The organism is Kitasatospora sp. NPDC040550, assembly GCF_055594965.1.
The window spans coordinates 195,386-249,947 of record NZ_JBVIWC010000012.1 but is presented as its reverse complement, the minus strand read 5'-3'; the positions used below and the strand labels follow the sequence as shown (position 1 = coordinate 249,947).

Here is a 54,562-nt window from a genome sequence, read left to right as displayed (position 1 = left end):
CGGGAGGGGAGGGTGTCGTTGTCGGGGGTGACGGCGTCGGTGTCGGCGGGCCCGGCCGGCCGGCTGGTGTGGCGGAAGACGCCGAAGCCGCCGACGTGGCCCGGATCGGCGTCGTCCAGGGCCTGGGTGTAGAGGGCCCGGTAGTTCCGCAGGAGGGGATGGGCGCGGATCCAGGCCTCGGCCGCGGTCGCGCGGATGGTGGCCGGATCGACGAGTGCCGGGTTGACCATGCTGTCGCTCTCCCAGGCCGGATCAGGCAGGTAAGGGCAGGTAAGGGCAGGTAAGGACGGATCAGGGCAGATCAGGGCAGATCGGTACACCTGGGATGCTAAGGGGGGTGGGTGGGGGTGGCACGTCGGGCGGCGCCCGCGGCGGGCGGATCCGGTCCGGCGCTCTGCTCAGCGCTAACCCGGGCGTGGCGGCGGGCCGGCGCGGACAGGCTGAGCGGCATGAAGATCCTCCTGCTCGGGGGCTCGTCCTTCCTCGGACGTGCCTACGCCACCGAGGCGCTCGCCCGCGGCCACCAGGTCACCACCTTCAACCGCGGCCGCAGTGCCCCCGACCTGCCCGGGGTCGAGGCCGTCCGGGGTGACCGCGACAGTGCCGAGGACCTCGCCCGACTGGTCGAGGGCCGCCGCTGGGACGCCGTCGTCGACACCTCCGCCCGCCAGCCCGCCCAGGCCGCGCTCTCCGCCCGGCTGCTGCGCGGACGGGCCGGCCACTACACCTTCGTCTCCTCGGTGCACGCCTACGCCGACTGGGCCACCCAGGTGATCACCGAGGACTCCCCGCTCCTCCCCTGCCCCGCCGACACCCCGCCCGACCAGCCCTTCGGGCGCGAGTTGAAGGCGGGCGGCGAGCGCGCGGTGCTGACGGGCTTCGGCGCCGACCGCACCCTGGTGCTCAGCAGCGGACTGCTGATCGGCCCGTACGAGCTGGGCGGCCGACTGCCCTGGTGGCTGGAGCGGATGGCCCGTGGCGGGCGGGTGCTCGCACCCGGCGATCCGGAGCGGACCATCCAGGTGATCGACGTCCGGGACTTCGCCGCCTTCGGACTCGACCTGCTGACGGCCGGGACGGTCGGCCGCTTCCTCACCACGGCGCCACCCGGGCGGCTCACCTTCGGGCAGTGGCTGGAGACCTGCCGGGAGATCGCCGGCGCGGCCGGCACCGAGCTGGTCCCGGTCGGGGACGCCGCCCTGCTGGCCGAGGGGCCGGACCAGGTCGCCCCCTGGCTCGAACTGCCGTTCTGGGCGCCGGACCTGCCGGAGTGGAAGTACATCTGGCAGGTCGACAGCAGCCGCGCCGAGGCGGCCGGGCTGCACTGCCGCCCGTTCGCGGAGAGCGCCCGGGACACCTGGGAGTGGCTGCGCAGCCGGGGGCCGGCCGAGGACACCGACGCCGAGGGGCGGAAGCTGGTGCCGGGGGCCCCGTTCACCCAGGGCATCGAACCGGCCAAGGAGCAGCGGCTGTTGGCCGCGCACGGGTGAGGCACCCGGGGGCGGGGCCGGGACGGGAGGCCCGGGGGCGGGGCCGGGACGGAGGCCGGCCCCCGCCCCGGCGGGGTGCGCTCAGTGGCTGCGGCGGGTCACCAGCTCGGCCAGCGCGAGCAGTTCGTCCGCCGCGGACGGCTCCGGTACGGCCGCGGCCAGCTGCGCCATCGCCGCGGCCATCCGCTCGCAGGACTCGCCCTGCGCCCAGCCGCGCCCGCCGGCCGCGTCGACGGCGGCCGCGCACTGCGCCAACTCGGCCGCGCTGAGCGGACGTTCGAGCGCGTAGAGCTCGGCGAGCCGGGCCCCCTCGGGGGTGCCGGAGCCGAGCGCCTTGACCACCGGCAGCGACTTCTTCCGGGCGACCAGGTCCGCGCCGACCGGCTTTCCGGTGACCGTCGGGTCCCCCCAGATGCCGATCAGGTCGTCGATCAGCTGGAAGGCCAGGCCGATCTCGCGGCCGAAGCCGTCCATCGCCCGCGCCGCCTCCTCGGAGCCGCCGCCGTAGAGCGCGCCCATGGCGCAGGCGGCGCCGAGCAGGGCGCCGGTCTTGGCCTCGGCCATCGCCAGGCACTCGGTGAGCGAGACGTCGTTGCGCTGCTCGAAGGCGCAGTCGATCTGCTGGCCCTCGCAGAGCTCGACCACGCAGTCGGCGAGCCGACGGATCGAGTCGCGGGCGGCCGGGTGGGCGTCCTCGGCGACCAGGCGCAGCGCCAGGGAGTGCATCGCGTCGCCGGCCAGGATGGCCTCGGTGGTGCCGAACACCCGCCAGGCGGTGGGCCGGTGGCGGCGGGTGTCGTCCCGGTCGATGACGTCGTCGTGGAGCAGGGTGAAGTTGTGGACCAGCTCCACGGCGGCGGCCGCGGCGGCGGCCGTCCCGGGGGTGCCGCCGAGGGCCTGGGCGGCGGCGAGGACCAGGGCCGGGCGGATCGCCTTGCCGGAGGAGGACTCGGAGGGCGTGCCGTCCGCCTCCCACCAGCCGAAGTGGTACCCGGCGACCCTGCGCATCGTGCCGGGCAGCGAGTCGACGGCGGCCCGCAGGACCGGGTCGACCAGGCCGCGGGCGCGGGCGAGGATGTCCGCCGCCTCGTGACCCTCTTTGTGGTCCCGCTCCAGCGTGGAGCTCGTCATGGGTTCCTCCCCCTGTAGGGCGCCTGTCGTGGGACGGCCGGCCCGTCGGGCGGCCGGGTTGCGCCGGGGCGGCGGGCCGGTGGCCGTGCACACCGCGGCGCGCCGCCCGGCCGGGGACTGCTGCCCCGGCCGGGCGGCGCGGATCGGGCTCGGAGGCCGAGCCGGGAGCCCGTCGTCAGCGCTGCGCGACGTCCACGTTCTCCAGTACGCCGACGGCGTCCGGGACCAGGATCGCGGCCGAATAGTAGGCGCTCACCAGGTAGGAGATGATGGCCTTCTCGTCGATTCCCATGAACCGCACCGAAAGGCCCGGCTGGTATTCGTCCGGAATTCCGGTCTGGTGCAGGCCGACGACACCCTGGTTGTGCTCACCGACGCGCATCGCGATGATCGAGCTGGTGTGCCCGCCGATGATCGGGATCTTGTTGCACGGGAAGATCGGCACCCCGCGCCAGGCGTTGACGTGCTTGCCCTCGACCTCGACGGTGCCCGGGTTGAGGCCGCGCTTGTTGCACTCCCGGCCGAAGGCGGCGATGGCCTTGGGGTGAGCCAGGAACATCTTGGTGCTGCGGCGGCGGCTGAGCAGCTCGTCCATGTCGTCCGGCGTGGGCGGGCCGGAGTGGGTCTGGATCCGCTGGTCGTACTCGGCGCTCTCCAGCAGCCCGAACTCCGGGTTGTTGACGAGCTCGTGCTCCTGGCGCTCGCGCAGCGCCTCGATGGTCAGCCGGAGCTGGTGCTCGGTCTGGTTCATCGGCTGGTTGTAGAGGTCGGCGACGCGGCTGTGCACCTTGAGGATGGTCTGGGCGACGCTCAGCTCGTACTCGCGCGGCTTGAGCTCGTAGTCCACGAAGGCGCCGGGCAGGTCGTACTCGCCCTGGTGGCCGGCGGAGAGGCCGATCGCCGCCTCGCCGTGCTTGTTCTGGGCCTGCTGGAAGCCGTTGAGGTACTCCATGATCTGCAGCTGCAGCGACTCGGAACGGTCGTGCAGCTCCTGGAAGGAGGGCCAGGCGAGCGCCATCACCGTGCCGGAGGTGGCGGCGCGGACGGTGTAGGGCCAGGCGCCGTCCTCCTCCTGGAGCGCCTCGTCGCCCAGGTGGTCGCCGTCGGCGAGGGTGCCGACCACCGTCTCCTCGCCGTACTTGCCGGTGCCGAGCCGGTCCAGCTTGCCGTGCGCGATCAGGAAGACGTCGGTGATCGGCGTGCCGGCCGTGACCAGGACGTCGCCCGGGGCGAACTGCCGCTGCACGAAGCGGCCGGCCAGCTCCTCCAGCACCGCGTCGTCCTGGTACCCGCGCAGCACCGGCACCTCGGCCAGCGTCTGCGGGACGATCCGCACCTCGGAACCGGTCTTGACGAAACTCACCCGGCCCCGGCCGACCTTGTGGCGCAGGCGGCGGTTGACCCGGTACGTGCCCCCGGAGACCTCCACCCAGGGCAGCATCCTGAGCAGCCAGCGCGGGCTGATGCCCTGCATCTGGGGCGCGGACTTGGTGGTGGTGGCGAGGTTCCGCGCGCCCGCCGTGCTCAGTGACTGCTGCTGCCGGATCTCCGGCTGCGCGCCCGGCGCAGGAATACCGGCATTGGTTTCGGTCGACATAAGGGAGGCCCTTCGCATGCCCGATGAAGTGTCGCCTTGCGCATTCATGTTGCCGCTTCATGGTGAGCCCGTTCGGGGGCGTCCCGCAATCACTCATTCGAGTGGTTCCGAATAACCGAACAAATAGTACGACTAGATCACCTGATCGATATTTGTTCGACTATTTATTCGAAACCGCCGGAACCCCGACCCGCCATCTTCCCCCATCGACCGCCCCGTCCGCGCCGCCCCTTGACAGATCCGGTGCGCGCCCACCCTGCCGTTCGAAGCCGTCGAACGGACCGCTAGGGTGCCCTGACCCTTCGTCAACTACGGTCCGGGAGGCGTCGCATGAACTCACCCGTACGGGTCTGGCTGAACCGCACCTACTCCGACAACGTCCACTTCATCGAGCAACTGCGCGCCGCAGGACGCCCCGTGGTCGTCCACGCGACCCACGCCGACCCGGACTCCCCCGTGCTCGCCGCCGCCGACCACGGCACCCCGGAACCCGCCGACCTGCCCGCCGACGCCTACGTCGGCTACGCGCTCGACTACTGCGCCCGGCACTCCGTCGACGTCTTCCTCCCCCGACTGCACCAGCTCGCCGTCGCCCTGGCCCGACCGGAGTTCGAGGCCCTCGGCACCACCCTGCTCTGCCCGCCCGCCACCGCGGTCGCCGCCTTCGCCGGCAAGGCGGACGGCTACGCCGCGATCGCCGCCGCCGGACTGCCCACCCCGCCCTGGTGGCGGGTCCGCACCCCGGACGAGCTGCTGGCCGCCGTCGAGCGGATCGAGGGCGACGGGCACACCGCCTGCCTCAAGCCCACCACCGGCGCGGGCGGCGCCGGCTTCCGGGTCCTCACCCGGAAGCCGTACGACCCGGCCCGGCTGACCGGCTGGGACCACCGGGTGCAGGTCGACCAGGTGGCCGCCGCACTCGCCGCCCCCGCCGCCGGGGGCGAGCCGCTCGACCTGCTGGTGATGCCGTACCTGGACGGGCCCGAGGTCTCGGTGGACTGCCTGGCCGACCGGGACGGCCGCCCGCTCACCGCGGTCGGACGGACCAAGGACGGCCGCCGCCGGGGCTTCACCACCGACGAGCGCTACCTGGAGCCGGTGCGGCAGCTGGTCGCGGCGAGCGGGATGGCGTACCTGAGCAACGTCCAGTTCCGTGAGTGGCAGGGGCGGCCGGTGGTCATCGACGTCAACACCCGCCCGGCCGCCGGGCTGTACCAACTGGGGCTGTGCGGGCTCAACCTGGCCTGGGACGCGGTGCGGCTGGCGCTCGGGGAGCGGGTCGAGGCCGGTGGGCCGCCGGAGGTGGCGGGGATCGAGTACACCCTGGTGTCGGGGATCCAGCCGGTGCTGCCGCGGCGGGTACCGGTGGGGTCATAGGGCCCGTACGCCGGCCCGTACGCCCCAAGGTGCGGTTAGAACGGGCCGTTCCAGTCCAGCGTCGGCTCCAGCACGCCCTCCAGGGTGAGCAGCCAGCGCTTCACGTCGATCCCGACCCGGCCGCCGCCGAACCCGCCGATGCCGTCCGCCGCCACCACCCGGTGGCAGGGCACGAGCAGCGGGACCGGGTTGGCGGCCATCATCTGCCCGACCGTCCGGGCGGCCAGGCCGGGCTCGGTGACGTCCTCGAACACCCCGCTGCGGGCGGCCAGTTCGCCGTAGGTGATGGTCTGCCCGTACGGCACCTGCTCCCAGAGCGTCCGCAGCACGGCGCGGTGCGGCCCGGAGCTGAGGCTCCAGTCGATCGGCAGGCCCAACTCGCGGGTGCGGCCCGTCAGGTAGGCGCCGATCCGCTCGGTCACGGCGGCGATCTTCGACGGGTCGGTGCACGGCGGCACCTCGCCGTCCCGCCCGCCGTAACCGGCCGCCGCCACGCCCAGCGGCGTCACCGCGATGTGCATCGGGCCGCTGGGCAGCGGGGTGGGCACGGTCAGCCAGGACAACGACGACTGCGGCACGCTCGGGCCCCCACCCTCCACCGGGTCGGACGGCGGGCGTACCGGCGTCCGAGGGGCTGGTCCACCCCGTTCGCCATCGTACGGCGGAGCGGCGGGGCGGCCGGCGGGACGCTGGAAGGCGGGGTACCGGAAGGGGGCGGCCCCGGTCAGTGCTGCCCCTTGAGCTCCGCGGACAGCGCCCGCGCCCAGTGCGACAGTTCGGCGCGGTCCGGCGCCCGGCCCTCGCACAGCACGGCGAGCTGCGCTTCGTTGATCCGGTTCGGTCCCGGGATCTCCAGCAGGTAGGCGAGTTCGGCCAGTACGGTGGCCAGCCGCTCGGCGTCCGTGTGGTCCAGGACGGCCGCGGCCTGGTGGTGGCCGATGGTGAGCGAACCGGGCATGGTCAACCTCCTCCGTGACCCCCGCCCCTCCACCGTACGACCGACCCGGCCACCCCGCCCGCCGCGGAGGCACGCACGCGTGGGCGGAGCGACCGGCGGCACTCCGGGGCCGGCCGGTCACGGTGCGCGGTGGGCCGCACCGGTGGTGGCCGGGGGTGCGCCCCGGAGCCGTCCGAGGGGTGGGTCAGCTGCCCGGGCCCTCCTCCCAACGTCGATTCCGTACGGCCGGTACGGCCAACACTACGGCCCCGGCGGCCACTTGCCAGACCGCTCCGAGCAACAACACGTCACCGGCGCCGAACCGGGCCGCCAGCGGGCCGGCCGCCGCCAGCCCCAACGGGCCGAGGACGAAGGCGCCCAGCGCCCCGAAGGAGGTCAGCCGGCCCAGCAGTTCGGCCGGCACCCAGCGCTGGGTGGTGGTGCTGAACAGCGTTCCGCAGACCGCCGAACCGGCCCCCGCCACCAGCGCACCCGCGACCACCCAGGGCAGGGCCGCCCCCGCCGCCAGCGCCGCGGAGGGCAGCGCCCAGACCAGGCCGGCCACGGTCGCCACCACGAGCGGACGCCCCGGGCGGCGGCCGAGCATCAGCAGCCCGCCCAGCACCGCGCCGGCCCCGTACACGCCCATCACCAGGCCCCAGGCCCGGGCACCGCCCAGCTCCCGCTGCGCGGTGAGCGGGCCGAGCACCAGGAACGGGGCCCAGACCAGCAGGTTGAACAGGCCCATCTGCGCGGTGGTGATCCACAGCCACGGGCGGGCGGTGAACTCCGACCAGCCGGAGCGCAGTTCCCGCAGCATCGACCCCCCGCCGTCCGCCGGCGCCCGCCCGGGCAGCCGGAGGCCGGCCAGCGCCAGGGCCCCGACGCCGTACGTCAGCGCGTCGATCAGCAGCACCGCGGCCGGGCCCCGGATCGCCGTGACCAGCCCGGCCAATGCGGGCCCGGCCACCGTGGACACCGAACGCGACAGCCCCAGCAGGGTGTTGCCGTCCGCCAGCAACTCCTCGCGGCGCACCAGATCCGGCAGGATCGCGCCGAACGCCGGCATGAACAGCCCCTCGCCGATCCCCCACACCGCCACCAGCACGACCATCGCCCCGACCGGCGCGTGCCCGGCCGCCAGCAGCGCGGCGAACAGCGCCTGGACGAGGCCGCGCAGGACGTCCGTGCCCAGCATCAGCCGGCGGCTGCCCAGCCGGTCGACGACCACCCCGCCGACCAGCAGGACCAGCACCACCGGGAGGATCCGGGCGGCCATCACCCAGCCGAGGTCGGTACCGCTGCCGCCGCCGCTGCCGCCGCCACCGGTGCCGTCGCCGTCGAGCACCGCGAAGGCGACCGCGACCGGCGCCATCGAGGAGCCGAGGAGGGAGGTCGTGTACCCGATGAAGAAGCGGGTGAATTCGCGCTCGCGCAGCACGGCGAGCCGGTCTCCCAGCCGCCGGGGGCGGGCCGGGATCCGTTCGGTTTCCACTGCCATGGGCAGTCAGTCTGCGCGCGCCGGGAAGCCGGGTTCAAGGGTTTCCCGGGGAAAGTTGAGCCTTTTCGCATCAATCTCGGGAAGAGCTGATGCTGCCGCAGTAAATCAGCCTCCTTATGGGCGCTGAACTGCGATTTACTGCGGATCACCGATATTCTGGGGAGTGCTGGCAATCGGTCGTTTACTGCGGAAGAAGGCGGGCGTGACGGAGCTCCCCCCGGTCGAGTACGGCCTCGCCGTCGAGCGCTACCTGGCCGCCTCCCGGCTCGCCGAGGGCTCCCGGCGGATCTACCGGATCGCGCTGAACACCTGGGCCTGGGCGCTCGCCGACCGGCCCGCCCCCACCGGCCCCGAACGGCGGCGCGCCCGCCCGCCCGTCCTGCCGCTCGCCCTGCTCGACCACCCGGACGCCCCCGCACGGCTGCACGCCGCCGTCGCCCGCCGCGCCGCCGCCACCGACCCGCGCACGCTCAACCGCGAACTCTCCACCCTGCGCGCGGCCGTGGCCTGGTGGCGCGCCCAGGGCTGGATCGACGGCGACCCGAGCACCGCCCTGCGCCCCGGCCCGCTGCCCGCCGAGCCCGTGGAGGCCGGGGGCGGGGGCGGAGCCGGGGGCGGGGGCGGAGCCGGGGGCGGGGGCGGAGGCGCCCCCTTGGGCGAGGACCAGCTGCGCGCCCTGTTCGCCCGCCGGGCGCCGCTGCGCGAGCAGACGCTCTGGCACCTGCTGCACGAGTCCGGCGCCGCCATCGACACCGTCCTGGCCCTGGACACCGACCAGTTGGACCTTCCCGGCCGCCGCACCCGCCCCCGCTCCGACCGCCCCGGGCTCCGCTGGGGCGCCGGCACCGCCCGGCTGCTCCCGCTGCTGGTCGCCGGCCGCGCCGGCGGCCCGCTCTTCCTCACCGACCGCCGTGCCCCGGCCGGCACCCCCGCCGCCGACCGCTGCCCGCACACCGGCCGCGCCCGGCTCTCCTACCGTCGCGCGGCCGAACTCTTCACCGCCCACACCCGGCCGCTGTCCGCACCACCCGGCGCCGGCTGGACATTGCGGCAGCTGCGGTCCGGGAGCCGCTAGCCGCACTCCCGCACCTTCGACTACCTCTCCGGTGGCAGCACGGCGCGGCGGCCCTGTGGGAGCAAGTCGTCCAGCGCCGCCGACAGTTGGGCCGGGGACGGCCGGGCGGACGGGTCGAGCCGGAGGCAGGCGTCGACCGCCCCGGCGAGCGGGCCGGGCAGTCGGCGGCGCCGGGAGACCGGCGGTGGCGGGGTCAACGGCTCGCCGTCGAAGGGGAGTTCGCCGGTGGCGGCCTCGTACAGGGTGATCCCGATGCCCCAGACGTCGGTGGCCGCCGTGAGGTCACCGCCCAGGAGCTGTTCGGGGGCGAGGTAGCCGTCCGTACCGGCCCCCGGACGGCCCGGGCCGGGCGGGCGGGCGATGCTGAGGTCGAGCACCTTGGCGCGGCGGCAGTCGATCACCACGTTGGCGGGCTTGAGGTCGAGGTGCAGCAGGCTCCGGCCGTGCAGGTAGCGCACCGCCGAGCAGAGCTGCAGGCCGAGCAGCGTGAGGTCGGTGGCGGCCGGGCGGCGTGCGCTGCGGTCCAGCAGGTGGGCGAGGGTCTCGCCGCTGAGCGTCTCCAGCACCGCGTACGGCTGCGGGCGTTCACCGGTGCCGTAGCCGCGCACCAGGTGCGGGTGGGTGAACTCGGTCAGCCAGCGGCCCTCCCGGAGCAGGCGCTCGCGCAGTTCGCGGTCGCGGCGGCGGTCGGGCCGGAGCACCTTGACGACGCAGCGGCAGTCGCGCTCCTCGCTCCAGGCGTCGTAGACGTCCAGCCAGCCGGTGCGGCAGAGGTGGGCGAGCACCCGGTAGCCGCGGGCGATCGGTGTCCCGGCGGGCAGCGGCTCGCGGGGGCTCACCGCGCGGCCTCCGTCGGGGTCGCGGCCCGGGCGAGCCGGGCGTAGTCGTCGTCGTGGGCGAGCAGTTGGCGGTGGCTGCCGGCGGCCACCACGCGGCCTTCGCGCAGCAGGACGATCCGGTCGGCGTCCCGTACGGTCAGCAGGTTGTGCGAGATGATGATCGTCGTCCGGCCGTTCATCAGCCGCCCCAGCGGTTCCAGGATCCGCCGCCCCGACTCGGGGTCGAGACCGGTGGTCGGTTCGTCGAGCAGCAGGACGGGCGCGTCCCGCACCATCGCCCGGGCGATCGCGATCCGCTGGCGCTGGCCGCCGGACAGCAGTCGCCCGTGCTGGCCCACCACCGTGTCGTAGCCGTCCGGCAGCCGGCTGACGAACTCGTGGGCGTCGGCGGCCCGGGCGGCCGCCGTGATCTGGGCGTCGGTGGCGCCCGGCCGGCCGTAGGCGATGTTCTCCCGGACGGTGCCGTGGATGACCAGGGTCTCCTGCCACAGCACCGCGACCTGCTCGCGCAGGTCGGTCAGCGCCAGGTCGCGCAGGTCGGCGCCGTCCAGCCGGACGGCGCCGCGCTCCGGGTCGTAGAAGCGCAGCAGCAGTTTGGCGACCGTCGACTTGCCCGCCCCGCTCGCCCCGACCAGGGCCACCGTCTCGCCCGGCTCGGCGCGGAGCGAGAGCTCGCACAGCGCCGCGCGGGCCGCGCCCGGGTAGCGGAACCACACCCGGTCGAAGGCCACCGCCCCGCGCACCCGGGCGGCGCGCAGCGGGCGCGGCGGATCGGCCACCTGCGGTCGCTGGTCGAGGAGTTCGATGATCCGCTCGGCGGCGGCCGAGGCCGAGAAGAAGCCGTTGCTGAGCCGCCCGATGCCCTGGATCGGGCTGTAGAGGCGGCTCAACAGAGCAACGAAGACGAGGAGTTCACCGAGGGTGAGCCGGCCGTGGACCAACTCCCAGGCGCCCAGCCCGAGCACGATCAGCGCGCCGACCAGCTCCAGCAGCTCCACGATCGGCGCGAACAGGGCGCGCAGCCGGGTCGCCGCCATGGTCGCCCGGAACCGCGCCAGGTTCTCCCGCAGGAACCGGTCCTGCTCCCAGTCCTGCCGGTTGTACGCCTGCACCAGCGCGATGTTGCCCAGGGTCTCCTCCGCGAGGGCGCTGACCGAACCACTGCGGCGGCGCCGCTCCCGGGACGCGTCCTTCACCCTCGTCGAGAACCGCCGGGCGGTGAGCCAGAACAGCGGCGCGACCACCAGCGCGGTCAGCGCGAGGTCCCAGCGCAGGTAGAACAGCACCCCCAGGAAGACGGCCAGCTCGGCGACGTACGCGACCGCGTCCAGGACGCCCGAGAGCAGGAAGGTCTCGACCGCCTCGACGTCCGAGGTCAGCCGCGACAGCACGTCACCGAGCCGCCGCCGCTCGAAGAAGCCCAGCGAGAGGCCCTGCAGGTGCCGGAACACGTCCGCCCGCAGGGCCAGCAGGAAGCGCTCGCTGACCCAGGTGGAGAGCGTCTGGTCCGCGAAGTCCAGCGCCCCCGCCAGCACGGTCAGCCCGGCGTAACCGAGCGCGACCGGCAGGAACAGCCCGAACCTGCGCGGCACCAGCACGTCGTCGACCACGACCTTGAACAGCCAGACCATGGCCGCGTCGACCACCGGGCCGAACAGGACGACCACTACCAGCAGGGTCAGCCAGCGCCGTCCCCCTCGGGTGTAGGGCCAGAACCTTCGGAAGGTCCGCCGCAGCGAGACGGCCGGCGCCGGGGCGACGACCGGATCGGTCCGGCCGTCGCCGTCACCGGTGTCGACGGCCGTCAACCGCCGCAGTGACCACACTCGTTCGTCCTGACCAGGGGACCGGAAGCGGTCCGTCGGTCATCAGTGCCCGTGCTTGTTCTTGCGGCCGTGACGACGACCGCGACTGGTCGTGTTGTTGGTGTTCCGGTCCTCCTTGTCGTGCTCGCGGTCCTTGCGGGACTGCCGCATCGCCGGCAGGAGGTTGGCGAGGATGCTCATCACTGCCACCTTTCTCTCGGTTGCGCCCCCACACCGGGAGGTACGGATCCCCGGGCGGGGATGCTCAGCGGTGTTCGCGGCGGGCCCGGTTCGGTCTATCGACGGCCCCGGCTCCGCGTACGGGGGCGGGCCCGGTTCGGTCTATTGACGGGCCCGGCTCGACGTACGTCACGGGGCCGTTCCGGCCGCCCCGGGGACCGTTACGCAGCCGATGGGCGACCGTGACGCGGCCGGGCGGGGACCGCGACACGGCCCTCCTACCGTCACTGGCAACGCACCGGCCGTACGAGCACCACGGACCGCGCCGCCCGGTGCGCCGCTGGCGAGAACCGCGGTCTCGCCACTGACGCGTCCACCAGAGCCACGAAGGAGACCCCCGCCATGAGCAGGAGCCGTACCGACCGTTCGCCCGCCCGCCGTCTGCTGGCCGTCTGCGCACTGACCGGCGCCGCACTGGTGACCGTCGTCACCGGCGGACAGGCCTGGGCCGACGGCACCCCGCAGCCGGCCCCCGCCAAGCCGAGCGCCGCCCCCTCCGACAGCGCGCCGGGCGGTGCGGCCGTCGGCGGAGTCCGCCCGAGCGCCGCCCCCGCCAAGCCCGGCCAGCCGGCGGCGCCCGAGGGCGCCGCCCCGTCGGTCGCCACCGCCACCCCGTCGCACGGCCCGGTCGGCTCCCAGCCGCAGGTCCGCGAGGTGCCGAAGGGCGCCGCCCAGGCCGGTGACGGCTCGGGCGCGACCGACGGCAACGGCCTGATGCTGGTCGGTGGCGGTGCCGTCGCCGCCGTCGGCGCCGGTGCGCTGGGCTTCGCCGTCCTGCGCCGCCGTTCCGGTGCGCGTGGCTGACACCCGTCCCGGGTCCGCCGGGCACCCCGGCGCCCTTCCCCCGCACCCGGCCGGGCGGGGAAGCGGCGCCGGGGTGCCCCCGGCCGCGGGGACCGACCGGCGGGGCGGCCGTGGTCGTGGTCGGCGGCGGGCCGCCCCGCCCGGCCCGAGCCTGCTGCGGCGGAGCGTCTTCGGTACGGCCGGCCTGCTCTGCATCGCCCTCGGCAGCACCCTCGCCCTGTCCGGGCGCGACACCCCGGTGGTGCGGATCGAGACCTCCGGCCACACCCCGGCGGCCACCGCACCCACCGCACCCACCGCACCCACCGCCGGCGCACCCGCCCCGGTCGGCGCGCCGACCGCCGGTGACCAGCGCCTCGCCCCCTCGCCACCGAACCGCCTGCTGATCCCCTCGATCGGCGTGGACGCCCCGGTGACCGACCTCGGCCTGAACTCCGACGGCACCGTCCAGGTGCCCTCGGCCGACCACGCCGACCAGGTCGGCTGGTACCGCAACGGCCCCACCCCGGGCGAGGCCGGGCCCGCCGTCCTGATCGGCCACCTCGACACGAAGAACGGCCCGGCGGTGTTCAAGCGCCTGCCGGAGCTCCACGTGGGCGACCGGATCGGGATCCGGCGGGCGGACGGCCACACCGTGGACTTCACCGTCCGCAGCCTGCTCCAGGCCGCCAAGGACCACTTCCCCACCGACACCGTCTACGGCGACACCCCCGGGCCCACGCTCCGGCTGATCACCTGCGGCGGACGGATCGGCCCGGACGGGCACTGGACGGACAACATCATCGTGCTGGCCGACCCGGCCTGACCGGGCCGGGAGCGGGAGCGGGACCGGGACCGGGAGCGGGAGCGGTAGAACTGCGGGACGACCACGGGGAGCGACGAACCGACCCCACGGCCCACCGCGTCCCACTCCGGGACCGCGCCGCCCGGCGCCCTCACGCCGGGACACCCGACCGCGACCCCGACACCCGACCGTGACCCCGACGCCAGACCGCGACCGAGGAGGACGAGCACCGACCGTGGCAGCACCGACCGTGGCAGCACCGACCGTGGCAGCACCCACCCCGCTCCGCCGCCGCCCCGGCGCCGTCCCCGCGGCCGCCCTCGCCGTCCTCGCCGCCCTGACCGCCCTCGGGGTCCTGGCCTACGGCCGCCCCGCCCCCGGCGGCCTGCGGGACGACGGCCCGCACCCGGCCGTGGCCCCGCCCTCCCCGTCCGCGGTGGCCAAGCCGCTCTGGCCCGACCTGGCCACCGCGCCGCCGCCGCCCACGTCCTCGACCGACTCCACCCCCCAGGCCCCGCCGCAGCCCGTACCCGACCTGACCGTGCCCGGGCGCGACCTCACCGCCGTCGACGTCCGCGCCCTGCTCGCCAAGGACCCGGCGGTGAGCGCCGAGGAGCGCCGCGCGCTCGACCCCTGCACCGGGTGCGAGGTGCGGACCCCCGAGTTCCGCGACCTCACCGGGGACGGCCGGCCCGAGCTGATCACCGCCGTCGCCACCCCCGGGGCCCTCGTGCTGCACGTCTACACGCTCGCCGACGACCGGGTCGTACCGATCCTGCGGGCCCAGGTCCAGCAGATGTCCAGCGCTGCGACCGTCGACTCCGACCTCTGGCTGTACGAGCCGACCACCTACACCACCCGCACCAGCAGCCACTACCACTGGGACGGGCACCGGCTCGCCCTGGTCGAGCGGCGGGTGGACGGCGTCGGCCTGCTCCCGCCCGCCGACCCGGGCGCCGAGCCGGCCCCCGCCGGCGGCTCGGACCGCGTCCCCGTGCCCGTCCCCGGCCCGGTGCGCCCTTCCTCGGCACCGAAGCAGCCCCCGGCCGCCGGGGTCGCGCCCCCGGCCACCGCCCGACCCACCTCCCAGCCGTCCGGCCCCGCCGTCGTCCCGGAAGCGAAGCGATGACCACCGCAGCCGCCCCCGCCCCGCCGCACATCCTGCTCGTCGAGGACGACGAGGTGATCCGGGAGGCCACCAGGATGGCCCTGGAGCGCTACGGCTTCCCGGTGACCACCGCCGCCGACGGACTGGAGGGGCTGGAGGCCTTCCACGCCGTCCGCCCCGACCTGCTCCTGCTGGACGTCATGCTGCCGCTGCTCGACGGGGTCGGCCTCTGCCGCCGGATCCGGGAGGAGAGCCAGCTGCCGATCCTGATGATGTCGGCCCGCACCGACCCGGTCGACGTGGTGTCCGGCCTGGAGGCGGGCGCGGACGACTACGTGGTGAAGCCGTTCGAGAGCGCCGTCCTGGTGGCCCGGATCCGTACGGTGCTGCGGCGCGTCCGGGTCGCCCCGGCCGTCGAACCCGGCCCGGCCGCCGCCGTCGCCCCTGCCCCCGAGGTCCTCGACGACCCCGTCGCGCCCTCCGCCGCCTCCCTCCGCACCGTCGACGGGCTGCAGGTGGACACCGACAGCATGGAGGTACGGGTCGACGGCCGCCTCGTCCCGCTCACCCCCACCGAACTGCGGCTGCTGCTGGAGTTCACCGCGGCGCCCGGCATCGTGCTGGAGCGCTCCGCGCTGCTGGAGCGCGTCTGGGACTACGAGTGGGGCGCCGACACCCGGGTGGTGGACGTCCACGTGCAGCGCCTGCGCGCCAAGATCGGCTCCGGCCGGATCGAGACCGTCCGCGGCTTCGGCTACAAGCTGCGGCGCCCGGCATGACCTTGCGCGACCTGGCCCTGCGCGACCTGGCCCGACGCAAGTTGACCCTGCACCGGCTGCCCCTTCGCCGACTGGCCCTGCGACGCATGACCCTGCGCCGGCAGATCGCCACCGCCGTCGCCACCATCTCCGTCCTGGTCGCGGTCACCGTCGGCCTGCTGGTCCACCAGGCGATGATCCGTCAGCACGTCGACCAGGCCCGCACCGCGGCCGTCACCGCCCTCGGCTCCGCACTGACCGACTACGGCCGCGGCACCCCAGGCCCCGGCGCCGCCGTCGACGACCCGGCCCTGCCCGCCCGACTGCGCGAGCTCGCCGCCGCCGGCCGACAGGGCTCGCTGCTCGCCGCCGACCGGCAGGGCGAGTCGATGTGGGCGGCGGGCCCGGTCCAGGGTGGGGTGCTCTCCGTCCGGGTGGACTTCACCCAGGACCGCCGGGCGATCGCCGACCTGGACCGGATCATCCTGATCACCGTGGTCGCCGCGGTGTTCACCACCGTGCTGGCCGGCGTGCTCGTCGCCGACCGGATCAGCCGCCGCCTGCGCACCGCCGCCACCGCCGCCCGCGGCATCGCGGCCGGCGGCACCGACACCCGGATCGGCGAACTCGTCGACGGCAAGGACGAGGTCGCCGACCTCGCCGCCGCCGTCGACCTGATGTCCCGCACCCTGCACCGCCGCCTCGCCGACGAGCAGCGCTTCACCGCCGACGTCGCCCACGAACTGCGCACCCCGCTCACCGGCCTGGTCACCGCCGCCGAACTGCTGCCGCCGGGCCGCCCCACCCAACTGGTGCAGAACCGGGTCCAGGCCCTGCGCGCCCTGGTCGAGGACCTCCTGGAGGTCTCCCGCCTGGACGCCGACGTCGAATCCCCCGACCTCTCCGCCGTCCCGCTGGAACGCGCCGTCCGCCGCACCGTCACCCTCACCGGGCTCGACGTCACCGTCGGGCTCACCGCCGGCACCGCCGACCAGCAGGTCCGCACCGACCTGCGCCGCCTCGACCGCATCCTCGGCAACCTGCTGATCAACGCCCACCGCCACGGCGCCGGCCCGGTCGAACTCCACGTCGACGGCCGCCGCATCACCGTCCGCGACCACGGCCCCGGCTACCCCGACGACCTCCTCCACCACGGCCCCCAGCGCTTCCGCACCAACGCCCCGGAACGCGGCCGCGGCCACGGCCTCGGCCTCACCATCGCCACCGGCCACACCCGCGTCATCGGCGCGACCCTCACCTTCACCAACCACCCCACCGGCGGCGCCGTCGCCACCCTCACCCTCCCCACCGACTGACCCGCCCCCACCGGCGGCGCCGTCGCCACCCTCACCCTCCCCACCGACTGACCCGCCCCCACCAACACCGAAGGGCCGGCCCACCCGGACCGGCCCTTCCCACGCTCCCGCTACTGAGCCCCCTGTCGGGTTCGAACCGACGACCCCCGCTTTACAAGGACAGTCGTTCGACACCCCGCGTGACCTGCGGCTCGGCCACCCTGCCGGTTCCCCGGCCTTCGCGCCGCCGGTGCCCGCGATTCACCGCCACGTACCGCCCGACCTGGCACGCCTGTGGCACGGTCGTCACTTCTTGAGCGGCTGGCCCTTCGCCAGGCGGCCCCGCTGACAACCCTGAGACCCCAAACCTTGATCCAAAGGGTCGACGTCCCCGCCTTCCCACCCACCCAACGCGGTCCTTGCCATACCATGGCACACCGCACCGCATCTCTGGAGGACTCAAGCAGTTGGCCACGACACATCAGACCTTCATCTCGCTCTTCTCTGGCGCGGGAGGCCTGGATCTGGGGCTCGAAACCTCTGGTTGGCGCCCACTTGCTCAGGTGGAGTGCGACGCAGACGCCGTCGGTACTCTGCGCCTTGCGGCACAGCGGCGGAAGCGGCTCTCCAGCGAAGCCGCACAGGAAACCTTGATCATCCCGGCCAGGATCGAAGAGCAGTCTCCAGCAGAGCTGCGTAAGAAGCTGAAGCTTAGAAAGGGCCAGCTTCCACTGATTGCCGGAGGCCCTCCCTGCCAGCCCTTCACCACTCATGGCCTGCGCCAAGCGCTCACCGACCGACGAGCCGTCGAGGTGTGGCCAACGTATCTCCAATATGTCGATGAGTTTCAGCCCAAAGCTCTTCTGATCGAGAATGTCGATGGGCTCCTCTCCGCCGCACTGAAGCATCGGCCGCTGAAGATGCGAAATTCCGAGTCGGGGGATCTTTCGTTCGAAGAACGGAAGGGTTCATTTATCCATTGGCTGCTTCATGAGCTTGCCAATCGAGGGTACGCCACCACTTGGGGCCTTGCCGAAGCTGCGGATTACGGCACCCCTCAGATGCGCCAGCGGTCCATCATCATCGGCATCAAGGGGAATTCCCCCTGCTTCCTCCCGCCTCCGGAATTTGGACAGCCTGGCATGCCGTCCTATCGGACACTCAAAGACGCGCTTGCTGGACTTTCAGATTTGGGGGCCGTTCAGCCGCTGAGCGCACGGAAGACCGCCGTCTACTCCAAAATTCCCCCGGGCGGGAACTGGCGAGACCTCCCAAAGGAGCTGCAAGTCAGCACTATGGGAAAGGCATACGAGGCGACTGGCGGAAAAAGCGGATGGTGGCGTCGACTTTCCTGGGATTCGCCAACTCCTACAATCCTTGGAATGCCCGATCACTCATCGACCGCATTGATCCACCCCGATGAGATCCGCTGCCTATCCGTCAACGAGTGCGCTGCCGCACAAAGTTTTCCCCAAGAAACCCAGTTTCACGGGAACTCGCGGTCGCAGTATCAGCAGATCGGCAATGCCGTCCCACCACTGCTTGGCGCCGCCTTGGGTCGCCATATCTCCAAGTTCCTTCGAACGCGAAAAGACACCACACCAACCCCGCCGCCCTGGCGCAAGAGCTCTGCCAATCGGCGGATCGGAACGCATGGCTGGGTCATTCCGTCCCAGCCTGGCGCGCATGAATTTACTCTCAATGTAAAGGTCAGGCCAGACCACGTCTGGTCCTCTCTCCCCAATAAGGGAACCGATGGAGATGCGCTCTTCTGAGGCCGAAATTGTGGCCAATGTTCGGAAAATCAGTGGAATTAACGCAGATAGCGGGGGGCCGAACAACGAGCGCATACTTGCTGGCGTCAAGGGATTTGCACGCCAGTTTAATTACTGGTACATCCGCGTAATCGGCCAGGCGGTTCCAAACTACAGGCGCCTAATCATTGGCCGGATCAACCCTTTTGTGCGTCGAGTTGAATTTGGCGGGCTTGACGTCAATCAGTGCAGCGAGCGCCTCGTGGAAGACTACGCTCGCAGAAATTTCGTGACCGCCGGCGGGTGGGCTCTTGAAACAATGGCAATTGATGCCAGTCCGGTTGCACAGAAGTCAGCTACGGCGGGCATAGATGCGCAGAGAGTCGATCCCGCTACCGGCGACTATCACCTGTACGCCTTCAAAAGCGGCACAGTGACTAGAAACTCCGATATCATCGCGTCAATTAAGCAGCATGGGCGCAAGGCGGAGAAGCTAATCAAGCAAAACCGCTCCAACGGGAGCGTGCACCTAAATTACTCAATCCTGTCAGGGAAGACTGATTCAAGCTTCGAGGATGGCGTCAGCCGGCCGTCGTCCGCGGAGACCTGGTCGCAGATGTTCAACCTCCCGCAGGACGAAGCCCTTGAGCTTGCGCTTGCCATTGCCAATGAAGCTGGCAAGCTAGTCCAGCACGATGCTTCGGTGCACCTGAATGCTCTTTGCACTTTGGTTTCCACCTATCTCGAATCGAAGCAGGCACCCGGTGCAATGGACTGGGAGTTCATCTCTCGCAGAACTATGCAGACAAAGAGCACATGGAAGGCGGAAGACGCCTCGCGCCACGCTCTCGCGCAGGCTGCTCTCGCCAAAACCAATTACATTCCATATGCCGATAAGGACGCCCATGAAACCGGGGGCCTGGTAGTCGAGGCGTGATTTAGCCGATCGCCCAGGGCGGTGGAGCGGTTTTGGCCGGTGTCCTGCCTGGTTTGGGGTCGAGCATGATCGGGGGGCCGTAAGCTGTTGCGACTCGGTCAGGGCTTTTGGGCCTGACCGCAATTTGGCCGAGTGGCCCCCCGTTCTTGCTCGACTCGGGTCCCGAGCCTGGGAGGTGGGTAAAACCGTGGAGCCGCCCGCCCTCAGCCCCGGCGGGCTCTAACCTCGGCATCCCTCCCGGCCGCACGCTCGACGTGCGCGGCCGGCCGCCGCCGAAGCGGGGCGTAGACAGGAGCGACGGCGAGCGGCAGGGCCGCGCACTGGCGCGCTGTGCGCGCCCTTGAACCAGTAGCGAAACTCGTAACAACGACCCTCACCATAACTCGACCAGCTCTCTCCCAACCCCCTCCGGGGCTGTGGCTGAACTTGCCCGCCTGGCTGACTCTCCGCGTTCCTGCTGATCGCTACGTGGGCATGCTGGCCTTGGTCAGGGAGGGTGTGCGAAGGGGGACGCGTGACGGAGCTGGTGGTCAAGCCCTGGCGTGTGCCGAGGAAGGAACGGCTCTACGTCAACAAGGCTGGTCCCCGTGGCGAATCGGTGGCCTGGCTGGACTGCAAGACTGGCGTAGTCACGGTCGAAATCCCCGAGTTCGAGAACTCCGCTCTGGCCAAGATCGAGGAGTGGTGTCGATCGTCCGGCAACCACGTACCTCCGCGTACCGTTCAGCGCCGAGGCGAGAGGCGGCCACCGGCGAAGACGGCCCCTGCTTCGGTACCGCAACCTCGGGCGGAGGTCCCGTTCCTTCCTCCGATGCGCGAGGAGGATGACCTCGCTCGGAACCTTCCCGGCGCAGGACTGGAGAGCCTGGTGCGTGAAGGCGAAGAGAGGTACGGGCTACTCGTCCGGCTCGCTGCCAAGGTGTCCCGTCAGCGCCTCGGTGATTCGAGCACGCTTCGCGGCCTGGAGGGCGAGCAGATCGTCGGAGCCCGGCTGGAGCCGCTGAAAGCCGCTGGCTGGAAGGTCCTGCACGGGATTCCGCTGCCGTCAGGGGCCGACATCGACCACGTGGTGGTCGGCCCGCCAGGCGTCTTCACGATCAACTCGAAGCACCACCCGGGCGCCACGGTCTGGGTCGGCGACAAGATGGTGAAGATCAACCGAAACAGCTTCCCGTACCTGGAGAACTCGGAGTTCGAGGCGAGCCGTACCGCCAAGCTGCTCACCGAGTGGTGCGGCTTCGAGGTCCCCGTTCATCCAGTCATTGCCGTTGTCGGCGCCCAGAAGATCACGCTCGGTGCGGAGCCCGGAGTGACGGTCGTCAATGGTGAGCAGATCGCGTCGGCTCTGCCCTCCCGGCCGGTAGTGCTGTCCCCGAACAGGGTGGACCGGGTCTTCACCATCGCCCGCCACCGGTACGTCTGGAGCCAGCTAGGGAAGCGCGGCAAGAAGACCAGCTGACTCAGCTCGCCTGCGGCATGTCGATGAGCGTCCGGCCGTCGTGAGTCCGGACATGCGGAGCTGCGTCGCCCTGAACCGCGTCGAGCAGGCGGACGGCATAGACCTCGCCCATGCGGTCGGAGATCTCCTCTGGGGTGAGCCATGCAACGGCGGTCGATTCGTCGGACAGCTGTTCGCTGCCGCCTTCGGGGTGGCACCGGAACACCAGAGCAACGATGCCGCGGGTCACGTTCTTGTAGACCCCGGTGAGCCGTTCCACAGAGACCTTGATCCCGGTCTCCTCGTACACCTCACGGCGCACGCCGTCCTCGACGGTCTCCGAGAGTTCCAGCACTCCTCCGGGCGGCTCCCACGTGCCGTTGTCAGCCCGCCGAATCACGAGAATCCGGCCGTCCTCACGCACCACCGCCCCGGCCACGGACACGGAGTGGAGCGGCGTTGAAACTTGCCTTGCGGTGCTGGTACTCATGTACAGGAGAATAGGAGACCTTCCAACACCATGGCGAGTGGCGAGGCCGCATCGACGGCGAAGGCGAAGTACCAGCAGATCGCGGACGACTTGGCGTCGCAGATCCGGTCCGGGGTCCTGGCCCCCGGTGCGGCAATCCCCAGCGAAGCCGAACTCATGGAGCGCTACGGGGTGGCCTCCGGCACAGTCCGCAAGGCGGTCGCAGAGCTGCGGACAACGCAGCTGATCGAGACCCACCACGGCCGCGGCTCCTTCGTCCGCTCCCGACCCCCGGTGCAGCGCAAGTCATCGGACCGCTTCCGCCGAGCGCACCGGCTCGCCGGCAAGGCGGCGTACCTCGCCGAGACTGAGCAGTCCGGCGGCAAGCCCTCCGTGAACGTACTCTTCGTCGGACCGGTCGACGCCCCGGAAGAGATCGCCGAGCGGCTGAACGTGCCAGGGGGGTCGAAGGTGCTCGCCCGCAAGCGCCGCTACTTCCGCGACGGGACACCGACCGAGGAAGCCACCTCCTACCTGCCCTGGGACGTCGTGAAGGACATCCCGGAGATGTTCGCCGATAACCCTGGCGGCGGTGGCATCTACGCCCGCCTGGAGGAGCACGGCCACGCCTTGGCCGAGTTCACCGAGACCGTCCGGGCCCGGTTGGCCACCAAGGCGGAGACGGCCGCGCTGGCGCTGAGCCCCGGATCCCCGGTGATCCACCTCGTCCGAGACGCCGTCACCGATGCCGGCCGCGTGGTTGAGGTCTGCGAAACCGTGATGGCCGCTGACCAGTTCGTTCTGGACTATCGCTTCCCGGCTCGCGACTGACGCTAGCTCAACTCTCGCAACCCGTCGCAAGATTCTCGCGGCGGGTTGACTCATGTACAGGAGTCGGGCACTCTTCTATCCATCAACTCATGTACATGAGTGCATGAGAACACCTCCGTTAGAGGAGACGCACCGGGCTGCCTACTGTGCCCCGGTGCTCGATGAAGGAGCCAGAAGATGCGCTTCATCCCCGTCGACACGACCGCCGCGCTGGTGATGGTCGCCCAGGCGCCCCGTCCGAAGCTCAAGAACCGTCAGACCGGCGAGCCGGCCGTGGACGCCGAGACCGGCGCGATGCTGGTCACCCTGGACGTCACGTTCGTGGCCAACGGCGAGGCGGACATCCTGTCCCTGACGGTGCCGCAGCCGGGAGTCCCGGAGGGGCTCGCGCCGGGCATGCTGGTCACGCTCACCCGGCTGATCGCCCGGCCGTGGGAAAGTGAGTTCAACGGCCAGAAGCGCTCGGGCATCGCCTTCCGGGCCGACGCGGTGACGGTCTCCACCCCGGTCCTCGCCAGCACGAACGCCTGATCGCCATGGACGCCCTGACCACGACGCTCCTGGAGCTGGGTGCACCCGCTGCGATTCTCGGCTCCGGCGCCCTCTACGCCAAGGCCAAGATGCCCCGGACCTACTGGGCCACGGTCGGTCTCCCGCTGGCCATCCACCGCATCCGGCACGACTACACGGCCGTCATGGAAGCCTGCGGGCTGACCGTGGAGCCCTCGTTCTGGCGCGCTATGGCCTCCTCCGCCACCAACCAGCCGGCCAAGCCCTCGACACCGACGATCCGCAGCATGAAGGCGAGTTCGACCGGCCTTCGGGTCCGGCTCCGGCTCGCCCGCGGCCAGCAGACCGAGGACATGGTCAATGCCGCCGAACGTCTGCGGCACGCCTGGGAGGTTCACGCGGTGCACGTCTCGGAGGTCAAGCCCGGGGTGGTGGACCTGCGGATAGTGGGCTTCGACGTGCTGCGCAACGTGCGGATGCCGCGCCGGGCCACGGCCAAGTCCGGTGAGCTGCTGCGGGTTCCGGTCGCACTGCGGGCCGATGGCACCGTTCACCGCCGGGACTACCGGCAGGCGCCCAACGGGCTGAACCTCGGCGCCAACCAGTCCGGCAAGTCGATGTTCACTCGGAACCTGATCCACGGGCTCGCCCCTCAGCCGGTCGCCCTGGTCGGGATCGACTGCAAGCGCGGTGTCGAACAGCGCCCGTTCGCCCCGCGGCTCTCCGCTCTGGCCACCGACCAGGGTGAGGCGCTCGGGCTGCTGCTCGCACTGCTGGTCGAGATGGACGACCGGTACGACCTCATCCGTGACCACCAGGGTGTTCCCGGGTCGGTGCCGGCCGAGGACGTGACCGCCGACATCTGGGGCCTGCCGGAGAAGGTCCGGCCGGTGCCGATCGTCGTCCTGGTGGACGAGATCGCCGAACTCTTCCTGGTAGCCAGCAAGGCCGATGAGGAGCGACGGAACCAGATCGTCACGGCACTCATCCGGCTCGCCCAACTCGCCCGCGCCGCAGGCATCTTCCTGGAGATCGCGGGCCAGCGCTTCGGCTCGGAACTGGGCAAGGGTGCGACCCTGCTCCGCTCCCAGCTCACCGGTCGCACCGTCCACCGGGTCAACGACCTGGAGACCGCGAAGATGGGGCTCGGGGATGTCTCCGACGCCGCTGTCGTCGCCGCTACGAAGATCAGCCCGGACATGCCCGGCCTGGCTGTCGCCGGCGACACCTCCGGCCTCTGGTCCGAGATCCGCACGCCGTTCCGCTCGCTCGCCGAAGTCGCTGAGCGCTGCGCCGAGTTCGCGCACCTGACGCCCGACCTGGACCGTCTGGCGGCCTTCCGCCCGCAGGTCGTCACCCCCGCGGACATCCCGCCGAGCCCCGCGACGCCGGACCTGATCCCGGTCTCGCTCGGGAAGTAGCAGCACCCCACCCCACGGCCGGTGCGACCGCTTCGCGCCAAGTCCCTACCCCACCACGCCCTGACCCAAGGAGATCCATGTCCCGCAAGCCGTCCATCTCCGAGATCGGTGCCTTCCTCGGCCACCTCAAGGCGACCCGCGACAGCAAGGCCGACACGGGCCCGCTGCTCGCCGAGAAGGCCGACCTGTTGGAGCGCATCGCCGAGGCCAACCCGGACGACCGCGACGCCGCCCAGCTCGCCCGTGAGGCCCGCGCCGCCGCCGACCGCGCCCAGCGCAACGGGTGACCCCGGTGGCCACCCGCACGCGCACCGCGCCGCCGAAGCTCGCGCCCTGTGAGCCCTGCAAGGGCACCGGCCAGATCACCGAGACCGTCTACGCCGGCCGCGGCGCTCGCCGCCACCGGATCGCCGATCAAGAGGCCACCTGCCTGGACTGCCTCGGTTCCGGTACCGCCCCCGCGTAACGCCCACCGCCGGCCCGGGCGGCAAGCCCACCGTGCCCCGCCCGGCCGCACCCCCCAGGAGACAGCAATGCAGCAGGACACCTACCACTGCGTCCTCACGATCCAGCGGACCACGAGCAGCGGGACCGCCAGCGCCACCTTCGCGGACACCATCACGCCGAAGCCCGGCACGACCCGCGCCGACATCTTCGACCTCGCGATCAACCACCTGACCCAGCGCCGTCCGGAGCTGACCGGCGGCACGGTCCTCTTCTTCGCCCTCGACAAGAACCAGCTCTGACAGGGCACGCCATGCGCCGACTCCCCAAGCTGGACGCGGTACTCGCCCAGGCGGTGATCGCCGCCGCTCTCTCCTTCGCCCACCTGCACGACCTCGCCGCGGCCGCCGGACAGGCCGGATGGAAGTCCTGGGCCTACCCGGTGTCCGTCGACCTGTTGCTCGTCGCAGCCTGGCGCCGGATGCGCTCCGGCACCGCACGCCGGCTCGCCTGGTGCTGGTTCGTCATCGCCCTGGCCGCATCCCTCGGCGCCAACGTCGGCACCGCCGGACTCCTCGACCTCGGCAACGCCCCGGCCTGGCTCCGCGTCCTGGTCGCCGGCTGGCCCGCCGCCGCCTTCCTCGGCGGAACCCTGCTCGCGCACTCGACCACCGCACACGCCGAAGAAACCCCGGTCGTGGAACCCGAGCCGGACGCCACCGAGGACGCCCAGCCGCTCTACGTCCCGGCCCCCGAACCGATCACCGAACCGGTCATCGAGCCCGCGCCCGTCGAACCGCCCGCGGCTGTCCCGGCGATCGAACCGGCCCCCATCCCCGTCCCCGCTCCGGCCGCCGTACCGGCCACGGCCCACGTTCCGGCCCCGGCCGCCGCGCCGACCCCGACCGTCCCGGGCTTCCTGCTCGACCACGCCCGCAAGGTCGCCGACGACCACCGCACCCGCACCGGCAACCCGATCGACGCCGCCACCCTCCGCGCCCGACTCGGAGTCCAAGACCCGCTCGCCTCGGCCCTCATCGCCGAACTCGCCTGAAAGGCCCGTCTGGTGACCATCCAGCTGCCGTTCATCGTCATCCTCGCGATCGCCGCCTGGCTCATCGTCCGGCACCTCCGACTGCGCTGGTGGGCCGTCGCCGCGCTCATCCTCCTCGGCTTCTACCTCGCCGACACCTCCGCCGCCCCGCTGATCGACAACACCACCCGCGACGGCGTGTCCGTCGTCAACAAGACCAACAAGTAGCAAGCCAGAAAGGAGAGTTGACCATGCCGACCACCGTCCGCCTGCCGCCCCTGGTCACCGTCGACGGCTCCGGCCTCGTCGCCGAGATCGAGGCCTACTTGGCCTCACTGCCCGCCCCGGCCCGCATCCCGGTCCTGTACGTCTCGCCGCTCGGCTCCACCCTCCAGCCCTGGAACGCCGGCTACCCGGTGCCCCGGCTCACGCTCCTCGACCGGATCACCCACCGCCCGGCCCGCCCGGCCCCGGTGAGCGCCGCCGGCCACCTGCGGCTCACCTCCCGCTACATCGACGCCTTCGGCTGGCTCCAAGGCGCCATGTGGGACTCCGCCGGCCGCGTCTGCCTCCTCGGCGCCCAGGCCGCCGTCCTCGCCCACGGCTACGGCACCCCCGGCACCGTCACCACCGCCCGCGTCCAGCTCATGGAGATCCTGCACGCCACCGGCCGCCCCGTCCGCTCCCCGGACGAGTACAACGACCGCCCCACCACCCGCCAGGCCGACATCCACCAGCTGCTCGACCGGGCCGCCGCCCGCGCCCAGCGCCTCGGCCTCTGACCTCCCCGGGGACGGCCAACACGCCGCCAGCATCCCGCCGCCCCGGAGATCGCAACCCCACCCCATCCGCCCATCACGGAGGACCACCATGGATCTCCCCACGGCCTTCGCCGCCGCTGTGCCGCTGATCGGCTGGACCACCCACGCGACCTGGCTGAACCGGCGCCTCGCCACCAGCCGCCGTGACCCGCTCACCGGGCTCCACACCCGCGACGGCTTCACCGCCCGTGCCCACCAGCTGACCCAACGCCGTCCGGACCGCGCCTCGGTGCTGCTGATCGACCTGGACGACTTCAAGGCCACCAACGACACCTACGGCCACGCCGCCGGCGACGCCGTGCTCACCTCGACCGCCGACCGCCTGTCCGCCTGGTGCGGCCGTACCGGCATCGCCGCCCGCCTCGGCGGGGACGAGTTCGCCGTCGTCGCCCTGGACGCCCCCAGGCGCCTGCCCGAACTCCGCACGGCGCTCAACCAGCCGGTCCCGTACGCCGGCCTCACGCTCCCGGCCTCCGCCTCGGTGGGCATCTGCCCCGTCGCCGAGCTGCCAGTCGTCTCGCTCACGGACGCGCTCAGCTCCGCCGACCGGGACATGTACGCGCACAAGCGCGACGGCCGCACGACCCGCCGCCGCTGACTCCATGTTGTGTGCGGCCGACTCTGACGGGCCACCGAAGACTCTCAACTTTGCCCAGTCGTCGGTTAGGTCCCGGGCGCTACCCGGGCCACCCCCAGACAGACCAGGGAGACGCCTGTTTCTACGGAGCTGGATTCCCCTGCAGTCGGCCGCACGGCAGGACCGTAACTCGCACCACCGACAAGCAAGGCCGGCCCCGGGGCGGCAACACGCCGCCAAGCATCCCGCCGCCCCGAGGCCGCAACCCCTTCCCGAACCGAAGCCCACGAAGGAGACCACCATCATGCCGCAGCACAACCACACCCCGCGCCGGATCTGCCCGAACTGCTCCGGTTTCGCCGCAGTCGCCATCGCCACCGGCGTCCGCCTGCGCGACGGCTCCCGCGCCACCATCCCGGTCACCTGCCAGACCTGCGACGGCGCCGGCACCATCGCCCGCCCGCTCGCCACCGCCACCAAGGCGGTCTGACCGATGGCCCTCCTCGACTGGCGCGACTCCAAGCACTGGGCCCCGAAAGCCGAGCCCTGCGGCGTCTGCGACAAGCCCACCAACCTGCGCTCCGACCGCGGCAAGCCCGTCCACAAGGTCTGCGCCGAGCAGTGGATCGACCGCCACCAGAAGCCCGCCAACCAGTCCTGAGCCGCTCCGCCCCGGAGCCGCTCACTCACCCGGCTCCGGGGCCCTCTCCCCACAGGAGATGCCCCGTGCTCCACGAACTTCCGAACCGGCTGGCCCTCGCGGACCTGGCCCGCCTCGCCTCTCGCGGTGACCTTCCCCGCCTCCACGACCAGATCCGCCGCACCGGCGGCTGTGCCAACCCGATGCACCTCAAGGGCTTCCGCACCCTCACCCACGCCCCGACCGGCGCCGTCTGGCATCGCTACTCCACCGACCACGAACCCGGCGGGCGCCTCAAGGTCGCCTGTGGCAACCGCCGGGCCTCCCGCTGCCCGTCCTGCGCCCGCACGTACTCCGCGGACACCTTCCACCTGATCCGCGCCGGCCTCGCCGGAGACACCACCAAGGGCGTCCCGGTCACGGTCCGCTCTCACCCCCGGGTGTTCGCCACCCTCACCGCCCCCTCGTTCGGCCCGGTCCACAACCGGCCCGACAAGGGCACCTGCCGCTGCGGCCACGCCCACCCCGCCGGCTCGCCCCTACTGGGCACGCCGCTCGATCCGGAGCGCTACGAGTACGGGCACGCGGTGCTGTGGAACAACCACGCCCCTGACCTCTGGCGACGCTTCACGATCTACCTGTTCCGGGTCATGGCAAAAATGGTCGGGCTGTACCAGTGGCAGTTCAAGGAGCAGGCGAAGCTCTCGTTCGGCAAGGTCGCCGAATACCAGCGCCGGGGCGCCGTCCACTTCCACGCCGTGATCCGCATCGATGGCCCCGGCGGACCCGACACCGCCCCGCCTGCCTGGGCCACCGTCTCCCTGCTGGACGCCGCGATCCGCGCCGCCGCCCGCCGTGCCGGTCTCCCCGTCGCCGCCGGGGGTGACCAGCCCGCCCGCGTCCTGGAATGGGGCACACAGGTCGATGTACGGCCGATCGGCGCCTTCGCCGGCGGGGAGATCACGGAGCGGGCCGTCGCCTCCTACATCGCCAAGTACGCCACCAAGTCCGCCGAGACCACCGAGACCGTGGACCGCCGCATCCTGGAGCGCCACGAACTCGACCGGCACGACCTGCCCGCCCACACCCGCCGTCTGATCGAAGCCTGCTGGGACCTCGACCAGTACTACCCCGGCCGCCTGCTCGCGCACTGGTCCCACATGCTCGGCTTCCGCGGCCACTTCTCCAGCAAGTCCCCCACCTACTCGACCACCCTCGGCGCCCTCCGCCAGGTCCGCGCTGACTACCGCGCCGAACAAGCCCGCACCGAACTTCGGGAACGCCTGCTCGCCGCCGGGCTCCCGGACCTGGACGACCTGCCCGAAGCCGAGACCCTGGTCGTCGCCCACTGGGTCTTCGCCGGCGCCGGGAACTCCCCGGGTGAGTCCCTGCTCGCCGCCACCATCGCCCGGGACCTGCACGAACGCCACACCACCGACCGACAGGAGATGCGCGCACAACTCGCGCGAGAAGAGGGGGAACAAGCATGGACCGCCTGCTGACCGTCAAGGAAGCCGCCGAACGCCTCGGCACCTGGGCGACCAGCGGGGAACGGTTCCCCCGCCGCCTGATCGCCGAACGCCGCATCGCCTTCGTCAAGGTCGGCCACCACGTCCGCATCACGGAAACGGCCCTCGCCGACTACGTGGCCGCCAACACCGTTCAGCCGGCCACCCGATCCCGTCGTCTGCGGTCGGTGGCGTGATGGCCAACTCCAGGGGCAACCGCCGGCGCTTCGGCTCGGTCCGCAAGCTTCCCTCCGGCCGCTTCCAGATCCGCTACCCCGATCCGGTCACCGGCCTGATGCGTCCCGGCGAGAAGACCTACCCCACCAAGACGGACGCCGAAGTCGCGCTCACGCTCATCGAGGCCGACATCAAGCGCGACCAGTGGACTGATCCGGACGCCGGGAAGGTGAAGTTCGGGGACTTCGCCGACGAGTGGCTCAAGGACCGCAAGCTGGAGGAGACCACCAGGGAGCGGTACGAGGGCGTCCTTCGGTTGCACATCAAGCCCACCCTCGGCGGCAAGTTCGTCTCCGAGATCCCAGCTGCCCGCGTCCGTGCGTGGCGAACTCGGCTCCTGGAAGCGGGAGTTGGCGAGCCGACCGTGGTCAAGGCGTACCAGCTCCTCCGCAGCATCATGACCACCGCCGTGGACGATGAGCTGATCAAGCGCAACCCGTGCCGGATCAAGGGCGCCGACGTCTACGACGTCCCGGAACGCCCGGTCCTGACCGTCCCCGAGGTGTACGCCGTAGCTGCAGCCATCCAGCCGCAGTGGCGGGCGCTCGTGCTGCTGACGGCCTTCACGACGCTCAGGCTCGGTGAGCTGGCCGCGCTCCGCCGGCGGGACGTCGACCTGAACGCCCGCATCCTCTGGGTCCGCCGAAATCAGGCCGAGCTGAGCAGCGGCAAGCTGATCACCAAGGCGCCCAAGAGCCGCGCCGGCTTCCGCCCGGTCTCGTTCCCGGACCTGATCGTCCCGGACCTCGAACGCCACCTGGAGCGTCACGCGGCCAAGGGGCAGGACGGCCTGTTCTTCGTCGGCCCCCGGGGTGGCAGGCTCCGCCGGAGCAACTTCCGGGACGACTGGACGGCCGCCAAGGCGAAGGCCGGCGTCTCCCCGGACATCCACTTCCACGACGTCCGGCACACCGGCAACAACATCGCCGCGCAGAACGGGGCCAGCACCCGGGAGCTCATGACCAGGATGGGCCACAGCACCACCCGGGCCGCGCTGATCTACCAGCACATGACCAGCGACCGTGACCGTGCCATCGCCGACAAGATGGGCGAGGCTGCCCGCAAGGCTCTCGGGGACGACGACGATCCGCCGGACGCTTCTGGCACGCCCGTGGCACAGCCCGAGTAGGACCGCAGCAACGACGAAGGGCCGGCTCCCCCGGATCACCCCGGTGAGCTGGCCCTTCTGCCGTGTCCGGCGCTGAGCCCCCTGTCGGGTTCGAACCGACGACCCCCGCTTTACAAGAGCGGTGCTCTGGCCAGCTGAGCTAAGGAGGCACGGTGGCCGTCCGCGATGGATCACGGCGGCACCGGGGGCAGTCTACCGGGCCGGGGCGGCGGGGTGGGGGGATATCCCGGGGTTGGCGGGGTGGGTGGGCGTGATGGAACCGATGCGGAAAAGCGGGCGGAGGGGGGCTGACAAGCGGCGGACGCGCAGGTAGCGTCGCCGGGAGTCGGCGCGGTGGTGGTTCAGACCACTGACGGGCCGACGGAGACGAACGAACCCCCCTTTACTCGGATCGTCCGGCACGTTCCTGCCGGTGAAGGAGAGAACGACCATGGCTTCTGTCACGTACGACCAGGCGACCCGTGTCTACCCCGGGGCGACCAAGCCGTCGGTGGACGCGCTGGACCTGGAGATCGCGGACGGCGAATTCCTCGTGCTGGTCGGCCCGTCGGGCTGCGGCAAGTCGACCAGCCTGCGCATGCTGGCCGGTCTGGAGGACGTCAACAGCGGCGCGATCCGGATCGGCGACCGGGACGTCACCCACCTGCCGCCGAAGGACCGGGACATCGCGATGGTGTTCCAGAACTACGCGCTGTACCCGCACATGACCGTCGCCGAGAACATGGGCTTCGCGCTCAAGATCGCCGGCGTGAACAAGGCGGACATCCGCACCAAGGTCGAGGAGGCGGCGAAGATCCTCGACCTGACCGACTACCTGGACCGCAAGCCGAAGGCGCTGTCCGGCGGTCAGCGCCAGCGCGTCGCGATGGGCCGGGCGATCGTCCGCCAGCCGCAGGTCTTCCTGATGGACGAGCCGCTGTCGAACCTGGACGCCAAGCTCCGCGTCTCGACCCGCACCCAGATCGCCGGTCTGCAGCGCCGCCTGGGCATCACCACGGTGTACGTCACCCACGACCAGACCGAGGCGCTCACCATGGGCGACCGGGTCGCGGTGCTCAAGGACGGCCTGCTCCAGCAGGTCGACACCCCGCGCAACATGTACGACAAGCCCGCGAACCTGTTCGTGGCCGGCTTCATCGGCTCGCCCGCCATGAACCTGGTCGAGGTGCCGCTGGTGGACGGCGGCGTGAAGTTCGGCGGCTCGGTGGTCAACATCTCCCGCGAGGACCTGGCCGGCGCCGCGACCGACAAGACGGTGACCGTCGGCATCCGCCCCGAGCACTTCCAGATCGTCCCGGCGGGCGGCATCGAGGGTGTCGCGGTGACGGTGAACGTGGTCGAGGAGCTCGGCTCGGACGGCTTCGTCTACGGCACCACCCAGATCGGCGGCGTGGACAAGGACCTGGTCGTCCGCGTGCCCGGCCGCCAGATCCCGGCCCGCGGCGAGACCATCCACGTCGTGCCGACCGCCGAGGAGACCCACGTCTTCTCCACCAGCACCGGCGCCCGCCTGGGCCGCTGACGCCCCGCGCGCCGGCCCTGCGCACCAGCCCCGCACAGAGCACCTCCGGAGCCCGTCGGACCGTTCGCGGTCCGGCGGGCTCCGTCCGTACACCCCCACGTCAACACGGTGCAGGGACGAACCCGGACACCCTGTCACTCGATGGCGTGACGGAGGGCGATCCGGGGCCTACCCACCGCTACTCTCCTGAGGGTGAAGCAGCTTGTGCGCCGTATCGGCCAGACCGTCGCCCTGACCCTGCCGGTCGTCCTGGTGACCACCGGCACCCTCGCCGTGACCCGCGTCCCGTGGGCCCCGCCGACCGCGCTCGACCAGCAGGTCGTGGCGGCCTCCAGCGGCGACGGCGCCGGCATCGGGCGGTCGTCCTCGGCCGCCACCAGGACGGACGGGCTCGCCCCGCAGGAGTCGCTGCGGGTGGCACTGCTGGACGAGCTGCGCGCCAAGAACCCGTCCGCCGCGCTGGACCTGCTGGAGCGCTCGATGCGCGAGCAGCCGTCGCTGACGCCGTACTGCACGTCGCTGGCCACCGAGTTGGGCAAGGCGGCGGTCCGCAAGTACCAGGGCGACGTGCAGCGGGCCCGGTCCTTCGCCCGCCCGGTCTGCGACGGCGCCTTCGCGGCCGGCGTCGTCGGCTGACGGTTCCGCGGCCCGCTGACGGTTCCCGCGACAGCTGACGGCGTCGTCGGACCTCCGCGTCGTCGGTCGGCGTCATCGGCCGACGACGCCGGCCGAGCGGTCCACCTGAGGCGCCAACCCCCTTCGGGCGCCCTATTGTTCAGCCATGACCGCTGACTCCGGCACCACCGCCGACCTCACGTCCCCGCTGCCCCAGCAGCCCAGGCCGACCACAACGCCCGTCACCCAGGCCGTGATCCTGGCCGGCGGCCAGGGCTCCCGGCTCCGCCCCTACACGGACGACCGCCCCAAGCCGCTGGTCGAGATCCCGGGGACGGGCACGCCGATCCTCGGCCACCAGCTGGCCTGGCTGGCCGCCGAGGGCGTCACCGACGTCGTGGTGTCCTGCGGCCACCTGGCCGACGTGCTGGAGGAGTGGCTCGACAAGGCCGACCTGCCGCTGCGGGTGCGCACGGTGGTCGAGGCCGAGCCGCTGGGGCGCGGCGGCGGGCTCAAGTACGCGGCGAAGGCGCTGCCGCGCCCGGACGAGCCCTGGTACGCCACCAACGGCGACATCTGGACCAGGTTCAGCCTGCGCGACATGGCCGCCTTCCACCACGAGCGGGACGCCGTCGCGACGCTCGCGCTGGCCCGGCCGCGGATCCCGTGGGGCGCCGTGGAGACCGACCAGTTCGGCAACGTGCTGGACTTCATCGAAGCCCCGCCCTCGCCCTTCCTGATCAACGCCGGCCTGTACGTGTTCAGTCCGGAGTTCGCCGAGCTGCTGCCGGACGTGGGCGACCACGAGCGCACCACCTTCCCCCAACTCGCCCGCAGCAAGCGGCTCGCCGGGTACCAGCTGCCGCAGGGCGTGTACTGGCGCGCGATCGACACGGCGAAGGACCTCACCGAGGCGGCCAAGGAGCTCGCCGCCTACCGCGACAGCTCCCGCTGACGAGCGGAGGACGAGCGGAGGCACGCGCGAGGTCGAGCGAAGGGACACGCAAGGACTAGCGGAGGGACGCGCGAGGACGGTTCCCCCGTCCCTGAGCCCGAGGAACCGCCGAGCCGCAGCGCTACGGCCGGGTGCTCCCCCACGGAGCACCCGGCCGTAGCGCGCCCGGCGGCCTCAGGTGGCGGTCGGCGTCCCCGGACGGGAGGACTGCCCACCGGACTGCCCACCGGACTGCCCAGCGCCCTCGCCACCGGACAGGCCGGCCAGCGGCCCGCTGCCCAGCACCGGACCGCTGCCCAGCACCCCGCCGAGCAGCCCGGAGCCGTTGCTCGGGCTGGGCTTGGGCGCGTTGCCCGAGCCGCCGGGGGCCGGGGTCCGCTGGGCGGGCGCGGAGCCGGATCCGGCGGACGGGGCTGCGGGCGCCGGGGAGGAGCCGCCGGTCTCGGGCTTGCCGGAGTGCTTGCCGCTGGGCGTGGCCCCGGCCGACTTGGCGGGGGCGGTGGACGGCGTGCCGGCGCTCGGGGTGGGGGTGGCCGGGCGGGGGGCGGCGGGCTGGGGCTGGGTGGACGTGCTCTGGCCGCCGGGGCCGCCGGACGGGCTGCCGGACGGCCAGACCGGGGTGCCGTAGTCGCCGGACGGGCGGCCGGGCTCCTGGTGCGGGCGGGCGCCGGTGCGGACGGCCGCGCCGAGCATCGAGCCGAGCAGCAGGGTGAGGCCGACCACGACGGTGGTGACGACCGCGCCGCGGCGCAGCACCCGGCGGCGCAGCGCGCCGGGGGCGCCGGTGCCGATCCGGCGCCAGGCCTCCAGGTTGAGCCGTCCGTCGAGCGAGGCGAACGGCGCCCCGGCGATCAGCAGCGGGCTCCAGGCCGCGAGGAAGATCAGGTCGGGGGTGTCGTAGACCGGGACGGCCCGCCAGCTGACGGTGAACAGCAGCGCGGCGGAGAGCAGCATGGCCGCCCCGGCGGCGAGCCGCTGCCACAGGCCGAGGACGGTCAGCACGCCGACCACGATCTCGGTGAACGACACCACCAGGCCGGAGCCGACGGGGTGCGCCATCGCGAAGGCGAGCAGCGGCTCGGCGACCTTCCACGGGTGCAGCGAGGAGAGCCAGCGCATCATGGAGCCGCGCTCGCCGCCGTCGAAGTACACCGGGTCGCAGAGCTTGCTGAACCCGGCGTAGACGGAGAGCGCGCCGAGGACCGCGCGGAGCGGCAGCAGCACCAGGCCGAGGTCGACCCGGCGGCCGGGGTACCAGGGCTGCTTGCCGTCGGCCGCCGCGGCGGCGGAGACCTCCGGCAGTTCGCCGCTGGGGGTCCAGCCGTGCGGCTCGCCGACCGGGCCGACGCCGGCGTCGGTGGCGGTTCCGCTGCCCTCGCGCGGCTGGCGGGGGACGGTCCGGGCGCCCGCGTAGGCGGGCAGCACCTGGGTGTCCGCGTCGTCGGGGCCGGCGCCGCCGGGCGCGCCGTTGGTCCGCACCGCTTCCAGGAGCCGGGTGGCCGCGAGGTCGCCGGGGGCCGCCTGGCCGGTCCAGGTGACGGCGGTGACCCGGCCCTTGCGGCGCTGCGCGCCGCCGGCGGCCCCGGCCAGCGCCGGGACGGCGGAGGCGGGTACGACGACCTGCGGGGTGACCAGCGGACGGCGGATCAGGCCCTGGTTGGCGTACGGGTCGCCGAACGCGGCGCCGGTGGACAGCAGTCCCGCCGGGGCGTCGATCAGCGGCGCCACCGGGGTGCCGAGCCGGAGTCGGAAGCTCGCCTGGGTGCTGCTGAGGCGCGCGGGGTCCGACGGCACCTTGACGGTGTCGATCCCGGGGCCCGCCTCTATCCCGGTGCTGCCCCCGCCGAACAGGGGGCGCCGAGGTGTTCTGGTGTCCACGTCCACGCCCGTCTAACCGGGTGACGGCCGCTTAGGACACTCTCCCGGGTGGATGTCCGGCGCATACTTGAAGTGATCATGAGAAAAGCGATCGGACCCGGTCGGGCCCGATCGCTTTTCACTCGGATCGCGGAGAATTCAGAAGATCTCCTGCGGACGGGGGTCCGTCCGTGCTTGCCGGAATCAGCGCTTGGCGCGCAGGCGGGCGGCCTCGTACAGCACGATGCCCGCCGCGACACCGGCGTTCAGCGACTCGGTCAGGCCGCTCATCGGGATCCGGACCCGCATGTCGCAGGTCTCGGAGACCAGACGGGACAGGCCCTTGCCCTCGCTGCCCGCGACGATCACCACGGGGCCGGTCAGCAGCTCCAGGTCGCCCAGCTCGGCCTCGCCGTCGGCGGCCAGGCCGACGACCATCAGGCCGGCCTTCTGGTAGGCCTCCAGGGTGCGGGTCAGGTTGGTGGCGCGGGCGACGGGCAGCCGGGCGGCGGCACCGGAGGAGGTCTTCCAGGCGCCGGCGGTCATGCCGGCCGCACGGCGCTCGGGGATGACCACGCCGTGCGCACCGAAGGCGGCGGCGGAGCGGACCACGGCGCCGAGGTTGCGCGAGTCGGTGACCCCGTCCAGCGCGATGATCAGCGCGTCCTGGCCGGCGTCGGCGGCCTCCCCGAGCAGGTCGTCGGGGTGGGCGTACTCGTACGGCGGAACCTGCAGCACCAGGCCCTGGTGGTTCATCCCGCCGGTCATCTGGTCCAGCTGCGGGCGCGGGGCCTCCATCAGCGGGATGCCGCGCTCGTTGGCGGCCTGGAAGGCGTCGCGCACCCGGTCGTCGGTGTCGATGAACTGCTGGACGTACAGCGCGTTGGCCGGCACGCCGCCCTGGAGCGCCTCGACCACCGAGTTGCGGCCGAAGACCAGCTCGGCGGCGCCCGCGCCGCCACGACCGCCCCGGCCGCCGGCGCCGGCCCGGCGCATGCCGGCCCGGGCCTTGGCGTCCCGCTCGCGCTTGATCGCGGCGTTGGCGGCCCGCTGCTTGGGGTGGCCCTTGCGCTCCTCACCGGGCGGGGTCGGGCCCTTGCCCTCCAGTGCCCTCCGGCTGTGCCCGCCGGTACCGACAGACGCACCCTTCTTCGATCCGGGGTTGCGGCGGTTCCTGCGCTGGCTGTTGCCGGCCATGGCTGTACTTCCTGTCTGTCCGGCATGCCCGGCCGCTCCGCTCGGTGCGGCGGCGGCCGACGGCATGCGCTACGTCATGCGGGAGGGCCGCACCGGTCCGGTACGGCCCACCCATCACCCCGGTCGTCAGATGGGGTTACTGGTTGTTGATCGTCCAGCGCGGGCCGGACGGGGTGTCCTCGATCACCAGCCCGGCCAGGCCGAGCTGGTCGCGGATGGCGTCCGCGGTGGCGAAGTCCTTGCGCTGGCGCGCCGCCTGCCGCTGGTCCAGGACCAGACGGACCAGCGAGTCGACCACACCGTGGAGGTCCTCGCCGCGCTCCGCCCCGGCCCACTGCGGGTCGAGCGGATCGAGACCCAGTACACCGAGCATCGCACGGACCTCGGCCAGTCGCGCCACCACGCTCTCCTTGTCGTCCGCGTTCAGGGCGCTGTTGCCCTGGCGGACGGCGGTGTGCACGACGGCCAGCGCCTGCGGGACGCCGAAGTCGTCGTCCATCGCCTCGGCGAAGGCCGACGGCACCTCGGGCGCCGCGTCGACCTTGCCGCAGCGCTCGACGGCCCGCTGGATGAAGCCCTCGATCCGGCCGAAGCCGACCTCGGCCTCGCGCAGCGCGTCCTCGCTGTACTCGATCATCGAGCGGTAGTGCGCGGCGCCCAGGTAGTAGCGGAGCACGATCGGCCGCCACGCCCGGACCATCTCGGAGACCAGCACCGAGTTGCCGAGCGACTTGCTCATCTTCTCGCCGGCCATGGTGACCCAGGCGTTGTGCACCCAGAAGGCGGCGAAGTCGTCGCCGTAGGCCTTGGACTGGGCGATCTCGTTCTCGTGGTGCGGGAAGATCAGGTCCAGGCCGCCGCCGTGGATGTCGAAGGCCGGGCCCAGGTACTTGTGCACCATCGCCGAGCACTCCAGGTGCCAGCCCGGGCGGCCGCGGCCCCACGGGGTCTCCCAGCTCGGCTCGCCCGGCTTGGCGGCCTTCCACATCGCGAAGTCGCGCTGGTCGCGCTTGCCGGTCTCGCCCTCGCCCTCGGGCTGGCGCAGGTCGGCGAGCTTCTGGTTGGAGAGCGCGAGGTAGTCGGGGTACGACTTCACGTCGAAGTAGACGTTGCCGTCGACCGCGTAGGCGTGGCCCTTCTCGATGAGCCCCTGCATCATCTCGATCATCTCGGGCACGTGCCCGGTGGCCCGCGGCTCGACGGTCGGCGGCAGGCAGCCCAGCGCGCTGTAACCGTCGTTGAAGGCACGCTCGTTCTCGTAGGCGATCTGCCACCACGGCGTGCCGAGCTCGCGCTCCTTGGCGATGATCTTGTCGTCGATGTCGGTGACGTTGCGGACGAAGGTCACCTGGTAGCCGCGGTAGGCGAACCACCGCTGCATGATGTCGAAGTTGAGGCCGGACCGGATGTGCCCGATGTGTGGCGCCGACTGGACGGTAGCGCCGCACAGGTAGATCGAGACACAACCCGGTACAAGCGGGACGAAGTCGCGTACCTGGCGGGTGCTGGTGTCGTACAGACGAATGCTCACAGCGTCAAGCGTAGTGGGCGGCGGGGGGTGCCCCGCGACATTAACCGGGAACGGACCGGGCAATCCCCGGGGAACGGCGGGACCGCCCCGGGGATTCGCGGCCGGCCCGGCCGGTCAGATGCTGCCGACCACCTTGCGCGGGGTGAGCCGGACGACCACCCGGACGTCGTCCGGCCCGTCGAACCCGTACTCCTGGTCACCGCGGTACTTGAAGCCCAGCTCGTTGATCAGCTCCCGGCCGCCCTCGGTGGTCAGCGTCACCGCACCGCGGACCTCCAGGTACTCGTACGGACTCTCCGGCGGGTTGATCACGATCGAGGCCCGCGGGTCCTTCACCAGGTTGAGGTGCTTGCGGCGGCCCTGGACCGTGGAGAACAGGATGTCGTCGCCGTCCCGCTTGACCCAGACCACCGAGGCCTGGGGGCTGCCGTCCGGCTGGATCGTGGAGACCACGGCGAAGCTCTTGCCGTCGATCAACGCCTTGGCGCGGTCGGAGAGTTGGGAAGTCATCGGGAACCTCTTCTCGTCGGCGACGGTACGACCCGAGGGTGAGCTCCGCACGGGCCCGGACCGAACCCTACCGATCCGGGCCCCTGCGGCATTCGGTGAACACCCGTCACCAGTCGCCTATTTCCGACCGGGCGGTCGGCCGGGCGTGCTGCCGGACCACCGGCCGCCCGCCGGCCGCCCGCCGGCCAACGGCTCAACGCCGTTCGTACACCAGGGCGGTGGCGATCGCGGCCAGCCCCTCGGCCCGGCCGGTCAGGCCCAGGCCGTCGGTGGTGGTGCCGGAGACCGAGACCGGCGCACCGGCCGCCTCGGACAGCGCGGCCTGCGCCTCGGCCCGCCGCTTGCCGATCTTCGGCCGGACCCCGATCACCTGGACCGCGATGTTGCCGATCTCGAAGCCGGCCTCGCGCACCAGCCGGGCCGCCTCCCCGAGCAGCTTCACCCCGGAGGCGCCGGACCACTCCGGGCGGTCGGTGCCGAAGTGGGCGCCCAGGTCGCCGATCCCGGCGGCCGAGAACAGCGCGTCGCAGGAGGCGTGCGCGGCCACGTCGGCGTCCGAGTGCCCGGCCAGCCCGTCCCCGGCGTCCGGCCACTCCAGCCCGGCGACCCGGAGCGGGCGGCCGGCCTCGAAGGCGTGCACGTCGGTGCCGATCCCCACCCGGGGGATCAGGGGCTCAGTAGTCATCGGCGGCCCTCCGGCGGGCGAGTACGGCCTCGGCGAGCACGAGGTCCAGCGGACGGGTGACCTTGAACGCCTCTTCGTGGCCGGGCACCACGACGACCGTGCCGCCATAGCGCTCCACCAGTCCGGCGTCGTCGGTGACGGGCGCGGCGTCGGCGCCGCCGGCGGCCTCCTCGGCCAGCGCCTTGGCGTGCACCTCGACCAGGGTGGCCCGGTCGAAGCCCTGCGGGGTCTGCACCGCGCGCAGGGTGGCCCGCTCGGGCGTGTCGAGCACCGGCTCGGGGCGGCCCGGGTTCGGCTCGACCCGCTTCACGGTGTCGGCCAGCGGCACCGCGGGCACCACCGCCGGAGCCCCGGCCCGGACGGCGGCCGCGACGGCGTCCACCACCTCGACCGGGACGAGCGGACGGGCCGCGTCGTGCACCAGCACGATCTCGACGTCCTCGGGGATCGCCGCCAGGCCGAGCCGGACCGACTCCTGGCGGGTCGCCCCACCGGCCACCACCCGGAAGTCCTTGCCGTCCAGCCCGTGGCCGTCCAGCAGGGCGACCACCTCGGCCACCCCGTCGGCGGGCGCGGCGACCACGACCAGGCCGACCGCCCGGCTGCGGGCGAGGGCCCGTACGGCGTGCACCAGGAGCGGCACGCCGCCCAGTTCCCGCAAGGCCTTCGGGGCACCGGGCCCCAGCCGCTCACCGCGTCCGGCGGCGGGCACCACAGCTGCTGCGACTGCTGCTGACGCGTTCAGGTTTCACTCCTTCGGCGAAGTGGGTATGGCCATGGCGTGCCCGGCGGGCGCGGGGCCCCTTCCGAAGAACGACTGGTCCACTGCCCGCCGCACAACTGCGCAGAAACGGTCTTGCAGGCCTGGACCGGCTCGGGTGGGGGGCGTCGTCCGGACACGCCTCAGCGCCCGGAGTGCCACTGCACCACCCCCGGACGGTTCGTCCTGGGAGCGGCACGCCGGCACCGGGCGCTGTGGGCGATGGGCGGAAGCCCGACCGCACTACGAGGCGAGCACCTCGTCGAGCAGCGTCTCCGCCTTGTCCTCGTTGGTGTTCTCCGCCAGCGCGAGCTCGCTGACGAGGATCTGGCGCGCCTTCGCGAGCATCCGCTTCTCGCCGGCCGAGAGGCCGCGCTCGCGCTCGCGACGCCAGAGGTCGCGCACGACCTCGGCGACCTTGATAACGTCGCCCGAGGCGAGCTTCTCCAGGTTCGCCTTGTAGCGACGGGACCAGTTGGTCGGCTCTTCGGTGTACGGTGCGCGGAGCACCTCGAAGACCCGGTCCAGACCCTCCTGGCCGACCACATCGCGCACGCCGACGAACTCCGCGTTCTCGGCGGGCACGCGGAGCGTCAGGTCTCCCTGCTGCACCTTGAGCACCAGGTAGGTCTTGTCCACACCTTTGATCTGGCGAATTTCGATGGCCTCGATCAGCGCGGCCCCGTGATGGGGGTAGACCACCGTGTCGCCAACCTTGAACGTCATGTGACAGGACCCCTTCCGTGGCTTTCCAGAATAACACGCCTTGCGGCCCACCCGAAGGGCGTTTTCGCAGGTCAGGGCCGGTACCGGGGCTTGACAAGGACCCCCGTGACGTGCTGCGACCGATGTTCGAGGGGGGCTTCCCGCAGGTCGGAGGCGGTTCCGAGGTCCGGCGAAACCCTTGCGCAACACCCCCGCAAGCATGATTGGATCTTGAGCTTTCGCCCCGTTCCGGGTCGTGACCCGATCGTTATTCGATCTTGGTCGAAGCTTGTCCTACTGATGACCGGTTCATGCCACGAGTACGGCCGGACGGCCCCCGCGCGGCCCCGGGAGTGCGACACGGGGACCACCCCGTGAGGAGCGCATAAGTGAGGTCGATAATCTGAGACCTGACCTGTCGACACGTGACCTAGGAGTAGCCGCCGCATGAGCCGCAGCCTTCGACGCGGCAGCATCGCCGCCATCGCCGCCCTCGCCATCGCCTCGCTGTCCTCCTGCGCAGCCAGCAACACGCCGGACACCCTGCAGATCAAGCCGGACAACGCGGCGGCGACCCTTGGGACGAACCTTCGACTGAACAACATCGTGATCGTCACCGGGGCCGGCACCTCGGGTGACTACACGGGCCCCGCCAACGTGGTCGTGAACATCTCCAACACGGCGACCACGCCGGCCGAGCTGCAGTCGATCACCGTCGGCAACGCTTCCGCCACCTTCGCGGACGCCGCGGGTGCCCCGCAGCCCACCATCGTCATCCCGGCCGGCAGCTCGGTCGCGATCGGCGGCCAGGGCAACCCGTCCGCCTCGGTGAGCGCGGCGGCCGTCCACATCGGCGGCTTCGCCAACACCACCTTCGCCTTCAAGGACGGCCAGAAGGTCGACGCCCAGGCCGGCGTCAGCCCGGACTCGGACAAGGGCCTCTACAAGGGCTTCGGTCCGACCCCGGCGGCCGTGCCCGCCAAGACCGGCTCCCCCGCCGCGACCGCCCCGGCCACCCCGGCCACGGGCGCCACCGTTCCGGCCACCGGCGCCACCGCCCCGGCGACCCCGGGCGCCCCGGCCACCGGTGCCGGCACGGCGGCCACCCCGGGTGCCCCGACCACCGGCACCACCGCGCCGGCCGCCCACTGACGCGGCGCGCTCCTGACCGGGCGCACCCCTGACGCACTGCGCGGAAGCCTCCCGCCGGCCCTACCGGGGTCGGCGGGAGGCTTTCGTGTGCCCCCGTGGCCGTGTGCCCCCGTGCCCCGTGGCCGCGCGGGAACGGGGAAGGCCCCCGCCGGCGGTCGCCGGCAGGAGCCTTCGCCCTTCCTCGTGGGCCCGCGGTTTACGGCTCGAACTTGTAGCCCAGGCCGCGGACCGTGACCAGGTAGCGCGGCGCGCCCGGGTCGGGCTCGATCTTCGCCCGCAGGCGCTTCACGTGGACGTCCAGGGTCTTGGTGTCGCCGACGTAGTCCGCGCCCCAGACCCGGTCGATCAGCTGCATCCGGGTGAGCACCCGGCCCGCGTTGCGCAGCAGCATCTCCAGCAGGTCGAACTCCTTGAGCGGCAGGTCGACCTTGGCGCCGTCCACCGTCACCACGTGCCGGTCCACGTCCATCCGGACCGGGCCCGCCTCCAGGGCGCCCGGGCCGCCGCCGTTGTCGCCCGCGCCGCCGTCCTCGCCGCGGCGGCGCAGCACCGCGCGGATCCGGGCGACCAGCTCCCGGGTGGAGTACGGCTTGGTGACGTAGTCGTCAGCACCTATCTCCAGCCCGACGACCTTGTCGATCTCGCTGTCCTTGGCGGTCACCATGATCACCGGCACGTTGGAGCGCACCCGGAGCTGGCGGCAGACCTCGGTGCCCGGCAGGCCCGGGAGCATCAGGTCGAGCAGGACGAGGTCGGCACCGTTGCGTTCGAACTGCTCCAGGGCGTCGGGGCCGGTCGCGGCGACGGCCACCTCGAAGCCCTCCTTGCGGAGCATGTACGAGAGGGCGTCGCTGAACGACTCCTCGTCCTCGACCACCAGTACTCGGGTCACGATCAGGCCTCCGGGGCAAGCTGGGTTGTCTTTGACAGGGGGTGTTCCCGCTCCCCGGCGGGGAGCGAACGGGCCGCACGGTGGGTGCGGTCCGCGGTGAGGGTCCGGGGTGCCGTGGTCGGCCCGGCGGTGTCGGCACCGGGCTCGTCGCGGCGTGCGCTGCGGGGTTCGTCGTGGTCCGGCCCGGCGTCGGCGGCGTCGAGGTCGTCGTCGAAGTCCTCGTCCAGGTCGTCGTCCAGGTCGTCGTCGAAGTCCTCGTCGGAGGTGTCGTCGGGGGCCTGGCCGGCGGGCAGGCGGATGGTGAAGGTCGACCCCTGCCCCTCCACGCTCCACACCGAGACGGTGCCGCCGTGCGAGGCGGCGACGTGCTTGACGATGGACAGGCCGAGGCCGGTGCCGCCGGTCTGCCGGGAGCGGGCCGGGTCGACCCGGTAGAAGCGTTCGAAGACCCGCTCGCGGTCCTTCTCGGAGATGCCGATGCCCTGGTCGGTGACCGAGATCTCGATCAGCTCGCCGTCCGCCTCGCCGAGCGCGGCGGCGCTGGAGATCCGGCGGGTGGCGATGGCCACCCGGGTGCGGGGCGGGCTGTAGTTGACGGCGTTCTCCACCAGGTTGCCGAGCGCCGCGGCCAGCTGCCCGCGGTTGCCGTGCAGGTAGAGCCCGGCGATACCGCCGGCCGCGATCAGGATCTGCTTGGCGGCGGCCTGCTGGCGGCAGCGGTCGATCGCCTCGGCGATCAGCTCGTCCACCGCGACCGGCTCCGGATCGACCATCAGCCGGTCGTCCTGGACCCGGGAGAGGTCGATGATCTCCTGCACCAGGCTGGCCAGGCGGGTCGCCTCGACCTGCATCCGGCCGGCGAAGCGCTGCACCGCCTCCGGGTCGTCGGACGCGTCGGCGACCGCCTCGGAGAGCAGCGACAGGGCGCCGACCGGGGTCTTGAGCTCATGGCTGACGTTGGCCACGAAGTCCCGGCGGACGGCCTCCACCCGGCGGCGCTCGGTCTGGTCCTCGACCAGCACCAGCACCAGCCGGGAGCCCAGCGGGGCGACCCGGACGGAGACCGCGAGCGGCTCGGCCGCGCGGGCCGCGCCGGGGCGGGGCACCTCCAGCTCCACCTGCCGGATCTCGCCGTCCCGGCGGGTGGCGCGGGCCAGGGCGAGCATCTGGTCCACGGCGACCGCGCCGCCGCGCACCAGGCCCATCGCGTACGCGGCCGAGCTGGCCTTGACCACCTCGTCGCCCTCGCCCAGCACGATCGCGCAGGAGCGGAGCACCGAGAGCACGGTGTCGACCCCCGGCGGCAGCGGGGGTTCCGGGGTGCCGGTGCCCAGCGTCTGGTGCCGGCCGTACTGCTTGCCGCTGGTGTACTTGCCCTTGGCCTGCTCGCGCTCGCTCCAGCGGAAGGCGATGGAGGCGGTGAGGCCGACACCGAGCCCGGCTATGGCGCAGGCAGCGGCAGCGGCCACGTTCACGTCCATGTGGCCAGCGTAAGCGCACGGCCTGGCCACTCCCCAAGGGCTGGGTCAAGGCATCGACCACGCGTTGCCGAGAATTCACCTTCACGTAGCTGCCGATTCACCGCACCGGCCGTGCACCGTCGCCCGAACGGCACAGAGTTGGCCACGCAGCCCGTGTGGGAGAGATCGGTGTGCCGAACAGCGGCCACGGTCTCGGGTGTGCGCGTACCATTCGCGCCACCAGCAGCGGTCACCCGAACACCGGAACGATGGTCGGACGGGCTGACCGGTCGGCACCGCCACCGACACAGCTTCTGAGGAGAGAACATGCGCGACGCGTACCACGAGGAACTCGATGCGATCGGCGACAGCCTGGTCGAGATGGCCCGGCTGGTCGGGTCGGCCCTGGGCCGGGCCACCACCGCTCTCCTGGACGCGGACCTGGCGCTGGCGGAGAGCGTGATCGCCGCCGACGAGAAGATCAACGAGCTCCACCACGAGCTGGAGAACCGCGCCATCGACCTGCTCGCCCGGCAGCAGCCGGTCGCCACCGACCTGCGGATCGTGGTCACCTCGCTGCGGATGAGCGCCGACCTGGAGCGCTGCGGGGACCTCGCCCGGCACGTCGCCAAGGTCGCGCGGATGCGCTACCCGGACTCGGCGGTGCCCGCCGACCTGCACTCCACCGTCCTGGAGATGGGCCAGCTCGCCCAGCGCCTGGTCGCCAAGGCGGGCCTGGTGATCGCCACCAAGGACGTCGACAAGGCCCTGGAGATGGAGCAGGACGACGACCGGATCGACGCCCTGCACCGCGAGCTGCTGTCGCACCTGATCGACGAGCGCTGGCACCACGGCATCGAGACCGCCGTCGACATCACCCTGGTCGGCCGCTACTACGAGCGCTTCGCGGACCACGCGGTGTCCGTCGCCAAGCGCGTCGTGTACCTGGTGACCGGCGAGCACGTGGCCGAGTTCGTGGCCGCCGCCGAGGCGGCCGAGGCAGCCGGGGCGGAGTGACAGCCGCTCACCCCCAGGGGTGAGTAAACCTAAGGCGAGGGTGGTGCGGGTGCACGGATTTCCGGACGCCCCACCACTGCGCGCCTGTTGACGCTCCCTCCGAACGGCCGCTTCACTCGACGGTGGGGGCACCGGAGTGTTCCCGTCACTAGGAGGGAAGAGCTCGATGAAGGCCAACCCGACCCGACCGGCATCCGCCCACCACACCGTCGAGCCGCCCGCCCCGAAGCTGCTGCCCGTCCTCGCGGCCGGTTGCGGCTGCGGCCCCGGCTGCGGCTGCGGCTGCCAGTCCGGCGCGCCCTGCCAGTGCGGCGGCGCCGACGGCGGCTGCTGCGGCGGCCACTGAGGCACGACCGCTGGGGCACGACCGCTGAAACGGCTGCCGGTGCGTCCCGAGGGTGCGCGGTCGCGCACCCTCGGGACGCCTGCTCGGCCGTGCCGGATCCGTCAGAACTGGACGTCGGTGCAGGAGTAGAAGGCGTTCCCGGTGTCCGCGATCGTCCAGACCGAGACGACCACCTGGTGCCCGGTGCGCCCGCTCGGAACGGTCGCGGTGTGGCTGAGCGTGCCCGGCACCTGCCGCCCGCCGTAGGGGACGGTCAGGAAGGGCGTCAGGTCGAGGTTGGCCCGGGTGACCGGCTGGCTCGCGTCGTAGCCCGGCTTGGTCAGGTAGTACCGGAAGTCGGTGGTGGCGTGCCGGGCGGTGAACTTCCAGGTGAAGGTGAGCTGCTGGCCCGCGGCCACCGACGTGGCCGGCCAGGCGCCGCCGTGCGGGTCGTCCAGTTCGGCGAAGCGGGAGTTGCCGCCGGCGCAGATGGTGCCGTCGGAGGGCCCGCCGGCCGGGAAGCCCTTCGGCCCCTCGACGCTCTGCGGCTCCCACTGGATGTCGCCGCAGTCCCACGGGACGGCGTTCGCGCTCTCGTCGCAGAGCGCGGCGCGGCTGGGCGGTGTGGTGATGAAGCCGTGCGACTGGGCCGGGAGGGCCAGGGTGAGCGGGATCGCGAGCGCGGCGACGGCCGCCCCGACCAGATGACGTGTGCGCATGGTGCTCCTCCGTGGGGGTGGATGGAGAGTGCGCCGGGGCGCAGACGCGCGCGCGTTGGGGGTGCGGCGGCCGGGACATGGGGGAATCCTTGGCATGCCTGCGCCAGCCCGGTGCCCTCACGGTAGGAGTCGGCGCCACCGTCCGTCAATGGTCTGAACCATTTTCGAGACTATCCCAACTCCCGCCCCACACCGGCCGGTTGAACGAAACGGGCCCCGCCCCCGGCGAACCGGGAGCGGGGCCTCGTCGGCAGGTGGGTTACTTCTTGCCCTGGTTCTTGACCGCCTCGATCGCGGCCGCGGCGGCGTCGGCGTCGAGGTAGCGGCCGCCCTTGGCGACCGGCTTGAAGTCGGCGTCCAGCTCGTAGACCAGCGGGATGCCGGTCGGGATGTTGAGGCCGGCGATGTCGGCGTCGGAGATGCCGTCGAGGTGCTTGACCAGCGCGCGCAGGCTGTTGCCGTGGGCGGTGACCAGGACGGTCTTGCCGACGGCCAGGTCCGGGACGATGGCGTCGTACCAGTACGGGAGCATCCGCTCGACGACGTCCTTGAGGCACTCGGTGCGCGGGCGCAGCTCGCTCGGGATGTCGGCGTAACGGGCGTCGCCGGCCTGCGAGTACTCGGCGCCGTCGGCGAGCACCGGCGGCGGGGTGTCGTAGGAGCGGCGCCACAGCTGGAACTGCTCCTCGCCGAACTCGGCCAGGGTCTGGGCCTTGTCCTTGCCCTGGAGCGCGCCGTAGTGGCGCTCGTTCAGGCGCCAGCTGCGGTTGACCGGGATCCAGTGGCGGTCGGCCTTGTCCAGGGCGATCTGCGAGGTGCGGATGGCACGGCGCAGCAGCGAGGTGTGCACCACGTCGGGGAACAGGCCCTCGGCGGCCAGGAGCTCGCCACCGCGGGCGGCCTCCTTCTCGCCCTTCTCGTTGAGGTCGACGTCGACCCAACCGGTGAAGAGGTTCTTCTGGTTCCACTGGCTCTCGCCGTGACGGAGCAGGATGAGTCGGTAGGTCGTGTCAGCCATGGCGCCCAGCTTAGTGGAGGGCGGGAAAACCCCTGGTGGGCACCTCGGGGGATGGGTAACCTGTGCAGCGCTTATCTGCCACTTACATGCGTCGGCCGGTCGGGGCTGCCCGCGCCGCCCGGCGAGTGCCTGCCCTCTGGAGCCCCCACATGCTCGTCGCCCTGGCCGCCAATCCCCGGATCCGAAGACTGGTGCGCGAGACGGTGGGCGGGCTGCCGCGGCAGTTCTGGTGGCTCTGGGTGAGCACGCTGGTGAACCGCCTCGGTTCGTTCGTGGTGACGTTCCTGGCCCTCTACCTGACCGTCGAACGGGGGTACTCGGCCTCCTACGCGGGCCTGGTGGCCTCCTTGTTCGGCGCTGGTTCGGCGGTCTCGGCGATCGGCGCGGGCGTGCTCACCGACCGGATCGGGCGCCGCCCCACTCTGGTCGCCGCCCAACTCGGCACCGCTGCCTCCACCGCCGTGCTCGGCTTCATGGACGGCCAGGTGGCGATCGCCTCGGTGGCCTTCGTGGTCGGCCTGTGCAACAACGCCACCCGTCCGCCCACCTCGGCGATCATCGCCGACCTCGTCCCGGCCGAGGACCGGGTCCGGGCGTACTCGCTGAACTACTGGGCGATCAACATCGGCTTCGGCCTGTCCGCCGCCGCGGCCGGGCTGATCGCCACCCACGGCTACCTCACGCTCTTCCTGCTGGACGCCCTGACCACGCTGGTCTGCGCCGTGGTGATCTTCATCCGGATCCCGGAGACCAGGCCTCAGGCCGTACCCGGCAAGGCCGGGGACCCGGCCGAGCCGGGGATCAGCCTGCTCACCGTGCTCCGGGACGCCCCCTTCATGGCGCTGGTCGGGCTGACCCTGCTGGTCGCCCTGGTCTTCCAACAGGGCAGCACCACGCTGGCCGTGGACATGGGCGCCTCCGGCATCCCGTCCACCCAGTACGGGCTGGTCGTCGGCCTGAACGGGCTGCTGATCGTGGTCCTGCAGATCCCGCTGACCCGGTGGATGGAGGGCCGCTCACGGACCGGGATGCTGATCGCCAGCTGCCTGCTCACCGGCTGGGGCTTCGGGCTGGCCGCGCTGGCCGGCTCCTCGGCCTGGCTGTTCGCGCTCTCGGTGGTGGTCTGGACGGTCGGCGAGATCCTGCACACCCCGGTGATGATGGGCCTGGTCGCCGAGCTGGCGCCGACCCACGGACGCGGCCGCTACCAGGGCGTCTACGGACTGTCCTGGTCGCTCGCCTCGCTCCTCGGCCCGGCCGGCGGCGGGCTGCTGCTGCAGTACGCCGGTCCCGTGGTGCTGTGGACAGTCTGCGGGGCGATCGGGACGGCGACGGCGCTCGGGTACGTGGTGCTGGCACGCCGGACCGGTGCGACGGGGCGCCGGCGCACCGGGGTCGTGTCGGAGGTGACGGCCGTGGCGGCACCCGCCGCGGAACCGGCGAAGGCCCCGGCCGACGCCTGAGCGCCGCCCGCCCCGGTCAGTCGGCGGCCGGGCCGTCGGCCGCCGGGGCTTCGGCCGCCGGCGCGGCCAGGTGCGCGAAGGCGGCCAGGTTGCGGGTGGACTCCCCGCGCTTGGTGCGCCACTCCCACTCGCGCCGGATCGCCGAGGCGAAGCCCAGCTCCAGCAGGGTGTTGAAGGGCTCGTCCGCGTTCTCCAGCACCGTCCCGAGCAGCCGGTCGACGGTGTCCGGGGTGAGCGCCTCCAGCGGCAGCCGGCCGGCCAGGTAGACGTCGCCGAGCGCGTCCACCGCGTACGCGACGCCGTAGAGGCGGGTGTTGCGCTCCAGCAGCCAGCGGTAGACGGCCTCGTGGTTCTCGTCCGGGCGGCGGATCACGAAGGCGTTCACCGACAGGGTGTGGTCGCCGACCCGCAGCGCGCAGGCGGTGTTCAGCTTGCGGGTGCCCGGGAGGGTCGCCACCAGGGTGTACGGGTCGGCGGCGGCCGGCTCCCAGGCCACCCCGGCGTCGTCCAGGGCGGCGCGCAGGAGGGTCAGGGCCTCGTCCTTGGTGCGGATTGCCATGGGGGTGACGTTACTCGGCGGTACCCCCGGCGCGCAGCCGCCGACCCGGCCCGGCCCGGCCCGGGCCCCGGCACTCAGCGGCGGCGGGCCACCGCCAGCCGGCCGGCCGGCCGGGCCAGGCTGCCGGCGTAGACCTCGGCGGTGCGGGCAGCGGCGGTGTCCCAGCCGAAGGCGGCCGCGTGCCGGGCGGCCGCCGCCCCGCGCCGGGCGACCAGCGCCGGGTCGGTGACGTACGGCTCCAGTGCGCGTGCCCAGGCCAGCGGGTCGTGGCCCTGCACCAGGCTGCCGGACTCGCCGTCCCGCACCGCGACCGGCAGCCCGCCGACCGAGGCCGCCACCACGGGGGTGCCGCAGGCCTGGGCCTCCAGCGCGACCAGGCCGAAGGACTCGCTGTACGAGGGCATCACCAGGGCCGTCGCCGCCCGGTACCAGTCCGCCAGCCGGTCCTGGCCGACCGGCGGGTGGAACCGCACCACGTCGCCGATGCCGAGCTGGGCGGCGAGCTTGTGCAGGCTCTCCGGCCGGGCCAGCCCGGTGCCGGACGGCCCGCCGACCACCGGCACCACCAGGCGCTCGCGCAGCCCCGGACGGTCCTCCAGCAGCGCGGCGACCGCCCGCAGCAGCACGTCCGGCGCCTTCAACGGCTGGATCCGCCCGGCGAACAGCAGCACCGCCGCGTCCTGCGGCAGGCCCAGCCTCGCCCGGGCCTCGGCCCCGGCGCGCGGGCCGCCGGGGCGGAAGACGTCCAGGTTGACCCCGGGGTGGACCACGGCCAGCTGGTCCGGCCGGGCCGCGTAGTGCAGCGCCAGCTCGGCGGCCTCCTCGGTGGTGTTCGCGATCAGCCGGTCGGCCGCCTCCACCACCTGGGTCTCGCCGATCACCCGCGCCGCGGGCTCGGGCGTGTCGCCCTCGGCGAGCGCGGCGTTCTTGACCTTCGCCATGGTGTGCATGGTGTGCACCAGCGGCACCCCCCAGCGCTGGGCGGCCAGCCAGCCGACCTGCCCGGAGAGCCAGTAGTGCGAGTGCACCAGGTCGTAGTGGCCGGGGCGGTGGCCCGCCTCGGTGCGCAGCACGGCATGGGTGAAGGCGCACAGCTGGGCCGGCAGGTCCTCCTTGACCAGCCCCTCGTACGGGCCGGCGGTGACGTGCCGGACCAGCACGCCGGGGGCCAGCTCGACGGTCGGCGCGTCGTCCGAGCAGATCGCCCGGGTGAACACCTCGACCTCGATGTTCAGCTCGGCCAGGCGCTTGGCCAGCTCGACGATGTAGACGTTCATCCCGCCGGCGTCGCCGGTGCCGGGCTGGTGCAGCGGCGAGGTGTGCACGCTGAGCATGGCTATCCGGCGCGGGCGGCGGCGGCCCGGGACGAGCGACTGGAGCCGGCCGCGCGCGGGCGTCGCGGACTGGGCACGGCGTACCGAACGGACGGGGTGCTGGATCACCTGGCTACTGCCTCCTCGTGTGCGGCCCGTCTCGGCGGTCCGCGTGAACGGGCCCGCCACATGTCCGGTGTGCGCTGCCCCGTCCGGGCACACATCACCACCAGTGTGCCAACCACGCGGTGGTCGTCCGGCATTCCCGGTCCCGGCGACCGGTCCGCCGGACCGGCATCCGCCCAGCTCGGGCCGGGGAAGGCCCGGCCCCGCGACCGCCGACTACCCTTCTGGGCATGGCTGCCTCCTTCGACCCCGCGACCGCCGCGCCCACCCGCGGCCGGACCGGACGGCCGGTCGGGACGGTCACCCGGGGCACCACCAACACCAACCGGCTGCGCCGGATGGACCGCTGGATCGCCCACACCCTGGGCCGGGCGCTGCGCGCCGCCGAGCGGCCCCCGGTGGCGGTGGACCTCGGCTACGGCGCGGCGCCGTGGACGGCCGTGGAACTGGCCGGACGGCTGCGCACGGTGCGGCCGGACGTCCGGGTGGTCGGGATCGAGATCGAGCCGGAACGGGTCGCGGCCGCGCTGCCGTACGCCGAGCCGCCGCTGCTGACCTTCCGGCGCGGCGGCTTCGAGGTGCCGCTGGACGGCGGCGGCCCGGCGCAACTGATCCGGGCGGCCAACGTGCTGCGGCAGTACGACGAGTCGGCGGTGGCCGGGGTGTGGGAGCGGCTGTGCGCCCGGCTGGCCCCGGACGGGCTGCTGGTCGAGGGCACCTGCGACGAGATCGGCCGGCGGCACGTCTGGGTCGCGCTGGGGCCGGAAGGGCCCCGGACGGTCACCTTCGCGGCCCGGCTGGGCGGCCTGGGCCAGCCCTCCGACCTGGCCGAGCGGCTGCCGAAGGCGCTGATCCACCACAACGTGCCGGGGCGGCCGGTGCACGCCTTCCTGACCGACTTCGACCGGGCCTGGGCGGCGGCCGCACCGTACGGGGCGTTCGGGGCGCGGCAGCGCTGGGTGGCGGCCTGCACGGCGCTCGCGGGCAGCTGGCCGCTGGTGGACGCGCGCGGGCGGTGGCGGCAGGGCGAGGTCACGCTGCCCTGGACGGCGCTCGCCCCGTAGGGCGGGGCCGGGCCGGACTGACCGGGCGCCGCTGTAGGACCGTGCGCCGGCCGGTCGGACGGGCGACGCGCGCCTCCTCTCCGACTTTCACTCGAACGAGTTATCGAATATCTCTGGCGTATTGACGCCTCGTCACGCCACGATGGAGACCGCCGGGCGGCGACACCACACGCCGCCCGGCGCGCACCGTGCCCGTCAGTCACCCGGCCCGAGCAGCTCCCGCCGGGCCCGTTCGAACACCCCGTACATCTCCGCCCCGAACAGCACGAACCGCACCTCCGCCAGCTCCGCGCCCGCGCGCGTGTCACCGCCGCCCAGCACCTCGGCGACGGTGCCGAGCGCGATCCGGGCCGCGTCCGCCGGCGGCCAGCCGAAGATCCCCGCCGACACGGCCGGGAAGGCCACCGTGCGCGCGCCCAACCCGGCCGCCGTGCGCAGCGACTCGCGATAGCAGGAGGCCAGCAGCCCAGCCCGCTCCTCGTACTCCTCCGCCAGGTACACCGGCCCGACGGTGTGCACCACCCAGCGGGCCGGCAGCCGCCCGGCCGTGGTCGCCACCGCCTGCCCGGTGGGCAGCCCCTTGCCCCAGTGCGAGGCCCGCAGCCGGCGGCACTCCTCCAGGATCTGCGGCCCGCCCCTGCGGTGGATCGCGCCGTCCACCCCGCCGCCGCCCAGCAGCGAGGAGTTCGCGGCGTTCACCACCGCGTCCACCTCCTGTGCCGTGATGTCACCCTCGACCAGGGTGATCCGCGTCACCACCACCCAACCCCTTCCCCGGACCCGCCCGGCAGCCGCCGGGCCGGGATCCGAGCCGTCGTCCGAATCCGATCACCACACCGCCACCGGCGTGGCAATAACCACAACGGCGCCGGTCGGCCAGAGAAATCCCCGGAGATCACGTTATGGTCGCGAGAAGTTCCCCGACGCGCGGTGCCAGGCGGGCACTGCGGACGGACGCCGGCCGTTACGCAGTCGGGGAAAGGGAGGAAACACCGATGCCCGCAACGGGAGACGGGCGGGCACCTGGTGCCGCGGACCTGCCGGGCGCCCACGACGGCGCCCCCGTCGGCCATGCCCGTACCCGCCCGGCCACCACCGGTCCGGCCACGGCCGCTCCCCCGATACCCCACCCCCGCTCGCAGCCGGCCCGGACCGCGCACGGCACCCGCCGCCCCTCCCGCACCGCCGGGGCCGGCCACGCCCCCGCGCCCGGGGACGGACCGACCGACGGCGCCACCGCGCCACTGCGCCTGCTGGTCATCGAGGACGACGCCTCGGACGCCCAGCTGATCAAGGCGGCGGTCGCCGACAGCGGCACCTCGATCGAGATCCACTGGGCCCGCGGCCTCGAACAGGCCACCCAGCTGCTCGCCCAGTCCTCCCCCGCGAGCCGGCGCGGACGGTCCCGCGGCGGCGAGTTCGGCTGCGTGCTGCTCGACCTGGCCTCCCCCGCCGACCTGCCGCACCCCTCCGACCCCTCGGACGGCCTGGAAGGCCTGCACGAACTGCTGCGCCGCGCCCCGCACATCCCCGTCGTGGTGCTCACCGACGCCGCCGGGGCCGAACTCGGCGCCGCCGCCGTCGCCGCGGGCGCCCAGGACTTCCTGCTCAAGCACGAGACCGACGGCCCGCTGCTGGCCCGCGCACTGCGCTACGCGGTCGAACGCAAGCGCGCCGACGAGTCCCAGCGCCGCCTGGTCGAAGCCGAGTTGCGCGGTCAGGAGAACGCCCGGCTGCAGCGCCACCTGCTGCCCACCCCGCTGCTCGACGGCGCCGGCCTCTCCTTCACCCGGCGCTACCGCCCCGGCCGCCGCCGCGCCCTGCTCGGCGGCGACTTCTACGACGCCGTGCGCACCGACGACGGCACCGTCCACGTCGTGATCGGCGACGTCTGCGGCCACGGCCCCGACGAAGCCGCGCTCGGCGTCGCACTCCGGATAGCGTGGCGCACCCTGGTCTTCGCCGGCCTCACCGGCGAGACCCTGCTCACCACCCTCCAGCACGTGCTGGAGCACGAACGGCGCAGCGACGAGATCTTCGCGACGCTCTGCATGCTCGTCATCGAGCCCGGCGGCACCACCGACCTCGACTCGCTCGGTACCGGCGAACGTGCCCGGCTCTACCTCGCCGGGCACCCGGCACCGCTGCTGCTCGGCCGCGACCACGCCCCGGCCACCCTGCCCTCCGACCACGCCGGGCCCGCCCTCGGCCTGCTGCCGTGCCACGACGGCGGCGCCGCCTGGCCCGCCCACGAGGTCGAACTCCAGCCCGGCTGGCGGCTGTTGCTCTACACCGACGGGCTGATCGAGGGCCGGGTCGGGGCCGGGTCGCGGCGCCTCGGCCAGGACGGACTGGCCGACCTGATCGCCGACCACCAGTCCGCCGGGCTCACCCGGGGGCGGCTCGTCGACAGCGCGATCGCCGAGGTCGAGGAGCTGAACGGCGGGGCGCTGACGGATGACGTCGCGGTGCTGCTGCTGGAGCGGAATCCGGTGCAGCTGATCCTCGGCTGAGGTGCACGGACGGTTCCGGACACGCCGCGGGGGGGGGGGGGGGGGGGGGGGGTTGGGGTGGGGGGGGGGGGGGGGGGGGGGGGGGGGGGGGGGGGGGGGGGGGGGGGGGGTACG

The 54,562-nt window shown here is 72.8% G+C and carries 59 protein-coding genes and 1 tRNA gene (1 of these 60 only partly in view); 35 read left to right on the top strand and 25 right to left on the bottom strand.

Annotated features, from left to right (window positions below; genetic code table 11):
- Window positions 1-230, bottom strand: the 5' portion of a protein-coding gene (locus tag ACZ58X_RS20100; protein ID WP_470334958.1) for a DUF1254 domain-containing protein. 1,108 nt of this gene lie to the left of the window's left edge; 230 of the gene's 1,338 nt are visible here — the first part of the coding sequence; it begins with the start codon at window positions 228-230; its stop codon lies beyond the left edge, outside the window.
- A 219-nt stretch (window positions 231-449) separates the two neighbouring features.
- Here ACZ58X_RS20100 and ACZ58X_RS20095 point away from each other — a divergent pair, with 219 nt between their 5' ends.
- Window positions 450-1,490 carry an NAD-dependent epimerase/dehydratase family protein gene (locus ACZ58X_RS20095; protein WP_470334957.1) on the top strand — a complete coding sequence of 347 codons (1,041 nt, stop codon included), beginning with the start codon at window positions 450-452 and terminating at the stop codon, window positions 1,488-1,490.
- 81 nt (window positions 1,491-1,571) lie between these two features.
- Here the strand turns inward: ACZ58X_RS20095 and ACZ58X_RS20090 are convergent, their stop codons facing one another.
- Window positions 1,572-2,621, bottom strand: a complete 1,050-nt coding sequence (locus ACZ58X_RS20090; RefSeq protein ID WP_470334956.1) for a family 2 encapsulin nanocompartment cargo protein polyprenyl transferase — start codon at window positions 2,619-2,621, stop codon at window positions 1,572-1,574.
- A 175-nt stretch (window positions 2,622-2,796) separates the two neighbouring features.
- Complete coding sequence (locus tag ACZ58X_RS20085) at window positions 2,797-4,218, bottom strand: family 2B encapsulin nanocompartment shell protein (protein ID WP_470334955.1); 1,422 nt, start codon at window positions 4,216-4,218, stop codon at window positions 2,797-2,799.
- Between the two features lie 330 nt (window positions 4,219-4,548).
- Between ACZ58X_RS20085 and ACZ58X_RS20080 the strand changes: the two genes are divergently transcribed.
- Window positions 4,549-5,595, top strand: a complete 1,047-nt coding sequence (locus ACZ58X_RS20080; protein WP_470334954.1) for an ATP-grasp domain-containing protein — start codon at window positions 4,549-4,551, stop codon at window positions 5,593-5,595.
- Window positions 5,596-5,630: 35 nt separating this feature from the next.
- Here the strand turns inward: ACZ58X_RS20080 and ACZ58X_RS20075 are convergent, their stop codons facing one another.
- The 3 genes from ACZ58X_RS20075 to ACZ58X_RS20065 form a co-directional block, all read right to left on the bottom strand.
- Window positions 5,631-6,173 carry a methylated-DNA--[protein]-cysteine S-methyltransferase gene (locus ACZ58X_RS20075; protein WP_470334953.1) on the bottom strand — a complete coding sequence of 181 codons (543 nt, stop codon included), beginning with the start codon at window positions 6,171-6,173 and terminating at the stop codon, window positions 5,631-5,633.
- A 146-nt stretch (window positions 6,174-6,319) separates the two neighbouring features.
- Window positions 6,320-6,553 carry a hypothetical protein gene (locus ACZ58X_RS20070; protein ID WP_380526246.1) on the bottom strand — a complete coding sequence of 78 codons (234 nt, stop codon included), beginning with the start codon at window positions 6,551-6,553 and terminating at the stop codon, window positions 6,320-6,322.
- A 184-nt stretch (window positions 6,554-6,737) separates the two neighbouring features.
- Window positions 6,738-8,033 carry an MFS transporter gene (locus ACZ58X_RS20065; RefSeq protein ID WP_470334952.1) on the bottom strand — a complete coding sequence of 432 codons (1,296 nt, stop codon included), beginning with the start codon at window positions 8,031-8,033 and terminating at the stop codon, window positions 6,738-6,740.
- 202 nt (window positions 8,034-8,235) lie between these two features.
- Here ACZ58X_RS20065 and ACZ58X_RS20060 point away from each other — a divergent pair, with 202 nt between their 5' ends.
- Window positions 8,236-9,108: a hypothetical protein gene (locus tag ACZ58X_RS20060; RefSeq protein ID WP_470334951.1), complete on the top strand. Its 873-nt coding sequence runs from the start codon at window positions 8,236-8,238 to the stop codon at window positions 9,106-9,108.
- Between the two features lie 20 nt (window positions 9,109-9,128).
- On the opposite strand, the gene ACZ58X_RS20055 is transcribed toward ACZ58X_RS20060, so the two are convergent.
- Genes ACZ58X_RS20055 through ACZ58X_RS20045 form a run of 3 tightly spaced genes read right to left on the bottom strand, consistent with a single transcriptional unit; the run spans window position 9,129 to window position 11,953 of the window.
- Complete coding sequence (locus tag ACZ58X_RS20055; protein ID WP_470334950.1) at window positions 9,129-9,947, bottom strand: protein kinase domain-containing protein; 819 nt, start codon at window positions 9,945-9,947, stop codon at window positions 9,129-9,131.
- A complete protein-coding gene (locus ACZ58X_RS20050) occupies window positions 9,944-11,755 on the bottom strand; it encodes an ABC transporter ATP-binding protein (protein ID WP_470334949.1) in 1,812 nt (603 codons plus the stop codon). Before ACZ58X_RS20050 ends, ACZ58X_RS20055 begins: the two co-directional genes overlap by 4 nt.
- Before the next feature lie 60 nt (window positions 11,756-11,815).
- On the bottom strand, window positions 11,816-11,953 hold the full coding sequence (locus ACZ58X_RS20045) for a hypothetical protein (protein ID WP_470334948.1): 138 nt from the start codon (window positions 11,951-11,953) through the stop codon (window positions 11,816-11,818).
- A gap of 381 nt (window positions 11,954-12,334) precedes the next feature.
- On the opposite strand from ACZ58X_RS20045, the gene ACZ58X_RS20040 reads away from it, so the two are divergent.
- The 8 genes from ACZ58X_RS20040 to ACZ58X_RS20005 all read left to right on the top strand — a co-directional run bounded on the left by ACZ58X_RS20040 (window position 12,335) and on the right by ACZ58X_RS20005 (window position 20,891).
- Window positions 12,335-12,796 carry a hypothetical protein gene (locus tag ACZ58X_RS20040; RefSeq protein ID WP_470334947.1) on the top strand — a complete coding sequence of 154 codons (462 nt, stop codon included), beginning with the start codon at window positions 12,335-12,337 and terminating at the stop codon, window positions 12,794-12,796.
- Between the two features lie 73 nt (window positions 12,797-12,869).
- Window positions 12,870-13,601 (top strand): class F sortase, encoded by a 732-nt coding sequence (locus tag ACZ58X_RS20035; RefSeq protein ID WP_470334946.1) that lies wholly within the window; start codon window positions 12,870-12,872, stop codon window positions 13,599-13,601.
- A gap of 214 nt (window positions 13,602-13,815) precedes the next feature.
- Entirely contained in the window at window positions 13,816-14,709 is an 894-nt protein-coding gene (locus tag ACZ58X_RS20030; RefSeq protein WP_470334945.1) for a hypothetical protein, read from the top strand.
- Window positions 14,706-15,467 (top strand): two-component system response regulator CseB, encoded by a 762-nt coding sequence (gene cseB, locus ACZ58X_RS20025; protein ID WP_470334944.1) that lies wholly within the window; start codon window positions 14,706-14,708, stop codon window positions 15,465-15,467. Before ACZ58X_RS20030 ends, cseB begins: the two co-directional genes overlap by 4 nt.
- Window positions 15,464-16,762 (top strand): sensor histidine kinase, encoded by a 1,299-nt coding sequence (locus ACZ58X_RS20020; RefSeq protein WP_470334943.1) that lies wholly within the window; start codon window positions 15,464-15,466, stop codon window positions 16,760-16,762. Before cseB ends, ACZ58X_RS20020 begins: the two co-directional genes overlap by 4 nt.
- 446 nt (window positions 16,763-17,208) lie before the next feature.
- A complete protein-coding gene (locus ACZ58X_RS20015) occupies window positions 17,209-18,516 on the top strand; it encodes a DNA cytosine methyltransferase (protein WP_470334942.1) in 1,308 nt (435 codons plus the stop codon).
- Window positions 18,503-19,432, top strand: coding sequence for a hypothetical protein (locus ACZ58X_RS20010; protein WP_470334941.1), 930 nt, complete (start codon window positions 18,503-18,505; stop codon window positions 19,430-19,432). Before ACZ58X_RS20015 ends, ACZ58X_RS20010 begins: the two co-directional genes overlap by 14 nt.
- Window positions 19,433-19,946: 514 nt before the next feature.
- Complete coding sequence (locus ACZ58X_RS20005) at window positions 19,947-20,891, top strand: nuclease-related domain-containing protein (protein WP_470334940.1); 945 nt, start codon at window positions 19,947-19,949, stop codon at window positions 20,889-20,891.
- Between the two features lies 1 nt (window position 20,892).
- Here ACZ58X_RS20005 and ACZ58X_RS20000 read toward each other — a convergent pair whose 3' ends face one another.
- Window positions 20,893-21,372 (bottom strand): NUDIX hydrolase, encoded by a 480-nt coding sequence (locus ACZ58X_RS20000; RefSeq protein WP_470334969.1) that lies wholly within the window; start codon window positions 21,370-21,372, stop codon window positions 20,893-20,895.
- Between the two features lie 18 nt (window positions 21,373-21,390).
- Between ACZ58X_RS20000 and ACZ58X_RS19995 the strand changes: the two genes are divergently transcribed.
- The 15 genes from ACZ58X_RS19995 (at window position 21,391) to ACZ58X_RS19925 (ending at window position 30,490) form a co-directional block, all read left to right on the top strand.
- On the top strand, window positions 21,391-22,170 hold the full coding sequence (locus ACZ58X_RS19995; RefSeq protein WP_470334939.1) for a GntR family transcriptional regulator: 780 nt from the start codon (window positions 21,391-21,393) through the stop codon (window positions 22,168-22,170).
- Between the two features lie 177 nt (window positions 22,171-22,347).
- Window positions 22,348-22,701 carry an SCO3933 family regulatory protein gene (locus ACZ58X_RS19990; protein ID WP_391551174.1) on the top strand — a complete coding sequence of 118 codons (354 nt, stop codon included), beginning with the start codon at window positions 22,348-22,350 and terminating at the stop codon, window positions 22,699-22,701.
- A 5-nt stretch (window positions 22,702-22,706) separates the two neighbouring features.
- A complete protein-coding gene (locus ACZ58X_RS19985) occupies window positions 22,707-24,101 on the top strand; it encodes an FtsK/SpoIIIE domain-containing protein (RefSeq protein WP_470334938.1) in 1,395 nt (464 codons plus the stop codon).
- Between the two features lie 77 nt (window positions 24,102-24,178).
- Window positions 24,179-24,388: a hypothetical protein gene (locus ACZ58X_RS19980; protein ID WP_470334937.1), complete on the top strand. Its 210-nt coding sequence runs from the start codon at window positions 24,179-24,181 to the stop codon at window positions 24,386-24,388.
- A gap of 5 nt (window positions 24,389-24,393) precedes the next feature.
- Window positions 24,394-24,567: a hypothetical protein gene (locus ACZ58X_RS19975; protein WP_470334936.1), complete on the top strand. Its 174-nt coding sequence runs from the start codon at window positions 24,394-24,396 to the stop codon at window positions 24,565-24,567.
- Window positions 24,568-24,634: 67 nt separating this feature from the next.
- Window positions 24,635-24,847 (top strand): hypothetical protein, encoded by a 213-nt coding sequence (locus ACZ58X_RS19970; protein WP_470334935.1) that lies wholly within the window; start codon window positions 24,635-24,637, stop codon window positions 24,845-24,847.
- Window positions 24,848-24,858: 11 nt separating this feature from the next.
- Window positions 24,859-25,599, top strand: coding sequence for a DUF2637 domain-containing protein (locus ACZ58X_RS19965; protein ID WP_470334934.1), 741 nt, complete (start codon window positions 24,859-24,861; stop codon window positions 25,597-25,599).
- Window positions 25,600-25,611: 12 nt separating this feature from the next.
- Entirely contained in the window at window positions 25,612-25,806 is a 195-nt protein-coding gene (locus ACZ58X_RS19960) for a hypothetical protein (protein WP_470334933.1), read from the top strand.
- 23 nt (window positions 25,807-25,829) lie between these two features.
- Window positions 25,830-26,360 (top strand): DUF6197 family protein, encoded by a 531-nt coding sequence (locus tag ACZ58X_RS19955; RefSeq protein ID WP_470334932.1) that lies wholly within the window; start codon window positions 25,830-25,832, stop codon window positions 26,358-26,360.
- 88 nt (window positions 26,361-26,448) lie between these two features.
- The gene (locus ACZ58X_RS19950) at window positions 26,449-26,997 is read left to right on the top strand and encodes a GGDEF domain-containing protein (RefSeq protein WP_470334931.1); all 549 of its coding nucleotides are present in this window, start codon (window positions 26,449-26,451) and stop codon (window positions 26,995-26,997) included.
- Window positions 26,998-27,280: 283 nt separating this feature from the next.
- Complete coding sequence (locus ACZ58X_RS19945) at window positions 27,281-27,466, top strand: hypothetical protein (RefSeq protein WP_470334930.1); 186 nt, start codon at window positions 27,281-27,283, stop codon at window positions 27,464-27,466.
- 3 nt (window positions 27,467-27,469) lie between these two features.
- Complete coding sequence (locus tag ACZ58X_RS19940) at window positions 27,470-27,637, top strand: hypothetical protein (protein WP_470334929.1); 168 nt, start codon at window positions 27,470-27,472, stop codon at window positions 27,635-27,637.
- Window positions 27,638-27,702: 65 nt separating this feature from the next.
- Window positions 27,703-29,118, top strand: a complete 1,416-nt coding sequence (repSA, locus tag ACZ58X_RS19935; protein WP_470334928.1) for a replication initiator protein RepSA — start codon at window positions 27,703-27,705, stop codon at window positions 29,116-29,118.
- On the top strand, window positions 29,103-29,321 hold the full coding sequence (locus ACZ58X_RS19930) for an excisionase family DNA-binding protein (protein ID WP_470334927.1): 219 nt from the start codon (window positions 29,103-29,105) through the stop codon (window positions 29,319-29,321). The genes repSA and ACZ58X_RS19930 overlap by 16 nt, the downstream gene beginning before the upstream one ends.
- Complete coding sequence (locus ACZ58X_RS19925) at window positions 29,321-30,490, top strand: tyrosine-type recombinase/integrase (RefSeq protein WP_470334926.1); 1,170 nt, start codon at window positions 29,321-29,323, stop codon at window positions 30,488-30,490. The genes ACZ58X_RS19930 and ACZ58X_RS19925 overlap by 1 nt, the downstream gene beginning before the upstream one ends.
- 75 nt (window positions 30,491-30,565) lie before the next feature.
- On the opposite strand, the gene ACZ58X_RS19920 is transcribed toward ACZ58X_RS19925, so the two are convergent.
- Window positions 30,566-30,639, bottom strand: a tRNA-Thr gene (locus ACZ58X_RS19920).
- Between the two features lie 281 nt (window positions 30,640-30,920).
- On the opposite strand from ACZ58X_RS19920, the gene ACZ58X_RS19915 reads away from it, so the two are divergent.
- The 3 genes from ACZ58X_RS19915 to ACZ58X_RS19905 all read left to right on the top strand — a co-directional run bounded on the left by ACZ58X_RS19915 (window position 30,921) and on the right by ACZ58X_RS19905 (window position 33,582).
- A complete protein-coding gene (locus ACZ58X_RS19915; protein ID WP_470334925.1) occupies window positions 30,921-32,012 on the top strand; it encodes an ABC transporter ATP-binding protein in 1,092 nt (363 codons plus the stop codon).
- Window positions 32,013-32,204: 192 nt separating this feature from the next.
- Window positions 32,205-32,648, top strand: coding sequence for an immunoglobulin domain-containing family protein (locus tag ACZ58X_RS19910; RefSeq protein ID WP_470334924.1), 444 nt, complete (start codon window positions 32,205-32,207; stop codon window positions 32,646-32,648).
- Window positions 32,649-32,793: 145 nt separating this feature from the next.
- On the top strand, window positions 32,794-33,582 hold the full coding sequence (locus ACZ58X_RS19905; protein ID WP_470334923.1) for a nucleotidyltransferase family protein: 789 nt from the start codon (window positions 32,794-32,796) through the stop codon (window positions 33,580-33,582).
- Between the two features lie 174 nt (window positions 33,583-33,756).
- Here ACZ58X_RS19905 and ACZ58X_RS19900 read toward each other — a convergent pair whose 3' ends face one another.
- The 7 genes from ACZ58X_RS19900 to ACZ58X_RS19870 form a co-directional block, all read right to left on the bottom strand.
- Complete coding sequence (locus tag ACZ58X_RS19900; protein ID WP_470334922.1) at window positions 33,757-35,376, bottom strand: DoxX family membrane protein; 1,620 nt, start codon at window positions 35,374-35,376, stop codon at window positions 33,757-33,759.
- A 267-nt stretch (window positions 35,377-35,643) separates the two neighbouring features.
- Complete coding sequence (gene rlmB, locus ACZ58X_RS19895) at window positions 35,644-36,636, bottom strand: 23S rRNA (guanosine(2251)-2'-O)-methyltransferase RlmB (protein WP_470334921.1); 993 nt, start codon at window positions 36,634-36,636, stop codon at window positions 35,644-35,646.
- A gap of 136 nt (window positions 36,637-36,772) precedes the next feature.
- Complete coding sequence (gene cysS, locus ACZ58X_RS19890) at window positions 36,773-38,167, bottom strand: cysteine--tRNA ligase (protein WP_470334920.1); 1,395 nt, start codon at window positions 38,165-38,167, stop codon at window positions 36,773-36,775.
- 114 nt (window positions 38,168-38,281) lie between these two features.
- Window positions 38,282-38,677, bottom strand: a complete 396-nt coding sequence (locus ACZ58X_RS19885; RefSeq protein WP_470334919.1) for a PPOX class F420-dependent oxidoreductase — start codon at window positions 38,675-38,677, stop codon at window positions 38,282-38,284.
- A gap of 193 nt (window positions 38,678-38,870) precedes the next feature.
- Window positions 38,871-39,362, bottom strand: a complete 492-nt coding sequence (gene ispF, locus ACZ58X_RS19880) for a 2-C-methyl-D-erythritol 2,4-cyclodiphosphate synthase (RefSeq protein ID WP_470334918.1) — start codon at window positions 39,360-39,362, stop codon at window positions 38,871-38,873.
- Window positions 39,352-40,077 carry a 2-C-methyl-D-erythritol 4-phosphate cytidylyltransferase gene (gene ispD / locus ACZ58X_RS19875; protein ID WP_470334917.1) on the bottom strand — a complete coding sequence of 242 codons (726 nt, stop codon included), beginning with the start codon at window positions 40,075-40,077 and terminating at the stop codon, window positions 39,352-39,354. The genes ispF and ispD overlap by 11 nt, the downstream gene beginning before the upstream one ends.
- Before the next feature lie 288 nt (window positions 40,078-40,365).
- Complete coding sequence (locus ACZ58X_RS19870; protein WP_030244332.1) at window positions 40,366-40,848, bottom strand: CarD family transcriptional regulator; 483 nt, start codon at window positions 40,846-40,848, stop codon at window positions 40,366-40,368.
- Between the two features lie 426 nt (window positions 40,849-41,274).
- Between ACZ58X_RS19870 and ACZ58X_RS19865 the strand changes: the two genes are divergently transcribed.
- The gene (locus ACZ58X_RS19865; RefSeq protein ID WP_470334916.1) at window positions 41,275-41,979 is read left to right on the top strand and encodes a DUF461 domain-containing protein; all 705 of its coding nucleotides are present in this window, start codon (window positions 41,275-41,277) and stop codon (window positions 41,977-41,979) included.
- A 196-nt stretch (window positions 41,980-42,175) separates the two neighbouring features.
- Here ACZ58X_RS19865 and phoP read toward each other — a convergent pair whose 3' ends face one another.
- Together phoP and ACZ58X_RS19855 are read right to left on the bottom strand one after the other, a co-directional pair.
- Window positions 42,176-42,871, bottom strand: a complete 696-nt coding sequence (gene phoP, locus ACZ58X_RS19860) for a two-component system response regulator PhoP (RefSeq protein ID WP_031069385.1) — start codon at window positions 42,869-42,871, stop codon at window positions 42,176-42,178.
- 2 nt (window positions 42,872-42,873) lie between these two features.
- The gene (locus ACZ58X_RS19855) at window positions 42,874-44,352 is read right to left on the bottom strand and encodes a sensor histidine kinase (protein WP_470334915.1); all 1,479 of its coding nucleotides are present in this window, start codon (window positions 44,350-44,352) and stop codon (window positions 42,874-42,876) included.
- Window positions 44,353-44,658: 306 nt separating this feature from the next.
- On the opposite strand from ACZ58X_RS19855, the gene phoU reads away from it, so the two are divergent.
- Both phoU and ACZ58X_RS19845 read left to right on the top strand, forming a co-directional pair.
- Entirely contained in the window at window positions 44,659-45,348 is a 690-nt protein-coding gene (phoU, locus tag ACZ58X_RS19850; protein ID WP_470334914.1) for a phosphate signaling complex protein PhoU, read from the top strand.
- A gap of 166 nt (window positions 45,349-45,514) precedes the next feature.
- A complete protein-coding gene (locus ACZ58X_RS19845; RefSeq protein WP_350507747.1) occupies window positions 45,515-45,694 on the top strand; it encodes a hypothetical protein in 180 nt (59 codons plus the stop codon).
- A gap of 101 nt (window positions 45,695-45,795) precedes the next feature.
- Here the strand turns inward: ACZ58X_RS19845 and ACZ58X_RS19840 are convergent, their stop codons facing one another.
- Window positions 45,796-46,392 carry a lytic polysaccharide monooxygenase gene (locus ACZ58X_RS19840; protein ID WP_470334913.1) on the bottom strand — a complete coding sequence of 199 codons (597 nt, stop codon included), beginning with the start codon at window positions 46,390-46,392 and terminating at the stop codon, window positions 45,796-45,798.
- Window positions 46,393-46,651: 259 nt separating this feature from the next.
- Entirely contained in the window at window positions 46,652-47,410 is a 759-nt protein-coding gene (locus ACZ58X_RS19835) for a phosphoglyceromutase (RefSeq protein WP_470334912.1), read from the bottom strand.
- A gap of 149 nt (window positions 47,411-47,559) precedes the next feature.
- Here ACZ58X_RS19835 and ACZ58X_RS19830 point away from each other — a divergent pair, with 149 nt between their 5' ends.
- Window positions 47,560-48,873 carry an MDR family MFS transporter gene (locus ACZ58X_RS19830; RefSeq protein WP_470334911.1) on the top strand — a complete coding sequence of 438 codons (1,314 nt, stop codon included), beginning with the start codon at window positions 47,560-47,562 and terminating at the stop codon, window positions 48,871-48,873.
- A gap of 16 nt (window positions 48,874-48,889) precedes the next feature.
- On the opposite strand, the gene ACZ58X_RS19825 is transcribed toward ACZ58X_RS19830, so the two are convergent.
- On the bottom strand, window positions 48,890-49,432 hold the full coding sequence (locus ACZ58X_RS19825; RefSeq protein WP_470334910.1) for a type III secretion system chaperone family protein: 543 nt from the start codon (window positions 49,430-49,432) through the stop codon (window positions 48,890-48,892).
- Between the two features lie 74 nt (window positions 49,433-49,506).
- Complete coding sequence (gene mshA / locus ACZ58X_RS19820) at window positions 49,507-50,874, bottom strand: D-inositol-3-phosphate glycosyltransferase (protein WP_470334909.1); 1,368 nt, start codon at window positions 50,872-50,874, stop codon at window positions 49,507-49,509.
- A 227-nt stretch (window positions 50,875-51,101) separates the two neighbouring features.
- On the opposite strand from mshA, the gene ACZ58X_RS19815 reads away from it, so the two are divergent.
- On the top strand, window positions 51,102-51,935 hold the full coding sequence (locus ACZ58X_RS19815; RefSeq protein WP_470334908.1) for a methyltransferase domain-containing protein: 834 nt from the start codon (window positions 51,102-51,104) through the stop codon (window positions 51,933-51,935).
- Between the two features lie 195 nt (window positions 51,936-52,130).
- Here the strand turns inward: ACZ58X_RS19815 and ACZ58X_RS19810 are convergent, their stop codons facing one another.
- Window positions 52,131-52,691, bottom strand: a complete 561-nt coding sequence (locus ACZ58X_RS19810; protein ID WP_470334968.1) for an O-acetyl-ADP-ribose deacetylase — start codon at window positions 52,689-52,691, stop codon at window positions 52,131-52,133.
- Window positions 52,692-52,930: 239 nt separating this feature from the next.
- Here ACZ58X_RS19810 and ACZ58X_RS19805 point away from each other — a divergent pair, with 239 nt between their 5' ends.
- Window positions 52,931-54,448, top strand: coding sequence for a PP2C family protein-serine/threonine phosphatase (locus ACZ58X_RS19805; protein ID WP_470334907.1), 1,518 nt, complete (start codon window positions 52,931-52,933; stop codon window positions 54,446-54,448).
- Window positions 54,449-54,562 lie beyond the last annotated feature (114 nt).

What these genes read in the sequence shown, in the direction of transcription:
- ACZ58X_RS20040 (WP_470334947.1), top strand. Translation starts at nt 12,335, where the DNA reads ATGAGCAGGAGCCGTACCGACCGTTCGCCCGCCCGCCGTCTGCTGGCC.
- ACZ58X_RS19950 (WP_470334931.1), top strand. Translation starts at nt 26,449, where the DNA reads ATGGATCTCCCCACGGCCTTCGCCGCCGCTGTGCCGCTGATCGGCTGG.
- ACZ58X_RS20090 (WP_470334956.1), bottom strand. Translation starts at nt 2,621, where the DNA reads ATGACGAGCTCCACGCTGGAGCGGGACCACAAAGAGGGTCACGAGGCG.
- ACZ58X_RS19970 (WP_470334935.1), top strand. Translation starts at nt 24,635, where the DNA reads ATGCAGCAGGACACCTACCACTGCGTCCTCACGATCCAGCGGACCACG.
- ACZ58X_RS19945 (WP_470334930.1), top strand. Translation starts at nt 27,281, where the DNA reads ATGCCGCAGCACAACCACACCCCGCGCCGGATCTGCCCGAACTGCTCC.
- ACZ58X_RS19965 (WP_470334934.1), top strand. Translation starts at nt 24,859, where the DNA reads ATGCGCCGACTCCCCAAGCTGGACGCGGTACTCGCCCAGGCGGTGATC.
- ACZ58X_RS19885 (WP_470334919.1), bottom strand. Translation starts at nt 38,677, where the DNA reads ATGACTTCCCAACTCTCCGACCGCGCCAAGGCGTTGATCGACGGCAAG.
- ACZ58X_RS20070 (WP_380526246.1), bottom strand. Translation starts at nt 6,553, where the DNA reads ATGCCCGGTTCGCTCACCATCGGCCACCACCAGGCCGCGGCCGTCCTG.
- ACZ58X_RS19855 (WP_470334915.1), bottom strand. Translation starts at nt 44,352, where the DNA reads ATGGACGTGAACGTGGCCGCTGCCGCTGCCTGCGCCATAGCCGGGCTC.
- ACZ58X_RS19865 (WP_470334916.1), top strand. Translation starts at nt 41,275, where the DNA reads ATGAGCCGCAGCCTTCGACGCGGCAGCATCGCCGCCATCGCCGCCCTC.
- ACZ58X_RS19955 (WP_470334932.1), top strand. Translation starts at nt 25,830, where the DNA reads ATGCCGACCACCGTCCGCCTGCCGCCCCTGGTCACCGTCGACGGCTCC.
- ACZ58X_RS19805 (WP_470334907.1), top strand. Translation starts at nt 52,931, where the DNA reads ATGCCCGCAACGGGAGACGGGCGGGCACCTGGTGCCGCGGACCTGCCG.
- ACZ58X_RS19870 (WP_030244332.1), bottom strand. Translation starts at nt 40,848, where the DNA reads ATGACGTTCAAGGTTGGCGACACGGTGGTCTACCCCCATCACGGGGCC.
- ACZ58X_RS19990 (WP_391551174.1), top strand. Translation starts at nt 22,348, where the DNA reads ATGCGCTTCATCCCCGTCGACACGACCGCCGCGCTGGTGATGGTCGCC.
- phoU (WP_470334914.1), top strand. Translation starts at nt 44,659, where the DNA reads ATGCGCGACGCGTACCACGAGGAACTCGATGCGATCGGCGACAGCCTG.
- ACZ58X_RS20080 (WP_470334954.1), top strand. Translation starts at nt 4,549, where the DNA reads ATGAACTCACCCGTACGGGTCTGGCTGAACCGCACCTACTCCGACAAC.
- ispF (WP_470334918.1), bottom strand. Translation starts at nt 39,362, where the DNA reads ATGACTACTGAGCCCCTGATCCCCCGGGTGGGGATCGGCACCGACGTG.
- ACZ58X_RS19930 (WP_470334927.1), top strand. Translation starts at nt 29,103, where the DNA reads ATGGACCGCCTGCTGACCGTCAAGGAAGCCGCCGAACGCCTCGGCACC.
- ACZ58X_RS20020 (WP_470334943.1), top strand. Translation starts at nt 15,464, where the DNA reads ATGACCTTGCGCGACCTGGCCCTGCGCGACCTGGCCCGACGCAAGTTG.
- ACZ58X_RS20095 (WP_470334957.1), top strand. Translation starts at nt 450, where the DNA reads ATGAAGATCCTCCTGCTCGGGGGCTCGTCCTTCCTCGGACGTGCCTAC.
- ACZ58X_RS19905 (WP_470334923.1), top strand. Translation starts at nt 32,794, where the DNA reads ATGACCGCTGACTCCGGCACCACCGCCGACCTCACGTCCCCGCTGCCC.
- ACZ58X_RS20045 (WP_470334948.1), bottom strand. Translation starts at nt 11,953, where the DNA reads ATGAGCATCCTCGCCAACCTCCTGCCGGCGATGCGGCAGTCCCGCAAG.
- ACZ58X_RS19995 (WP_470334939.1), top strand. Translation starts at nt 21,391, where the DNA reads ATGGCGAGTGGCGAGGCCGCATCGACGGCGAAGGCGAAGTACCAGCAG.
- ACZ58X_RS19835 (WP_470334912.1), bottom strand. Translation starts at nt 47,410, where the DNA reads ATGGCTGACACGACCTACCGACTCATCCTGCTCCGTCACGGCGAGAGC.
- rlmB (WP_470334921.1), bottom strand. Translation starts at nt 36,636, where the DNA reads ATGGCCGGCAACAGCCAGCGCAGGAACCGCCGCAACCCCGGATCGAAG.
- ACZ58X_RS19980 (WP_470334937.1), top strand. Translation starts at nt 24,179, where the DNA reads ATGTCCCGCAAGCCGTCCATCTCCGAGATCGGTGCCTTCCTCGGCCAC.
- ACZ58X_RS19940 (WP_470334929.1), top strand. Translation starts at nt 27,470, where the DNA reads ATGGCCCTCCTCGACTGGCGCGACTCCAAGCACTGGGCCCCGAAAGCC.
- ACZ58X_RS20010 (WP_470334941.1), top strand. Translation starts at nt 18,503, where the DNA reads ATGCGCTCTTCTGAGGCCGAAATTGTGGCCAATGTTCGGAAAATCAGT.
- ACZ58X_RS19840 (WP_470334913.1), bottom strand. Translation starts at nt 46,392, where the DNA reads ATGCGCACACGTCATCTGGTCGGGGCGGCCGTCGCCGCGCTCGCGATC.
- ACZ58X_RS20085 (WP_470334955.1), bottom strand. Translation starts at nt 4,218, where the DNA reads ATGTCGACCGAAACCAATGCCGGTATTCCTGCGCCGGGCGCGCAGCCG.
- ACZ58X_RS20065 (WP_470334952.1), bottom strand. Translation starts at nt 8,033, where the DNA reads ATGGCAGTGGAAACCGAACGGATCCCGGCCCGCCCCCGGCGGCTGGGA.
- ACZ58X_RS19815 (WP_470334908.1), top strand. Translation starts at nt 51,102, where the DNA reads ATGGCTGCCTCCTTCGACCCCGCGACCGCCGCGCCCACCCGCGGCCGG.
- ACZ58X_RS19830 (WP_470334911.1), top strand. Translation starts at nt 47,560, where the DNA reads ATGCTCGTCGCCCTGGCCGCCAATCCCCGGATCCGAAGACTGGTGCGC.
- ACZ58X_RS19985 (WP_470334938.1), top strand. Translation starts at nt 22,707, where the DNA reads ATGGACGCCCTGACCACGACGCTCCTGGAGCTGGGTGCACCCGCTGCG.
- ACZ58X_RS19845 (WP_350507747.1), top strand. Translation starts at nt 45,515, where the DNA reads ATGAAGGCCAACCCGACCCGACCGGCATCCGCCCACCACACCGTCGAG.
- ACZ58X_RS19825 (WP_470334910.1), bottom strand. Translation starts at nt 49,432, where the DNA reads ATGGCAATCCGCACCAAGGACGAGGCCCTGACCCTCCTGCGCGCCGCC.
- cseB (WP_470334944.1), top strand. Translation starts at nt 14,706, where the DNA reads ATGACCACCGCAGCCGCCCCCGCCCCGCCGCACATCCTGCTCGTCGAG.
- ACZ58X_RS19915 (WP_470334925.1), top strand. Translation starts at nt 30,921, where the DNA reads ATGGCTTCTGTCACGTACGACCAGGCGACCCGTGTCTACCCCGGGGCG.
- ACZ58X_RS19925 (WP_470334926.1), top strand. Translation starts at nt 29,321, where the DNA reads ATGGCCAACTCCAGGGGCAACCGCCGGCGCTTCGGCTCGGTCCGCAAG.